At 59.7% G+C, this 57,671-nt stretch carries 47 protein-coding genes and 3 tRNA genes (2 of these 50 only partly in view); 27 read left to right on the forward strand and 23 right to left on the reverse strand.

What is annotated here, in order from left to right; all coding sequences use genetic code 11:
* Positions 1–306: the 3' portion of a sec-independent translocase gene (locus AB4Y71_RS04515; RefSeq protein ID WP_193057838.1), read on the forward strand. 99 nt of this gene lie to the left of the window's left edge; only the last 306 of its 405 coding nucleotides appear in the window; its start codon lies off the left edge, out of view; its stop codon occupies positions 304–306.
* 12 nt (positions 307–318) lie between these two features.
* On the opposite strand, the gene AB4Y71_RS04520 is transcribed toward AB4Y71_RS04515, so the two are convergent.
* Genes AB4Y71_RS04520 through AB4Y71_RS04530 form a run of 3 tightly spaced genes read right to left on the reverse strand, consistent with a single transcriptional unit; the run spans position 319 to position 3,330 of the window.
* The gene (locus AB4Y71_RS04520) at positions 319–1,422 is read right to left on the reverse strand and encodes an Mrp/NBP35 family ATP-binding protein (protein ID WP_441718235.1); all 1,104 of its coding nucleotides are present in this window, start codon (positions 1,420–1,422) and stop codon (positions 319–321) included.
* A 3-nt stretch (positions 1,423–1,425) separates the two neighbouring features.
* The gene (locus AB4Y71_RS04525) at positions 1,426–2,034 is read right to left on the reverse strand and encodes a DUF1003 domain-containing protein (RefSeq protein ID WP_013349504.1); all 609 of its coding nucleotides are present in this window, start codon (positions 2,032–2,034) and stop codon (positions 1,426–1,428) included.
* Positions 2,035–2,079: 45 nt separating this feature from the next.
* On the reverse strand, positions 2,080–3,330 hold the full coding sequence (locus AB4Y71_RS04530) for a magnesium transporter MgtE N-terminal domain-containing protein (RefSeq protein ID WP_134779822.1): 1,251 nt from the start codon (positions 3,328–3,330) through the stop codon (positions 2,080–2,082).
* Between the two features lie 132 nt (positions 3,331–3,462).
* Between AB4Y71_RS04530 and AB4Y71_RS04535 the strand changes: the two genes are divergently transcribed.
* On the forward strand, positions 3,463–4,368 hold the full coding sequence (locus AB4Y71_RS04535) for a general stress protein (RefSeq protein WP_441718238.1): 906 nt from the start codon (positions 3,463–3,465) through the stop codon (positions 4,366–4,368).
* A gap of 107 nt (positions 4,369–4,475) precedes the next feature.
* On the opposite strand, the gene AB4Y71_RS04540 is transcribed toward AB4Y71_RS04535, so the two are convergent.
* Positions 4,476–6,023: an aminopeptidase P family protein gene (locus AB4Y71_RS04540; protein ID WP_441718241.1), complete on the reverse strand. Its 1,548-nt coding sequence runs from the start codon at positions 6,021–6,023 to the stop codon at positions 4,476–4,478.
* Between the two features lie 65 nt (positions 6,024–6,088).
* On the opposite strand from AB4Y71_RS04540, the gene AB4Y71_RS04545 reads away from it, so the two are divergent.
* Positions 6,089–6,934: a PHP domain-containing protein gene (locus AB4Y71_RS04545; RefSeq protein WP_441718244.1), complete on the forward strand. Its 846-nt coding sequence runs from the start codon at positions 6,089–6,091 to the stop codon at positions 6,932–6,934.
* Here AB4Y71_RS04545 and AB4Y71_RS04550 read toward each other — a convergent pair.
* From AB4Y71_RS04550 to AB4Y71_RS04575, 6 genes are all read right to left on the reverse strand, one after another.
* Positions 6,904–7,803, reverse strand: coding sequence for a DNA-methyltransferase (locus tag AB4Y71_RS04550; protein ID WP_049862740.1), 900 nt, complete (start codon positions 7,801–7,803; stop codon positions 6,904–6,906). The genes AB4Y71_RS04545 and AB4Y71_RS04550 overlap by 31 nt on opposite strands.
* Positions 7,804–7,881: 78 nt before the next feature.
* Positions 7,882–9,498, reverse strand: a complete 1,617-nt coding sequence (locus AB4Y71_RS04555; protein ID WP_441718245.1) for a DEAD/DEAH box helicase — start codon at positions 9,496–9,498, stop codon at positions 7,882–7,884.
* Between the two features lie 264 nt (positions 9,499–9,762).
* Positions 9,763–11,208, reverse strand: coding sequence for an RNB domain-containing ribonuclease (locus AB4Y71_RS04560; protein ID WP_441718247.1), 1,446 nt, complete (start codon positions 11,206–11,208; stop codon positions 9,763–9,765).
* Positions 11,209–11,330: 122 nt separating this feature from the next.
* Complete coding sequence (locus AB4Y71_RS04565) at positions 11,331–11,552, reverse strand: DUF3107 domain-containing protein (protein ID WP_013349496.1); 222 nt, start codon at positions 11,550–11,552, stop codon at positions 11,331–11,333.
* A gap of 64 nt (positions 11,553–11,616) precedes the next feature.
* Positions 11,617–12,240 (reverse strand): TetR/AcrR family transcriptional regulator, encoded by a 624-nt coding sequence (locus AB4Y71_RS04570; RefSeq protein ID WP_441718249.1) that lies wholly within the window; start codon positions 12,238–12,240, stop codon positions 11,617–11,619.
* Between the two features lie 138 nt (positions 12,241–12,378).
* Entirely contained in the window at positions 12,379–13,698 is a 1,320-nt protein-coding gene (locus tag AB4Y71_RS04575; protein ID WP_013349494.1) for a glutamyl-tRNA reductase, read from the reverse strand.
* A gap of 148 nt (positions 13,699–13,846) precedes the next feature.
* On the opposite strand from AB4Y71_RS04575, the gene hemE reads away from it, so the two are divergent.
* The 8 genes from hemE to hemL all read left to right on the forward strand — a co-directional run bounded on the left by hemE (position 13,847) and on the right by hemL (position 22,713).
* Positions 13,847–14,902 (forward strand): uroporphyrinogen decarboxylase, encoded by a 1,056-nt coding sequence (hemE, locus tag AB4Y71_RS04580; RefSeq protein ID WP_441718251.1) that lies wholly within the window; start codon positions 13,847–13,849, stop codon positions 14,900–14,902.
* Between the two features lie 106 nt (positions 14,903–15,008).
* Entirely contained in the window at positions 15,009–16,601 is a 1,593-nt protein-coding gene (hemG, locus tag AB4Y71_RS04585) for a protoporphyrinogen oxidase (protein ID WP_013349492.1), read from the forward strand.
* A 92-nt stretch (positions 16,602–16,693) separates the two neighbouring features.
* Positions 16,694–17,380, forward strand: coding sequence for a hydrogen peroxide-dependent heme synthase (hemQ, locus tag AB4Y71_RS04590; protein ID WP_049862738.1), 687 nt, complete (start codon positions 16,694–16,696; stop codon positions 17,378–17,380).
* On the forward strand, positions 17,377–18,582 hold the full coding sequence (locus AB4Y71_RS04595) for a ferrochelatase (protein ID WP_441680208.1): 1,206 nt from the start codon (positions 17,377–17,379) through the stop codon (positions 18,580–18,582). The genes hemQ and AB4Y71_RS04595 overlap by 4 nt, the downstream gene beginning before the upstream one ends.
* On the forward strand, positions 18,579–19,553 hold the full coding sequence (hemC, locus tag AB4Y71_RS04600) for a hydroxymethylbilane synthase (RefSeq protein WP_013349489.1): 975 nt from the start codon (positions 18,579–18,581) through the stop codon (positions 19,551–19,553). The genes AB4Y71_RS04595 and hemC overlap by 4 nt, the downstream gene beginning before the upstream one ends.
* A gap of 9 nt (positions 19,554–19,562) precedes the next feature.
* Positions 19,563–20,354 carry a uroporphyrinogen-III synthase gene (locus AB4Y71_RS04605; RefSeq protein ID WP_441718254.1) on the forward strand — a complete coding sequence of 264 codons (792 nt, stop codon included), beginning with the start codon at positions 19,563–19,565 and terminating at the stop codon, positions 20,352–20,354.
* A 62-nt stretch (positions 20,355–20,416) separates the two neighbouring features.
* The gene (gene hemB / locus AB4Y71_RS04610) at positions 20,417–21,400 is read left to right on the forward strand and encodes a porphobilinogen synthase (protein ID WP_102597419.1); all 984 of its coding nucleotides are present in this window, start codon (positions 20,417–20,419) and stop codon (positions 21,398–21,400) included.
* Positions 21,401–21,405: 5 nt separating this feature from the next.
* On the forward strand, positions 21,406–22,713 hold the full coding sequence (gene hemL, locus AB4Y71_RS04615; protein ID WP_441718257.1) for a glutamate-1-semialdehyde 2,1-aminomutase: 1,308 nt from the start codon (positions 21,406–21,408) through the stop codon (positions 22,711–22,713).
* A gap of 176 nt (positions 22,714–22,889) precedes the next feature.
* On the opposite strand, the gene AB4Y71_RS04620 is transcribed toward hemL, so the two are convergent.
* The 4 genes from AB4Y71_RS04620 to AB4Y71_RS04635 form a co-directional block, all read right to left on the reverse strand.
* On the reverse strand, positions 22,890–23,738 hold the full coding sequence (locus AB4Y71_RS04620; protein WP_441718260.1) for a MetQ/NlpA family ABC transporter substrate-binding protein: 849 nt from the start codon (positions 23,736–23,738) through the stop codon (positions 22,890–22,892).
* 105 nt (positions 23,739–23,843) lie between these two features.
* On the reverse strand, positions 23,844–24,509 hold the full coding sequence (locus AB4Y71_RS04625; RefSeq protein WP_013349484.1) for a methionine ABC transporter permease: 666 nt from the start codon (positions 24,507–24,509) through the stop codon (positions 23,844–23,846).
* Positions 24,510–24,512: 3 nt separating this feature from the next.
* Entirely contained in the window at positions 24,513–25,505 is a 993-nt protein-coding gene (locus AB4Y71_RS04630) for a methionine ABC transporter ATP-binding protein (protein ID WP_134779832.1), read from the reverse strand.
* A gap of 246 nt (positions 25,506–25,751) precedes the next feature.
* Positions 25,752–26,435, reverse strand: coding sequence for a 3'-5' exonuclease (locus AB4Y71_RS04635; RefSeq protein ID WP_134779833.1), 684 nt, complete (start codon positions 26,433–26,435; stop codon positions 25,752–25,754).
* 88 nt (positions 26,436–26,523) lie between these two features.
* Here AB4Y71_RS04635 and AB4Y71_RS04640 point away from each other — a divergent pair, with 88 nt between their 5' ends.
* From AB4Y71_RS04640 to AB4Y71_RS04650, 3 genes are read left to right on the forward strand one after another with little or no spacing between them, the layout of a single operon-like run.
* Positions 26,524–26,913 (forward strand): MGMT family protein, encoded by a 390-nt coding sequence (locus tag AB4Y71_RS04640; RefSeq protein WP_013349481.1) that lies wholly within the window; start codon positions 26,524–26,526, stop codon positions 26,911–26,913.
* The gene (locus tag AB4Y71_RS04645; RefSeq protein WP_441718264.1) at positions 26,910–30,122 is read left to right on the forward strand and encodes an ATP-dependent helicase; all 3,213 of its coding nucleotides are present in this window, start codon (positions 26,910–26,912) and stop codon (positions 30,120–30,122) included. Before AB4Y71_RS04640 ends, AB4Y71_RS04645 begins: the two co-directional genes overlap by 4 nt.
* Complete coding sequence (locus AB4Y71_RS04650; protein ID WP_441718267.1) at positions 30,119–33,436, forward strand: ATP-dependent helicase; 3,318 nt, start codon at positions 30,119–30,121, stop codon at positions 33,434–33,436. Before AB4Y71_RS04645 ends, AB4Y71_RS04650 begins: the two co-directional genes overlap by 4 nt.
* 23 nt (positions 33,437–33,459) lie before the next feature.
* On the opposite strand, the gene AB4Y71_RS04655 is transcribed toward AB4Y71_RS04650, so the two are convergent.
* Entirely contained in the window at positions 33,460–34,731 is a 1,272-nt protein-coding gene (locus AB4Y71_RS04655; RefSeq protein WP_441718270.1) for a phosphotransferase, read from the reverse strand.
* 166 nt (positions 34,732–34,897) lie between these two features.
* On the opposite strand from AB4Y71_RS04655, the gene nudC reads away from it, so the two are divergent.
* From nudC to AB4Y71_RS04670, 3 genes are all read left to right on the forward strand, one after another.
* A complete protein-coding gene (nudC, locus tag AB4Y71_RS04660) occupies positions 34,898–35,827 on the forward strand; it encodes an NAD(+) diphosphatase (protein ID WP_134779838.1) in 930 nt (309 codons plus the stop codon).
* Entirely contained in the window at positions 35,824–37,947 is a 2,124-nt protein-coding gene (locus AB4Y71_RS04665) for an ATP-dependent DNA helicase UvrD2 (RefSeq protein WP_441718273.1), read from the forward strand. The genes nudC and AB4Y71_RS04665 overlap by 4 nt, the downstream gene beginning before the upstream one ends.
* Before the next feature lie 129 nt (positions 37,948–38,076).
* Positions 38,077–38,688 (forward strand): SprT-like domain-containing protein, encoded by a 612-nt coding sequence (locus tag AB4Y71_RS04670; protein ID WP_441718276.1) that lies wholly within the window; start codon positions 38,077–38,079, stop codon positions 38,686–38,688.
* A gap of 63 nt (positions 38,689–38,751) precedes the next feature.
* Here AB4Y71_RS04670 and AB4Y71_RS04675 read toward each other — a convergent pair whose 3' ends face one another.
* A complete protein-coding gene (locus AB4Y71_RS04675) occupies positions 38,752–40,191 on the reverse strand; it encodes a zinc-dependent metalloprotease (protein ID WP_441718279.1) in 1,440 nt (479 codons plus the stop codon).
* A 182-nt stretch (positions 40,192–40,373) separates the two neighbouring features.
* Between AB4Y71_RS04675 and AB4Y71_RS04680 the strand changes: the two genes are divergently transcribed.
* The 5 genes from AB4Y71_RS04680 to AB4Y71_RS04700 all read left to right on the forward strand — a co-directional run bounded on the left by AB4Y71_RS04680 (position 40,374) and on the right by AB4Y71_RS04700 (position 45,670).
* Positions 40,374–41,489, forward strand: coding sequence for a YlbL family protein (locus tag AB4Y71_RS04680; RefSeq protein WP_441718281.1), 1,116 nt, complete (start codon positions 40,374–40,376; stop codon positions 41,487–41,489).
* 130 nt (positions 41,490–41,619) lie between these two features.
* Positions 41,620–44,655: a UPF0182 family membrane protein gene (locus tag AB4Y71_RS04685; RefSeq protein ID WP_441718282.1), complete on the forward strand. Its 3,036-nt coding sequence runs from the start codon at positions 41,620–41,622 to the stop codon at positions 44,653–44,655.
* A 62-nt stretch (positions 44,656–44,717) separates the two neighbouring features.
* Positions 44,718–44,791 (forward strand) — tRNA-Met (locus AB4Y71_RS04690).
* Positions 44,792–45,206: 415 nt separating this feature from the next.
* Positions 45,207–45,280 (forward strand) — tRNA-Met (locus AB4Y71_RS04695).
* 316 nt (positions 45,281–45,596) lie between these two features.
* Positions 45,597–45,670 (forward strand) — tRNA-Met (locus tag AB4Y71_RS04700).
* 116 nt (positions 45,671–45,786) lie between these two features.
* On the opposite strand, the gene AB4Y71_RS04705 is transcribed toward AB4Y71_RS04700, so the two are convergent.
* The gene (locus AB4Y71_RS04705) at positions 45,787–46,518 is read right to left on the reverse strand and encodes a PspA/IM30 family protein (protein ID WP_013349471.1); all 732 of its coding nucleotides are present in this window, start codon (positions 46,516–46,518) and stop codon (positions 45,787–45,789) included.
* Positions 46,519–46,588: 70 nt separating this feature from the next.
* Positions 46,589–48,583 (reverse strand): TPM domain-containing protein, encoded by a 1,995-nt coding sequence (locus AB4Y71_RS04710; protein WP_441718285.1) that lies wholly within the window; start codon positions 48,581–48,583, stop codon positions 46,589–46,591.
* Between the two features lie 319 nt (positions 48,584–48,902).
* On the opposite strand from AB4Y71_RS04710, the gene AB4Y71_RS04715 reads away from it, so the two are divergent.
* The 4 genes from AB4Y71_RS04715 (at position 48,903) to AB4Y71_RS04730 (ending at position 53,120) form a co-directional block, all read left to right on the forward strand.
* Entirely contained in the window at positions 48,903–50,393 is a 1,491-nt protein-coding gene (locus AB4Y71_RS04715; RefSeq protein WP_441718288.1) for a S1C family serine protease, read from the forward strand.
* Between the two features lie 190 nt (positions 50,394–50,583).
* Positions 50,584–51,405 (forward strand): electron transfer flavoprotein subunit beta/FixA family protein, encoded by an 822-nt coding sequence (locus AB4Y71_RS04720; protein ID WP_013349468.1) that lies wholly within the window; start codon positions 50,584–50,586, stop codon positions 51,403–51,405.
* A 12-nt stretch (positions 51,406–51,417) separates the two neighbouring features.
* Positions 51,418–52,362: an electron transfer flavoprotein subunit alpha/FixB family protein gene (locus AB4Y71_RS04725; protein ID WP_441718291.1), complete on the forward strand. Its 945-nt coding sequence runs from the start codon at positions 51,418–51,420 to the stop codon at positions 52,360–52,362.
* Complete coding sequence (locus AB4Y71_RS04730; RefSeq protein ID WP_013349466.1) at positions 52,359–53,120, forward strand: PIG-L deacetylase family protein; 762 nt, start codon at positions 52,359–52,361, stop codon at positions 53,118–53,120. Before AB4Y71_RS04725 ends, AB4Y71_RS04730 begins: the two co-directional genes overlap by 4 nt.
* Positions 53,121–53,212: 92 nt before the next feature.
* Here AB4Y71_RS04730 and AB4Y71_RS04735 read toward each other — a convergent pair whose 3' ends face one another.
* From AB4Y71_RS04735 to AB4Y71_RS04745, 3 genes are all read right to left on the reverse strand, one after another.
* The gene (locus tag AB4Y71_RS04735) at positions 53,213–53,770 is read right to left on the reverse strand and encodes an anti-sigma factor domain-containing protein (RefSeq protein ID WP_013349465.1); all 558 of its coding nucleotides are present in this window, start codon (positions 53,768–53,770) and stop codon (positions 53,213–53,215) included.
* Positions 53,771–53,893: 123 nt separating this feature from the next.
* A complete protein-coding gene (locus AB4Y71_RS04740; protein ID WP_013349464.1) occupies positions 53,894–54,355 on the reverse strand; it encodes a tRNA (cytidine(34)-2'-O)-methyltransferase in 462 nt (153 codons plus the stop codon).
* 44 nt (positions 54,356–54,399) lie between these two features.
* Positions 54,400–55,299, reverse strand: a complete 900-nt coding sequence (locus AB4Y71_RS04745; protein ID WP_441718294.1) for a DnaJ domain-containing protein — start codon at positions 55,297–55,299, stop codon at positions 54,400–54,402.
* Positions 55,300–55,415: 116 nt separating this feature from the next.
* On the opposite strand from AB4Y71_RS04745, the gene AB4Y71_RS04750 reads away from it, so the two are divergent.
* Positions 55,416–56,315, forward strand: coding sequence for a diacylglycerol/lipid kinase family protein (locus tag AB4Y71_RS04750; protein ID WP_441718296.1), 900 nt, complete (start codon positions 55,416–55,418; stop codon positions 56,313–56,315).
* Here AB4Y71_RS04750 and AB4Y71_RS04755 read toward each other — a convergent pair.
* Complete coding sequence (locus tag AB4Y71_RS04755; protein ID WP_417365106.1) at positions 56,284–57,042, reverse strand: dihydrofolate reductase family protein; 759 nt, start codon at positions 57,040–57,042, stop codon at positions 56,284–56,286. The genes AB4Y71_RS04750 and AB4Y71_RS04755 overlap by 32 nt on opposite strands.
* Positions 57,043–57,055: 13 nt before the next feature.
* On the reverse strand, positions 57,056–57,671 hold the 3' portion of the coding sequence (gene folP, locus AB4Y71_RS04760) for a dihydropteroate synthase (RefSeq protein ID WP_441718299.1). The gene runs 311 nt beyond the window's last position; the window shows 616 of its 927 coding nt (coding positions 312–927); the start codon falls outside the window, past its right edge — the gene reads right to left on this strand; it ends in the stop codon at positions 57,056–57,058.

The raw sequence follows: 57,671 nt of genomic DNA on the forward strand, positions 1-57,671 counted from the left end.
CTAGCCAATCTGGTCAAGGAAGTTCGGCGCATGGCCAACGGTGCCAAGGAGCAGCTGCGCGAAGAAGTCGGCGACGAGGTTGCCGATATTGACTGGAAGAAGCTGGACCCACGCCAGTACGACCCTCGCCGGATCATCAAGGAAGCGTTGGTCGACGAGTTCGATGACGCAGTGAATGCGGCCAAGGGCACCGGGGGTACCACTACGGCACCTGCACCGGTGCGTACTCAAATCCCTTCGGTCACCATGCAGCAGGCGTCGCTGGCAGCCGGCGAACCGGCCCCCTTCGACTCCGAAGCTACCTAGGGTGCAAAAGACTTAGAACGACATTGGCAGCGATCGCCCGGCAAGTCCGCGCGGTCGCTGTTCCAATTTCCCGGCCAATTCACGCAAGGCGAAGGCCGCGGGAGACTGCGGAGAGCTAAGCACCACCGGACGCCCCTCATCCGAGCCCACGCGTACCGACTCCTCCAATGGAATCTGGGTCAGCAACTGGACCGGGTAATCCAGCTGCTGGGACAAGGAATCGCTGAGCTTGGCGCCGCCACCGGATCCGAAGACCTCCATGCGCGTGCCATCGGGCAGCTGCAGGAAGCTCATGTTCTCCACTACACCGATCACCTTCTGATCGGTCTGCAAGGCGATGGTTCCGGCACGTTCAGCCACCTCGGTAGCCGTGGACTGCGGGGTGGTGACCACCAGAAGTTCGCTGTTGGGCAGCAGCTGGGAGACCGAGATGGCCATGTCCCCGGTGCCCGGCGGCAAATCCAGGAACAGGTAGTCCAGGTCCCCGAAGTAGACATCGGAGAGGAACTGTTCCAGGGCACGGTGCAGCATCGGCCCGCGCCAGATCACCGGCTGATTCGAGTCCAAGAACATGCCAATGGAAATGACCTTCACCCCGTGGGCTACCGGCGGCAGGATCATGTCATCAACCCGGGTAGGGTTCTGCGAGATGCCCATCAGCGATGGGATGGAGAAGCCATGGACATCGGCATCGATCAACCCGACCTTCAGTCCCTGGGAAGCCAGCTGGCAGGCGAGGTTCGCGGTAATCGAGGATTTGCCCACGCCGCCTTTGCCGCTGGCCACAGCGATCACCCGGGTTAACGAGGACGGATCGGAGAACGGGGTGCGGCGGCTGGCCAGGGACTCGCGCAGGTCCGCGCGCTGCTGCGGATCCATGACTCCCAGATCTACGTTGACCTGCTGCACGCCTGCTACGGCCTGCAAGGCGGCGGTGGCCTCGTCTTGGATGGTGGAGCGCATCGGGCAACCGGCGATGGTCAAGAGGATCTTGACCGTGGCAGTGCCCTGCGAAAGGACAGCTGATTCCACCATGCCCAACTCGGTAATGGGACGGCGAAGCTCCGGGTCGTGGACGGTTGCGAGTGCTGCTAGAAGTTCAGGAGAGTTGCTCAATGCTTAGTTGTTCTTCCGAGGCTGGCTGTGCTGGGGTTTGACGGTTTCGATCACGCCGGTTTGCGGCTGGGAATTCTTATTGCCGCCTTTTTTCCTGGCGCGCAAATGCAGCTCTTCACCATCTGTGGTTTCCAGCAGCTCTTCAAGGACATTGCGCAGCTCGGAACGCACATAGTCACGGGTGGCGACATCGCGCAGTGCTAGGCGCAGCGAGGCCAGCTCGCGAGTCAGGTACTCGGTGTCGTAGAGGTTGCGTTCGGCCCGGGCGCGGTCTTCGGTCAGCGAGACGCGGTCACGGTCATCCTGACGGTTCTGAGCCAGCAGCAGCAGCGGTGCGGCGTAGGAAGCCTGCAAGGAGAGCATCAAGGTCAGCGCGGTGAAGCCGATGGTGGCATCATCAAAGCGCCAGTTGATCGGGGCCACCGAGTTCCAGACCAGCCAGAAGGCGCAGAACACCGTCATGTACAGCAAGAACGTCGGGGTGCCCATGAATCGGGCGAACTTCTCGGTCGCCGAACCGAACAGATCCGGGTTCGGGGAGAACCGGGGCCAGAAGCGTTGTCGTGCTGCAAGCGGGGTATCCAGGCCGTTACTCTTGCGCTGCTCAGCCATAGCTGGAACTCCTTTGCTGCTGATCGGGTAGTTGGGTGCTCGTCGCTAGTCTTGCGAACGCCAGTCGTCGGGGAGGATATGGTCCAGCACGTCATCAACGGTGATGGCGCCGACCAGGCGTCCTTCTTTGTTGGTGACACCCACGCTGGTGAGGTTGTAGGTAGCCAAGTGGCGAACCACCTCGGAGATATTTGCCAGATCCGACATCGGTTCAAGCTCAGTATCTAGGATATCGCCCAGCGGCTCCGGGGGAGCAGCACGCAGCAACGCCTGGATGTGGACCTGGCCCAGGTAGCGTCCGGTGGGGGTCTCCAGCGGCGGACGCACCACATACACGGTGGAGGCCAGCGCCGGGCTCAATTCTTCAAGACGTACCGAGGCCAGGGCCTCGGCCACGGTGGATTCGGGAGTCAGGATCACCGGAACCGGGGTCATCACAGAACCGGCGGTGCCCTCGGGGTAGGCCAGCAGACGGCGTACGTCCTTGGCTTCTTCCTCGTTCATCAGATCCAGCAGCTGGTGCTTGGTCTCTTCGCTGACTTCGGCCAAGAGGTCGGCCGCGTCATCCGGGTCCATTTCCTCCAGCACGTCTGCGGCGCGTTCAAGGCCCAAGGCCGAAAGGATCTCGACCTGTTCGCGGTCCGGCAGCTCCTGGAGCACATCGGCCAGGCGCTCATCTTGCAGGTGCGCGGCGATTTCCAGTCGGCGCTTCTCATTCATCTCATGCAGTGCGTCGGCGAAGTCTGCAGGCTTCATCTCATCGTGGGCGGCCACGAAGGTGTCAGCTGACTGAGGTTCGGTCTGAGCCCCGTGGCTGACCTCATCCCAGGAGACCAAGATCTTGTGGCGGCGGCGCGAACGCAAGCCCAGGATGTTGGCCGTCGGCTCTCCGCGCTGGACGTAGTATTCGTTGATTTCCCAGTCGCCCCGTCGGGTCTGGGTTAATCCGACGTCTTCAATGACACCGCGCCCTGATCCGTCAACGAAGGTGATCATGCGGTCGAACATTTCGGCAACCACCAGGATTTCCTGGCCGCGCTGCTGGAATCGGCGCATATTGACCAGGCCGTTGCAGATCACCTGATTGGCTTCCATGGATTGGATGCGGGTCATTGGAACGAAGACCCGTCGCTTTCCGGGCACCTCGACCACCAAACCCACACAGGCGGCGGGTTTCTTGGGGCCGCGTGAGACCACCACGACATCGCGCAAACGGCCCAAGCGGTCGCCCAAGGGGTCGAAGACATCAAGCCCGAGCAGCCGGGCGACGAAGATTTTAGACACTTGTGCGCTCACCTTCCTAGACTATCGCGTTCCACGCCCGTTCTTGGTGTGCAAAGCCACAGGGCAAGCACTGTTTCTTTCACCCACAGCGATAGTTGCTTCACAACTAGGCAGGCTCACAGTAAACCTGTGCACAATATAGATATGACCTCGCCTCATGGAGTAAATTCGATTAGCACCAGCGGCCTTCCGCGCGGAGAATTGCTTGGACGCTACACCAGCTATCTCGACGCCCAAAAGCTCGTTGATTATCTGGCCGACAACGACTTCCCAGTCGCTGCGGTAAGCATCGTCGGCAATGACGTACGCACCGTGGAGCGAGTCACTGCAAAACTTTCCTACCCACGTGTAGCGCTGGCCGGCGCGGCCCAGGGCGGCATGATGGGCCTGTTCGTCGGCCTGCTCCTGACCCTGTTCGGCGGCGGCGGAAACGGCCTGTACCAGATCCTCTCGGCCATCGGCCTGGGCATGGCGATCTGGATGATCGCCGGGGTCATCAGCTATTCGACTCGTCGCGGCAAGCGCGACTTCGCCTCCTCCAGCCAGTTCGTGGCCACCAGCTTCGATGTCGTGGTGGACTTCGAGCATGCACAGGCTGCCAGGACCCTGGCTTCGAAGCTGCCGATGCGTCCAAATCAGGCACCGGCCCAGCCAGTAGCCCAGACTCCACAGCAGCCGCAGCCTCAGCAACCAGCTGCTGCACCAGCGACTCAGGGTTCAGCGCCTGCACCGGAAGCCGGAGCACAGCCTGCTGCTGAGCAGCCGCGCAGCGGACAGTTCCCTGACCTGCCAGATGGCCGCCCGCGCTACGGTGTGCGAGTCAACGAACCACAGCCAGCTGCCCCAGCACCAGCAAAGAAGCCCGAGGAAGCCAGCGCGGCCCCGGCCGCCAGCGAGCAGCCAGGTGGCGATCACGCTGCAGCCCCGGTCAGCGAACAGCAGCCAGCCAAGCAGCCGGAAGCCGAAGACCTCTCTGAGGTTGAGCCGAAGGTAGATGCTGCAGGGCAGACTCAGGCACCGGCCCAGGACGCAGAGTCCAACAAGGACTGAATCAGTTCATCCAGGCGCTCAAGGCCTGCAAGAACAACGAAAGGTCTGGTTGAAGTTACCCTGGTAACTTCAACCAGACCTTTCACTGCTTAACGCTGCAGGACTCCTTAGCCGCGCAGCTTAGCCATCCACGCTTCAACCTCCTCAGGCTTGCGTGGCAGGGCGGCACTCAGGTTCTCGGCGCCATCAGCGGTGACCAGGATGTCATCTTCGATGCGCACGCCCAGGCCGCGGTACTCCTCAGGGATCGCCAGATCCTCATCCTTGAAGTACAGGCCCGGCTCGATGGTGAAGACCATGCCCTCTTCAAGTACGGCGTCCAGGTACAGCTCGGCGCGTGCCTGTGCGCAGTCGTGGACATCAAGGCCCAGGTGGTGGCTGGTGCCGTGCGGCATCCAGCGGCGATGATGCTGGCCTTCTGGATCCATGGCTTCTTCCACCGATACCGGCAAGATGCCCCACTCGTGCAGGCGCTCGGCCAGCACACGGGTAGCGATCAGGTGCAGATCGCGGAACTTCAAGCCCGGCTTGGCCACGGCGAAGGCAGCATCAGCGGCATCCAGCACGGCCTGGTAGACCTTGCGCTGGACCTCGGTGTACTTGCCGTTGACCGGCAGCGAGCGGGTGATGTCTGCGGTGTACAGCGATTCGGCTTCGACACCGGCATCCAGCAGCAGCACTTCGCCGTCCTTGACGGTTCCGGTGTTGCGGATCCAGTGCAAGATGGTGGCGTTGTTGCCCGAGGCCGCGATGGTGTCGTAGCCCAGCTCGTTACCCTCGAGTCGGGCACGGGCAAAGAAGGCGCCTTCAACGACGCGTTCGCCGCGTTCGTGGGCCATGGCCTTGTCCAGGTTGCGTACTACGTCTTCGAAACCGTTGATGGTCGCGTTCACGGACTTGCGCAATTCTGCGATTTCGTACTCGTCCTTGACCAGGCGGATTTCCGAGACGAACTCGGACAGCTCGGTATCCAGCGCATCGCTGGCTTCCAGGTCCTGGCCGGTGTTCATGCGCGAGGTATCCACCAGGGCCTCGATGTTAAGATCCACCTCGCGGACCAGGCGGATGCGGATGCCGCCCAGGGCCTGCGGGCCGGAGTTCTTGGTGATGGCCATTTCCAGCTGGTCCAGCGAATCGGTTGGCATGCCGGTGCGGGCAGAAAGCGAGGAAAGGGTTGGGCGCGGGCCCACCCAGAATTCGCCCGAACGCGAGTTCAGGTAGAAATCGGTGGTGTCGCGGCCTGCCATCGGGGCGAAGTACAGGGTGGAAACGTGGTTCGAACCGTGCTCGCCCGTGCCGTCATCGGTTGGTTCCATCACCAGAACCGCATCCGGCTCGTGGTCGACACCCAAGCCGGTCAGGTGGGCGAAGGCCGAGTGCGGGCGGAAACGGTAGTCGGTGTCATTGGAGCGGACCTTGAGCGGTCCGGCCGGAATGACGAGGCGTTCACCGGTGAAGTTTTCCGAGAGCTTGGCACGGCGGGCTACCGCGTAGCCGGCTGCGGCATCTTGTGCTGGCAAATCGGAGGTATCAGGGGCCCACGAGGTGGCCATGAATTCCTGGAATGCCTTGGACGTTGGACGCTGGGAACGGTTGTTCACACGGTCTTCCAACGGCTGATCAGTGCTTGGTGCAGATGAATCTTGATTGGTCATAGTCCAAGTGTGTCACCATCAGCTGTATCCCAGCAAAGAATCAGCGCAGGGGATAACCTAGGCATATGCGAATTGACCTGCACACCCACTCCAATGTGTCCGACGGAACTGAAACTCCCACCCAGCTGATGCATGCAGCTTCGGTGGCCGGCCTGGATGTTGTGGCGCTGACAGATCATGACCAGACCACCGGCTGGCCCCAGGCCACGGAGGCGGCCTCGAAGCTTGGCTTGGGGTTCATCCCGGGCATGGAGATCACCTGCCAGGACTCCAACGGGATCAGCGTGCACCTGCTGAGCTATCTGCACGACCCGTCCTACCAGCCGCTGCTCGATGAACTGGATAATGCGCTGAACTCACGCATCATCCGCGCCCGGCGCATCGTGGATTTGCTTGCCGAGGACTACCCGATCAGCTGGGATCTGGTGGGGGAGCATTGCCTGCCCGGCTCCACCGTGGGCCGCCCGCATATTGCCGACGCCCTGGTCACTGCCGGGGTAGTGGAAAACCGCAATGAGGCTTTTGCCAATATTCTTTCTTCACGCTCGCGCTATTACGTCTCGCATCCAGCGGTCAGTCCGGTCACTGCGGTGCAATTGGTGCGTGAAGCCGGTGGTGTCCCAGTCTTCGCCCACCCCAAGGCCTCAGCGCGTGGACGGGTCGTTCCGGACTCCACCTTCCACGACATGATCGATGCGGGACTGGCAGGTGTTGAAGTGCACCACCGGGACAATACCGCTGAAGGCAAAACTTGGTTGCTGGAGCTGGCCGCCGAGCACGACCTGATTGTCACCGGCTCCTCGGATTACCACGGCACCGGAAAACTGAACCGGCTCGGTGAGAATCTCACCGAGCCGGACATGTTGCAAAGAATTATTGATCAGGGGACTGGTACGTCGCCCTCAATATAGTTGGTGCCTTCGGGCAACCGGGCCTTCATGACCTCGATGGCCTCGGGGTTCTGGTCGATCAGCACGAACTGGCGGCCCAACTTCGCGGCCACTGCGCCGGTCGTTCCCGAACCGGCGAAGAAGTCCAGCACCAGATCGCCGGGACGCGAAGAAGCAGCCACGATTCGGCGCAGTACCCCTTCGGGCTTCTGCGTCGGGTAGCCGGTCTTTTCCTTGCCGGTCGGCGAAACGATCGTGTGCCACCAGACATCGGTAGGAAGCTTGCCCAAGGCGCGCTTCTCCGGGGTAACCAGACCGGGAGCCATATAAGGCTCGCGGTCCACCTCGGCCGAGTCGAAGTGGTACTGCTTGGGATCCTTCACGTAGACCAAGATGGTGTCGTGCTTGGCCGGCCAGCGGCTCTTGGCCCGAGCCCCGTAGTCATAGGCCCAGATTAGTTCATTCAAGAAGCAATCACGACCAAAAATCTGATCGAGCAGCACCTTCACGTAGTGCACCTCGCGGTAATCTAGGTGCACGTACAAGGTGCCGTCCTCAGCCAGCAACCGATGGGCTTCGCGTAGCCGCGGCTCGATGAAGCTGAGATAGTCATCAAACGTATCGTGATATGAACGAGCGATTCCCAGCTCGGTGTTGTACTCGCGTCCCTTGAAACCAGTGCGGTCGCCTTCGCCTTCGGCAGCGCGAACCATGGTGCGCTGGGCACGGGTTTGCTTGCGTCCGGTGTTGAACGGCGGATCCACATAGATCAGGGTGAAGCTTTGATCTGGCAAGGAGCCGAGGATGGAGAGGTTATCACCGTGATACACGGTATTGCCCGCGGCCTGAACGCCGGACGGCTCAGCGTCCTGCGTTCGGGCCTGGGGCAAAGCTGGTTCTTCGGGTAGAGCGAGCACCGCTGGTGTGAGTTCCTTTCGGAAAAGTTGACGGACGAGGCGGACTGCTACTTAGTCCTGGCCGCCGTCTTCGGTGCTGCGGGTGCGGCGGCGCGGGCGGCGGCGACGTGCGGTGGCGCCGCTTTCAGCCTGCTGTTCCTCGCCGGAAACGTGAGTTTCGCGATGACGCTCATTTTCACGGGCCGGGCGGTCCTGCTTGCCCTTGGAGTGGCCGTGGCGTGCGCCGTCCTGCTCAGCTGCGCCGCCCTGGGAGCTATGCTTCTGCTCGCCGTTCACGGTGCGGGTACGGGTGCGCGAGCTGCTGCGGCGGCGCGGGGTGCGTGCCGATTCATCGCGGCGCGGCGAACCGTCGCCCTCAGCCGGTGCACTCTTCTTGGCACGCTGCAAGCGTCCCTTGGTGCCCTTCGGGATCTCCAGATCAGCGAAGAAGTGCGGCGAGGAGGAGTAGGTTTCCACTGGCTCTGGAACGTTCAGGCCCAGCGCCTTGTTGATCAGCGACCAGCGTGGCACCGAATCCCAGTCCACGAAGGTGACCGCGATGCCGGTGTTGCCGGCACGGCCGGTGCGGCCTACGCGGTGCAAGTACGTGTTCTCGTCATCCGGGCACTGCAGGTTGACCACGTGGGTGACGTCGTCCACGTCGATGCCGCGGGCGGCAACGTCGGTGGCGACCAGGATTTCAACCTTGCCCGAGCGGAAGGCCTTCAAGGCCTGCTCGCGGGCGCCCTGGCCCAAGTCGCCGTGCAGCGAACCGGCGTTGAAGCCGCGGTCGATCAGCTCATCGGACAGGCGGGCAGCCGAACGCTTGGTCTGGGTGAAGATGATGGTCTTGCCGCGGCCTTCGGCCTGCAGCAGACGGGCAACCATCTCATCTTTGTCCATGTTGTGCGCACGGTAGATCAGCTGGCGGATGTTGCGCTTGGTCAGCGAATCATCATCGCCCGGATCCTGGGCACGGATATGGGTTGGACGGGTCATATAGCGGCGGGCCATGGTGATCACGGCGCCGGGCATGGTTGCCGAGAACAGCATCGCCTGGCGTACTGGCGGCAGGGCGGCCAGGATGCGCTCGACGTCGGGAAGGAAGCCCAGATCCAGCATTTCGTCGGCCTCATCCAGGACCACGGTCTTGACCTGCTTGAGGTTCAGCACGCGCTGGCGGTTCAGGTCGATCAGGCGTCCTGGGGTGCCAACGATGACGTCGGTGCCGGCCTTCAGGGCGTTGATCTGCTCTTCATACGGGCGGCCGCCGTAGATGGTGGTGATCGAGATGTTCGAGTGCTTCGAAGCCTGGGCCAGATCGGCACCGACCTGGATAGCCAGCTCGCGGGTTGGAGCCACGATCAGCGCCTGCGGGGCACCGGGGAATTCAAGATCTTCATAGCCCTTGTCGCCTTCGCGAACCACGCGCTGCAGCGCAGGAATGCCGAAGCCCAAGGTCTTGCCGGTACCGGTCTTGGCCTGTCCGATGATGTCATTGCCACTCAGTGCGACCGGAAGGGTCAGGGCCTGGATGGGGAAGGCGTACTCGATACCGGCTTCCGAAAGCGAAGCAACAATGTCTTCGCGTACCTTCAGATCGGCAAAGCTCTGCTTGGCTGGCTCTGCTTCAACTGATTCGTTGTCTAGTGGTTCGGCAGCCTGTGCCGAAAGAGTCGTGTCAGTCACGATGTCTTTATTCTCGTTTCATGTGGGCGCAGCCCCTGCTCCTTCTTGGCTTGTCATAAGCCGCGAGCTTCTGGGTACTGCGCGAGTCCAGCGGAGCCGATCGCTTCGTTCACATTAGATGCCTTCGTCAAGCACCTGTGGGATGGTGACCGCTGGGAAGTCACCACAAAACTGTTTCATCTATCAGCCCATTGCGATCGGGCATCCTATTTACTAATAGGCCAAGCATAACTGGTTTTGCCGCAAAACCAGGGTTTGCGAGTCCTAGGCCACGATTTCGAAGCCGATCTTACGCGTTTTGGGATCGGCCTGGACCAGTTTCACCCGCACCAGGGTTCCTGGCTTCGCGCTGCCGGCGAACTGGCCGGTGACCGGATCCTGCACTAATTGCAAGGTTCCGGGACGCAGGCTTCCATCGTCCTTGGCCACCGCGTCCTTGAGCACGATAGCCTCGAATTCTTCCCCGATGCGGGACTTGAGTACGTAGGCTTCGAGCAGGTCAACGGCCGCATTATTAACCCTGTTCGCGGCGATCGAGCTGGTGCGCATCAGCCCCGGCAGCTCATCGAGTGCCGCGGTGAGCTGATCTGGGATCGGCTGCCCGGTGGACAGCAAGTAGCAGGTGAGCAGCACGAAGCGGTCTACCAGCCGGCGCAGCGGGGCCGTGGTGTGCGCGTAGGGCGCGGCCAGTGCGGCCTGTATCAGTTCTTCTTCTGGCTGCCCGGCAATGACCTGGTAGTCCGCGCCGCGGAATAGTGCTGCGGCGCGATGCATGATCACCAGTTGCTTGGGGTCGCTGACATCCAAGGTGTGCAGGTACTGCCCGTAGCTGATGGACGAATCCCAAGGCTTGCCCAGCAGCTGTGTCTGGGTGCGGAATTCCTGCTTGTCTTCTTCATCCGGGGCCGGCATGGTGCGCAGGATGCCTACCCCGGCCTTGAGCATGATGCGCGCGGCGGCGATTCCGGTTACCAGAGAGATCTGCGCGTTATGCTCTTCCAGCGGCAAGGGTGCGCGGCTGACCAGCTTGTAGCCTTCGCCGTCTTCCTCGATTTCCTGGTCCGGGAGATTCAGCGAAGCCCCTCCGCGCAGCTGCTCTTGGTTGAGCCGGGCCGCACCGATTTCGGCGAGCAATTCCAATTGCTCGTCCGGTTCCCCTGAATCGAGCCGGGCTTGGGCCGAAGCGTAGTCCAGTTGGGCGCGCGAACGAATGCGTACGCGTTTGAGCTCTACCTCGCCCAGTGCTCCATCGGCGTCCAAGGAAATTTTCCAGTGGAAGGCCGGACGGGTCTGGTCAGGCAGCAGCGAACCTTGATCTTCGGAGATCAACGGCGGGTGCAAGGTGATTTTGCGATGCGGCAGGTAGTAGGTCTGGCCGCGTTGGCGGGCGACCTGGTCCAGCTGGCTGTCCAGTGCAACGAAGGCCGGCACGTCCGCAATCGCGTAGTGCACGGTGTAGCCCTGGTCGTTGCGCTCCAGGAACATCGCCTGGTCCAGATCGGTGGCGCCCACCGGATCAATGGTGAAGAACGGGATCTGCGTGGCGTCATCTTCAGGAAGCTGGAGTTCGGCTACCGCCTGTTCTGCGGCCTGCAGGGTTGGCTCATCGAAGGGTGCCGGTACCTCGAACTCGGTTTCCAGGCCCAGCAGGAGCTGGGCCAACGAGCTGGCGGGCACGGGGCGGGGGCTGCGGATTCGTCGTTCAGTCACCCTTTAGGAATATCACGACTAGGTGAAGCAAATCACTATTTGATGCAAAGAGATGGCCGGTTTCGCTTTGAAGCGAAACCGGCCATTCACTGCCAAGGCGATGCTTTGGCAGTCAACAAGCGCTACTGTGCGAAGCCGACGCGGCGAACTTCTTCTGGGCCAACCTCAACGTAGGCGATGCCAGCTGAAGGTACCAGGACTTCGCGACCCTTCAAATCCTTCAGTGCCAGAACTGAGCCGTCGGCGATAGCCTTTGAGACCAGTTCGTTGACTTCTGCGTTGCTCAGCTCGGAGTCAAGTACAACTTCGCGGGCGACATTCTGAATGCCAATGCGGATTTCCATGATTCTCGCAGATCCTCTCGAACGAAATAGGTGTCCCGAATGGGTCCTCTGATGACTAATTTATCTAGTTTTCTTTCGGGAACTGTGAAATTCCGCGCCAAGCTAAACGGGAGATCAGTTCGACAGCCGAGTTCTGGTCCACCGCGGAATCGCTGGTAGCCCAATAGCGTGCCGAAATCTGGGACAGTCCGGCGAGTCCGCGGCCAATGAGCAGGCCTTCGTCTTCGCTCATATCGGTATCTTCAACAACGACCCGGGCGATGGATGAGGCCAGTGAGCTGTTGAACTGTTCAATGCGATCGGCGATGAGCGGATCGGAGAGCACATCGGATTCGAAGATCAGGCGGTAGGCCTGGGATTCGCCCTTGATGTAGCTGTAGTACGTGTTGATGGTGGCGAAGACGCGCTCGCGGTTATCTTCGGTGGAGCGGATGGCTTCATCCAGCTGCCGGCTGAAGTCGGCAAGGTGCGAATCCAGCAAGGCTAGATAGAGTTCGCGCTTGCCGGGGAAGTGCTGGTAGAGCACTGGCTTGGAAACCAAGGCGACTTCGGCGATTTCATCCATGGAGGCGCCATGGTAGCCATGGGCAACGAAAACCTGGTGCGCTGCTTGAAGCAGCTGGCGGCGTCGCGCTTCACGGGGCATCCGTTGCGGGCGAGTGCCTTTGCTATTTTCGAGTTCCGTCATGTCCAGTGGGGCCTTTCCAGCTGCAGAGCGCTCAGCTCCCAAGTCATTGCGGGAATTCTTGAGAGGTGACCTACTTGGAAGTAGTATTACATGCTTCTATCCGGAAAGTGGAAATATACAGGCGGAAAAGTAGATTTCCTACGCGGTTTTGGTTTCTGGGACTGCCGGGCAGCTGGCTTCGGGTTGTGCCGGCTGCGGCATTGCAGGCTCGGGCTGGGCGAGCTCGAGGCCGTAGAGGGTTTCCAAAGCCGAGACGTATTCGCTGGTGCGGCCTTCGCCTGCCAATTCGCGGGCGCGGACCGTAGGCACGTGCAGCAGCTGGCGCACCATGCGGCGCATGGCAAGCTCAACTTCTTCTGCCGCGGCGCTGCAGCCGTGCTGGGCACGGACCTTGGCGATCTCGGCATCCAAAACCGCTTTGGTGTGCTGGCGCAGTGCGACAATTGCGAAGTCCGCTTCGCGTTCACGCTGGGCTGCGGCAAACTCCGCAGTCGCGTTCTTCACGATGCGGCTGGCCGCATGCACGGCCATGGCCTGTTCGGTCGGAGCGGCCATGCGCACCGATTCCAAGGTGATCAGCTCGACCTGCGGCAGCTGGGCCAAGGTTGGATCGAAATCGTGGGTCAATGCCATGTCGATGGCGACCAGCGGATGGTTCTTCACGCGCAGCGATTCAAGTTCAGCACGCGAAAGCTGGTGCCCGCCGCCGGAGCAGCCGACGATGATGTCCGCTTCACGCAATGCTTGCGGCAGCAGTTCATCGGTTAGTGGGAAGCCGCCGCGCTTGGCGGTGAAATCTGCGGCACGTCCGGAGCTGGAGTACACCGAAATGCGGGCAACGCCGCGTTCCTTGAGCAGGGCCATGGTGGCGCCGGCGTAGGAACCGGTGCCGAAGAGCACGACATCCTGTTCAGCCCAGGCGCGGTCCCCGTCCATGAGCTCTTCAGCCAGATCCAAGGCCACAGACACGACGGACTTGCCCTGGGTACCCAGATCGGTGTTCGAGCCGACGTCCTTGGCTGCACGGGTGGCGTTCTGGAACAGGCGGGTGAGATTGCTGGTGGTGGTCTTCTCCTGCTGTGCCTGAGTCAATGCACGGCGGACCTGTCCGGCGATCTCGCGTTCGCCGACAACAGCTGAGTCCAGTCCGGCACCGACCGAGAAGAGATGCTCGATAACCGGATCGCCTTCCAAGGTGGTCAGGCGGCGGGCCAGGAAGTCAGGGGAGAGGTCGGTGCTGGATGCCAGCTCGCTGACCAGATGTTCTGCAGCGTCTTCGACATGATCTACGTCAGCGTAGACCTCGAAGCGGTTGCAGGTGGCCAGCACGACGGCGCCATTGATAGCCGCCGAACCGTTCACGGAGGCAGCTGCCAGCCCGTCGGCCGAGGCACTGATTTGTGCGACGGTCTCCAGATCGAGCTGCGAATGCGATGCGACAAGAGATAAGAAAACCACAGTGACCCTAGAATAGGCCGGAAAAAACTGCCAGACAATGCAGGCGTGCCTAAATTCGCATGGTTCCAAGGGGTTAGTTTGCTCACCTTCCCCTGCGGGCGAACGCACTTAATGGGCTTTTAATCTGAAGACTTGGCAGAATTGGGGCATGACCCTGTCGCAGAACCATCCGATGATTGATGGCCGTACCCAAGATTCCGCTCTGATCCAAGCTCTGACCGGCAAGAAGCCGTCGCATCACCCGGTGTGGTTCATGCGCCAGGCCGGCCGTTCGCTGCCTGAATACCTGAAGCTGCGCGAAGGGGTGAGCATGCTCGACTCCTGCCTGGACCCTGCCATGGCCAGCGAGATCACCTTGCAGCCGGTGCGCCGCCACAAGGTGGACGCCGGAATCTTCTTCTCCGATATCGTCATCCCGCTGCGACTGGCCGGCATCGGCGTAGACATCGTGCCAGGTGTTGGCCCGGTACTCGATACCCCGATCCGCACCGCCGAACAGGTCGCCGCCCTTCCAGAGCTCACCGACGAAGCCCTGGAACCAATCCGCGAAGCAGTGCGCCTGACCGTTGCCGAACTGGGCAGCACCCCGCTGATCGGTTTTGCCGGAGCGCCATTCACCGTGGCCGCCTACATGGTCGAGGGCAAGCCGAGCCGCGACCACCTGGGCCCGCGCACCATGATGCACACCGACCCGGAAGTCTGGGACGGATTGATGAGCTGGGCCGCGAATGCCTCGGGCAAGTTCCTGCGCGCCCAGGTCGAGGCCGGAGCTTCGGCCGCGCAGCTCTTCGACTCCTGGGCCGGCTCGCTGTCGCTGCCGGACTACCAGAAGTTCGTTGCTCCTTACTCGGTGAAGTCCTTGGACTACGTGCGCGATCTGGGTGTGCCTATGATCCACTTCGGCACCGGAACCGGCGAGCTGCTCACCGCGATGCGCGATGCAGGGGTCGATACCGTGGGCGTGGACTACCGCATCCCGCTGGAAACGGCCATCGAACGCCTGGGCCAGGACGTATCGGTCCAGGGCAATATCGACCCGGCTTTGCTGGCTGCACCTTGGGAAGTTCTCGAAGCGCATGTGCGTGAAGTGGTGGCAGCGGGCAAGAACGCTCGCGGCCACGTGGTGAACCTGGGCCACGGTGTTCCTCCGACCACCGATCCAACCGTGTTGACCCGTGTGGTGGAGCTCATCCACTCGCTGTAATTCAACAGGTCTAAGCTAGGTTCAGGGTCCTTGTCCAACTGTCCGTCGAGGACAAAGTGCAGGACAGGGCCCGGTCAAATTCTGAAGGTAGAAGGGTGCTAGGTACGTGAGCAAGGAACAGCGCAACCTGCGTGCAGGGGATTCATCCGAAACCACTGATGCGGCCAAACCGCGACGCGATATTGCCAATGAGGCCGCAGCGCACGCCTTGCGCCTGTTGGAAAAGGTGCGCCACGCCAGCGAAGCACGCCTAGCTAAGACCGATACGGATGGTGATGGCCAGCAGAACGCGGCACCGCATGCAGTGGTGATCGGCGGCGGCATCGCCGGACTGGTTGCCGCCCGCGAACTGCGCCAGACCGGCCACGAAGTCACCGTGCTGGAAGCCACCGGTAACTTCGGCGGATGCGTACGCTCCACCGAAGTTGCGGGACTGAGAATTGACGCCGGCGCCGAATCCTTCGCCGTGCGCGGGGGAGTCGTCGCCTCCTACCTCGACGAGCTGGATCTCGGCGAGCAGATCGCCGCCACCTCCGGGCAGCCTGCTTGGCTCATCCAGGGCGAGGACCAAGAGATCCTGGCCCATCCGATGCCGGCCACCGCGATGCTGGGCATCCCGGGTAACGTGCGCACCGATGAAGTGCGAGCGATCATCGGCCGTCCAGCCACCGTGCGCGCCGCGGCAGACCTGATCACCCCGATGAGCAAGAAATGGGCTACCGAAAAGCTGTCCATCGCTGAAGTGGTCCGTGCACGCATGGGCCAAGCGGTGCTGGATCAGCTGGTCGCTCCAGTGGTCAACGGCGTGTACTCCACCGACCCAGCCAAGATCTCCATTGACGCCGCCGCGCCGGGACTGCGCCAGGCCATGCAGGAGACCGGTTCGCTGGCTCGTGCGGTGTCCAAGCTGCAGGCTTCGGCCCCCGCAGGCTCCCGGGTCGCTGGGCTCAACGGCGGCATGCACACCATGGTCCAGGCCCTGGTGGCCCAACTGGAAGAAGCTGGAGTCGCGCTGGTGCGCAATTGCGCTGCCACCGCCTTGAGCCATGATCCGCAAGCGGCTGCACCGTACGCCGTGCGAACCCTGGGCCAGGAATTGCACGCAGATCGGGTAGTGCTCGCGGTTCCCGCGCAGCCTGCCCTTGAATTGCTCAACCCCCTGTTCGCCGCAGAACAGCAACTTGACTCCGATGGTGACGCCAACGCCATTGCCTTGGCGATTCTGGTAATCGACAAGCCGGAACTTGATGATGCCCCGCGCGGTTCAGGGGTGCTGGTTTCCAAGCAAGCCCCGCTGGCCGCGAAGGCGCTGACCCATTCGACCGCCAAGTGGCCTTGGCTGGCTGACGAGTCCGGCCCAGGCACGCATGTCATCCGCCTGTCCTTTGGACGGATCGGCGAACACGAGAACCTGGTCGAATCCGGGGATGACTCCGCACTCATCGACCAGGCAATCAAAGATGCTTCAAAGATTCTCGGTGTTCAATTGCATCGTGATGATGTCTTGGGAAGCACCGTTTCACGCTTCAGCGACATGGTTCCGCTGCAGGGGGAGGCCGCAACGGCGCGCCGCACCGCACTGCAGCACAACCTGTCGGACTTCGAAGGGCTCGATGTAGTTGGCGCATGGATTGCCGGCACCGGGCTGGCGCGAGTTATCGCCCAAGCCCGCAGCGCCGTGGCAATCAGCGCCCGCTAAGCACCCCCAAGCTAACTAACCTGGACAGCTGTCCAAAACCAGATCAAGGAGAATACCAAGTGAGCACCGCACCGGAGCATAATTCCCCAGTCATTCGCGAACGTGAGAATGCAGGAGAAAACCCGACGTTCTTCTACACCCTGTGGACCATTTTCAAGCGTTCGCAAATCGTTGAGCGTTCCGAGGCCGCTGCCGCTGAATTCGATGCCCTGATCGAGCAGCTGGCTGCCGAAGGCGCCATCGTGCGCGGCATCTACGACGTCTCGGCCATGCGCGAAGACGCAGACGTGATGATCTGGGTCCACGGTCCAGCCGCTGAGCTGCTGCAGGCCTCGATGCGCAAGATCCGCCGCTCCGCACTGCTGGAGGGTACCGAAATCGTGTACTCCACCATGGCCGTGCACCGCGAAGCAGAATTCGCCAAGGACCACTCGCCGGCATTCGCCCGCGGCGTGGATGCCAAGGAATGGATGACCGTCTACCCGTTCGTGCGCTCCACCGAGTGGTACACCATGGATCCAGCAGAGCGCGGCAAGATGCTGCGCGACCACGGCATCCTGGGCCGCGAATTCCCTAACGTACTGGCCAACACCGTAGCCGCTTTCTCCTTCAGCGACTTCGAATGGCAGATCTGCCTGGAAGCCGATGACATGATCGATTTGGTCGACATGATGCGCCACCTGCGCTACACCGAAGCCCGCCACCATGTGCGTGAGGAGACTCCGTTCTACACCGGCCGCCGCATCTCGGCCGCGCAGGTACTAGAGGTCCTGAAGTGAGCCAGGCCTTCGACCCCCGCCAGGGATATGACGGCCAAGGCCGCATGATCCCCAAGGCGTACGACGCCATCTTGCTGGCGTCCTTCGGCGGACCCGAGGGCCAGGATGATGTCATCCCGTTCCTGCGCAAGGTCACCGAAGGCCGCGGTATCCCGGACGAGCGTCTGGAAGAAGTCGCGGTGCACTACCGCAAGAATGGCGGTGTCTCGCCGATCAACGCGCAGAACCGCGCGCTGAAGGCCGCGCTGGAAGCCGAACTTGCTGATCGCGGCATCGACCTGCCGATCTACTGGGGCAACCGCAACTGGCACCCGTTCGTGAATGACACGCTCAAGGAACTGGCCGCCGATGGGCATCGCAAGGTGCTGCTGATGGGCACCGGCGCGTACTCCGGCTACTCGGCATGCCGCCAGTACCGTGAAGATGCTGGCATGGGCCTGCTGGAAACCGGTCTGGACGGCGTGGTGGAGATCGACAAGCTGCGCCAGTTCTTCGATACCCCGGCTTTCGTGACGCCTTTCGTCCACTCGCTGCGTACCTCGCTGGCCAACGTCCGTGCTCAGCTGGCTGAAGCAGGGAAGGAAGATGGCCAGATCAAGATCGTCTTCGTCACCCACTCCATCCCGATGGCCGATGCCCAGGCCGCCGGGCCCGAAGGCATCCGCGCCGACGGGTACGAGAACCTGTACACCACCCAGCACCAGGCCGTAGCTGACTACATCCTCTCCCAGGTTGAAGAAGCCCAGGGGCTGGAGCATTCGCTGGTGTACCAATCGCGTTCCGGGGCACCGCATGTGCCATGGCTGGAACCGGACATCAACGATGCGCTGGAAGAAGACGCCGCCGCAGGGATCGCCGGGGTAGTGGTGGTGCCCATCGGCTTCATCTCCGACCACATGGAAGTGATGTGGGATCTGGACACCGAAGCCCGGGACAGCTGCGCCGAGCTGGGCCTGGCCTTTGACCGTGTCGCCACCCCGGGGACCCACCAGGCGTTCATTACCGGCCTGGTGGACCTGGTTGAAGAACGCCTGGCCGGCCCCGATGGCAAGGCGCTGCGCGAGGGCCGCACCTCGGTGGTTGCCGGCGGTCCATGGTTTGATGTCTGCCGTCCGGGCTGCTGCGAGAAGCGTGCCCTGGACGGAACGTTGCGCCCGACGATCGGCGCAGTAGATTCAGAAGTTGGTGTACCCCAATCATGAGCGAATCATTTCGTGTAGGAACCCGTGGCAGCGCGCTGGCCACGACCCAGACCGGATGGGCCGCGCAAAAGCTGGCCGGGATTTCCGGGCTGGACGTGGAAACTGTTCTGGTCAAGACCGAAGGCGATGTGGTGACCGGTTCGCTGGCCACCCTGGGCGGCACCGGCGTCTTCGCCGCCGCCCTGCGCCAGCACCTGCTGGATGCCGGCTGCGACCTGGCCGTGCACTCGCTCAAGGACCTGCCGACCGCGCAGCCTGAAGGCCTGGTGCTGGCCGCGATTCCCGCGCGTGAAGACGTGCGCGATGCGCTGTGCTCGCGTGACTCGCTGGGACTGGACCAGCTGCCGCACGGTGCCAAGATCGGTACCGGCTCGCCGCGTCGTGCAGCCCAGCTGCTGGCCTACCGCAGCGACTTCGAGATTGTTGATATCCGTGGCAACGTCCCAACCCGCTTGGGCCGCGTCAAGGGTGTAGGGAAGACCTTGGATGATGGCAGCGTGGGACGCTCCACCCAGGGCGACCTGGATGCGGTGATCCTGGCAGCTGCCGGCATGCGCCGGCTGGGCTTGGAAGATCACATCACCGAGTACCTGGATCCTTCGATCATGCTGCCTGCACCGGGCCAGGGCGCTTTGGCTTTGGAAACCCGCAGTGCAGGTTCGGGGCACCAGGCCCTGGATGCGGCGCTGTCCCAATTCGATGATGCCCACACCCGCATGCAGGTAGAGGCCGAACGCGCGCTGCTGTCCACGCTGGAAGCAGGGTGCGCCGCCCCGATTGGTGCCTTGGCCCATATCGACGGCGATGACCTGGTTCTTGAAGCGGTGGCCTGCAACCCCGATGGCTCGGAAACCATGCGCCGCAGCGCACGGATCGCCTGCAGCACCACCGATGCTGCACAGCAGCTGGGCCGTTCGCTGGCGCAGTCGATGATCGCCGATGGCGCTGCCGTAGTCGCCGGGCTGGCATAGCTCAGGGCCATGGCTTATCAAGCACTGATCCTGCGCAACCCGGCACGTGCCGCGGCCACCGTGCAGGAATTCGATCAGCTGGGCATCACCTCGTGGTGCGCCCAGCTGATCGAAACCGTTTGGCCTGCCGATCGCAGTTCGCTGCAGCACATGGCCAGCGAGCTGGTGGCCGGAGCCTACTCCTGGCTGGTCTTCACCTCGGTGAATACCGTCAAGGTAGTGCAGCAGGTCTTGGATGGCCAGCCGTTGCCCGAGCCGCTTCGCCTGGCCTCGGTCGGAGAGAAAACCACCGAAGCCATCGAAAGGTACTTGGGCCGCAGCGTGGACTTCGAAGCTGAAGAGCAATCGGCTGCCGGCATGCTTGCGGCCTGGGTCCCTGAGCCGGGCGCCAGGATCTGCTATCCGCACGGCGATCTGGCCAGCTCCACGCTGGCCGACGGGCTGGGCAAATACCCGGTGCAGGTCAATGAATTCATTGCCTATGAAACCGTGGATGCTCCGGCCGATGGCACCCCCGTGTCAGAGCCGGAAGCGGTACCCGGACTCAATGTCTTATCGGCGAACCGCATCGGTGACAGACTGGAAGAACAGGATCTAGTGGTCTTCTCGGCTCCCAGCGTAGTCCGACGTTTCGTGCAGCTGGCAGGTACGCAGCTGCCCGAGAAACTGCAGACCATCGCGATTGGCCGTCCGACGGCCCGGGCCATGGAGCGTGCCGGGCTGCCGGTGCATGCGGTGGCCTCTGCTCCCACCCCGCAGGGCCTGGCCCGTGCGGCCCAAGATTTGCTCCGGTACCGGTAATTCCCGGACCGGAAGTGTGCACAACGAAATAAGAAGTTATGAGAACTGGAGAAAGAGGAGCCATGGGTTTCCCTCAGCATCGCCCGCGCCGGTTGCGGCAGAATCCCGCCATCCGCCGTTTGGTGGCAGAAAATGAGCTTTCGGCACGTCAACTGATCTTGCCTGCCTTCGTGCGCGAGGGACTGGCCGAGCCCAACGAGATCACCTCCATGCCAGGGGTCTACCAGCACACCATGGACTCGCTGAAGGCTGCCGCGTCGAACGCGGCCGAGCTGGGCCTGGGCGGCATCATGCTCTTCGGCATCCCGGAAGTACGCGACGAGAACGGTTCAGCCGGTCTTGACCCGCAGGGCATCCTGAACCGCGGCATTGCAGCGGTACGCGCCGAAGTAGGCGATGAACTGGTGGTCATGTCCGATGTCTGCCTGGACGAATTCACCTCGCACGGCCACTGCGGCGTGCTCGATGCCCAGGGCGGCGTGGATAACGATGCCACCTTGGAAATCTACGGCCAGATGGCTGTGGCCCAGGCCGAGGCTGGCGCCCACATGCTGGGCCCCTCGGGCATGATGGATGGCCAGATCGGCGTGATCCGTGAAGCACTGGATGCTGCCGGACGCCAGGATGTGTCCATCCTCGCCTATAGCGCCAAGTACGCCAGCGCGTTCTACGGCCCGTTCCGCGAGGCCGTGGATTCCCAGCTGGTGGGGGACCGCCGCACTTACCAGATGGATTCGGCCAACCGCAGCGAAGCTGTGCTGGAAGCTGAACTGGATATTGCCGAAGGCGCGGACATGATCATGGTCAAGCCGGCCATGAGCTACCTGGATATTGTGCGCGATATTGCCGATATTTCCCCGGTTCCGGTCTCCGCCTACCAGATCTCCGGCGAGTACTCGATGATCGAGGCCGCAGCCGCCAACGGCTGGATTGACCGCAAGGCCTCCGTGCTTGAATCGCTGCTGTCGATCAAGCGTGCAGGCGCCCAGCAGATTTTGACGTACTACGCCGCCGAAGTTGCCGGCTGGCTCAAGGAAGGTAAATAAGACGCATGTCTAACTCTGAAAAGCTTTTTGCCGAGGCCCGCGAGGTCATGCCAGGCGGCGTGAATTCCCCAGTGCGCGCCTTCGGTTCAGTCGGTGGAATTCCTCCGTTCATGGTGGGGGCCAAGGGCGCCTACCTGACCGATGCCGATGGCAAGGAATATGTTGATCTGGTGTGCTCTTGGGGTCCGGCACTGCTGGGCCATGCCCACCCGGAGATCCAGGCTGCCGTGCACGCGGCTGTGGATCGCGGCCTGTCGTTCGGCGCATCCACCCCGGATGAAGCCAGGCTCGGCGCGCTGATCAAGTCCCGCATGGGCGGGGTAGAGCGCGTGCGGATGGTCTCCACCGGTACCGAAGCGACCATGACCGCTGTCCGCCTGGCTCGTGGCTTCACCGGCCGCGAACTGGTCATCAAGTTCTCCGGCTGCTACCACGGACACCTGGACGGCCTGCTGGCTGACGCAGGATCGGGCCTGGCCACCTTGGCCCTGCCAGGTTCTGCTGGCGTGACCGCTGCGACCGCAGCCGAGACCCTGGTCCTGCCATACAACGACCGGGCAGCAATTGAAGCTGCTTTCGCTGAGCACGGTGCAAACATTGCCGCCGTAATCACCGAATCCGCACCGTGCAACATGGGCGTTGTCGTGCCAGAAGATGGCTTCAACAAGTTCCTGAAGGACACCACCGCCAAGCACGGCGCACTGCTGATCCTCGACGAGGTGCTCACCGGCTTCCGCGCATCTTCCTCGGGTTACTGGGGCTTGACCGGCAAGGACGAGGGCTGGAATGCGGACCTCTACACCTTCGGCAAGGTCATCGGCGGCGGCCTGCCGACCGCCGCCCTGGGCGGCCGCGCCGAGGTCATGGACTATCTGGCACCGTTGGGGCCGGTCTACCAGGCAGGTACGCTCTCGGGCAACCCAGTGGCCATGGCCGCTGGCATCGCCCAGCTGACTCACGCCACCGAAGAGGTGTACGCGCACCTGAACAAGCAGTCCGAGGCGTTGCAGTCCTCGATCACAGAGTCCTTCAACGCCGCAGGCCTGGATCACTCGATCCAGCGCGCCGGCACCTTGTTCTCGGTAGCCTTCGGCACCTCCGAAAAGGGCGTGCACAACTACGCTGACGCGCAGGGGCAGGAAGCCTTCCGCTACGCGCCGTTCTTCCACTCGATGCTGGAGTCGGGAATCTACCTGCCACCAAGCGTCTTCGAAGCATGGTTCGTCTCGGCAGCCCACGACGATGCGGCAATGGAGAAGATCTTCGCAGCCCTTCCAGCAGCCGCGAAGGCAGCTGCGGCCGCCAAGGCCTAGTCCTTAGCAACAAATGCATCAGCCAACGCCTCGCAGGCACCTGTGGTGCCTGCCAGGCGTTGGCTGTTTAATCCTCGATAGCTTGAGGGTAAAGAAAACTGCCCGAGTTCCATGATTGGAACTCGGGCAGCTGTGGCTCTGGCGTTGGGGCTGTGCCCCGCTGCTGGAAGAAGTACTTAGAAAGCGGCGATGACGCTGCCGTCGTTCCAGGTCTTCTCGATGTAATCGCGGACCTCATCCGAGTGCAGCAGCTCTTCGAGCTTGGCAATGGCTGGGGTCTCTTCGCCATCGCGCCAGGTCAGGAAGTTGGCGTTCGGGTTGTTCTCGCCGGACTCCTGAGCCAGGATCTCGTCCTTGTTCAGGTTGGCCTGGACGATGAAGTTGCCGTTGATAACAGCCACACCGATGGAATCGTCACTCATGTAGTACTGCGGAACCTGCTCGGCGTTGGCATCCTTGAGTACCAGGCCCAGAGGGTTCTTTTCCTTGTCGCCTTCGACCGTGAGGACCGAGTCATCGTCGGCGATGTTCTTGAGCAGACCTGCTTCTTCCAGAACACGCATGCCACGGATCTGGTTTACCGGGTCGTTGTTCAGCAGCACGGTGGTGCCCTCGGTGACATCCTCGGTGTTGTCGAACTTCTTGGAGAAGACAGTCATTGGCTCTACGTGAACGCCAGCGCCGTGGGCGAACTCGTAGCCCTTTTCCTTCATCTCGGTGGCGAGGTAGGCCTCGGTCTGGAAGTAGTTGGCATCCAGCGAGCCGTCGGCCAGCGAAGTGTTTGGAAGAACGTAGTCATCGTATTCAACGACGTCGATGTCGATGCCGGCTTCCTGAGCCAGGTTCTCATCGATGAAGTTCAGGATGTCTGCCTGTGGAACTGGGCTGGCGCCTACCTTGATAACCGTAGGGTTCGCTGGATCCAAGGTAGCTGCAGCGTCTGCAGTCGGTTCGCTGCTGCCGCAAGCGGTCAGTGCGAATGCGGTGGCAACACCGGTGATGGCGAGTGCGAGTTTCTTGCGCATAACTTGTTCTTTCCTTAGGTAGAGCCGTGAGGCACTGTGTGAGTGAATTTGCCGTGTCCTCAGCGATTCCACGGCGCCACCGGATGAACCGGTGGAGGTTATTTGCTAGCGGTGATCGACCTTGCGGGCAATTACATCGCCGATGATCTGGACCAGCTGGACCAGGATCACGATAATGACGATGGTCGCAAGCATGATGGGCATGCTGTAGCGGGCGTAGCCGTAGGTGTAGGCCATGCGGCCCAAGCCGCCACCGCCAACCAGGCCGGCCATGGCGGAGTAGCCGATCAACGTCACCATGGTGGTGGTGATGGCCGCGATGATCCCTGGCATGGCTTCGGGAACCAGAACCTTGCGGATGGTTTGGAGCTTGGTGGAGCCCATGACTAATGCGGCATCGACCTTCCCCGAAGAAACGTCCCGCAGCGCGGTCTCAACAAGGCGGGCGAAGAATGGAACGGTACCGATGGTCAACGATACGGAGGCCGCGATCGGACCAAGTGAGGTGCCGACCAGCATGCCAGCAAAGGGAATCAAAGCAACCATCAAGATGGCGAAGGGAATGGAACGGGTGATGTTGACGATGACGGCCGAAAGGATCGCGTTCAGCCAACGAACGGGACGCAGACCGCCCTTCCCGGTGACATGGAGCAAAATACCCAGCAGCAACCCGATGACTACGGTGACGATGCCGGAAATCACCACCATCTGCAGAGTTTCGACGGTAGCGACCCACATGGCCTTGAGTACGGTGGGGGTGAAGAAATCCATTGCTTACTTGGCTCCCTTCACGGTTACGGCGATGCCGGTGGACTTCAGGTGATTCACAATTGCATTCAAATCGGCATCAGCAGCCAGCTGCAGGCGCAAGTGCGCGTACTGCTGCTCGCCAAGCTGTTCAACAGAACCAGCCAAGACATTGACATCGGTATTGAACTGGCGCGAGATCGAGGAGATCACTGGCTGGGTTGCCTGGTCGCCGGTGTAGAGCAGGTCCAGGATCGGGCCTTCGCCGTCGACGCGCGGAGCATCACCAGGAAGCGGGAGCAAGGTGGAAGCCAAGCTGCCTTTGGCGTTGGTGATGACCTGTTCGATGTTGCCGTGTTCCACGATTTTTCCGGCTTCAAGCAGCGAGACAGAGTCGCAGGCCTGTTTTACGACGTGCATTTCGTGGGTAATGATCAGCACCGTGATGTTCAGCCGGTCACGCAGCTTCTTGACCAGATCCAGGATTTCGTCAGTGGTCTTCGGATCCAATGCGCTGGTTGGCTCATCGCACAACAGCACATCTGGATCAGTGGCCAATGCGCGGGCGATGCCCACGCGCTGGCGCTGGCCGCCGGAGAGCTGGGATGGGTAGCCCTTGGCGAACTTGGTCAGGCCCACAAGCTCCAGGAGTTCAGCGACCTTGGCATCAATTTCAGCCTTGGGGGTGCCCACTAGTTCCAGCGGGTAGGCCACGTTCTGCTCGGTGGTGCGCGAGTCGAAGAGGTTCGCGTGCTGGAACACCATGCCGATTCGACGTCGCGCATTCCGCAATTCGTCGGTGCTGACGTTGGTCAGCTCCTTGCCGTTTACGGCAACGGTTCCGGAGGTGGGCTGGTCGAGCAAGGTCAAGCAACGGACAAGAGTGGATTTACCCGCTCCAGAATGTCCGACGATGCCATGAATTTTCCCGGTAGGGACTTCAAGGCTGACACCATCAAGGGCAACAACATCTTTGCTGCCCTGCTGGTAGACCTTGCGCAGGTCACTAACTGTGATCACTAGGCGTGTTCCTTCAGATTCTCAAAGGGTGTAGAGAGTACCCTCCATTGAATCACTATCGAACAAAATCGCTCGAATTAAGGGAAAAACACCTTCAAACTTCTTAGTGCAAGGGCTTATTTGGCAGTGCGTCGAATAAAATTTGCTGATTTATGACAGTAAATGAACGAATGGCTTCCACATAGTGGTCAACAGCCATAGTTGACCTATGTGAAATGACGCACAATGGCCTGGTTATTTCACTTTTTACGACTCAGTGATGGGCCATGCGCCATCAACAACAGCTTCAGGCTTCGTCTTGCGCAGGTAAGCCTGGAAACTTTCTGCCTGTTCTTTCGCCCAGCCGATCTGCCAGCCGTGCAATACCATCGGATCAACTTGCAGCTGCGGGTAGCGTTCGCCCAACTGGCGCGCGACCTCGACGCAGGCAACAGCATCAGCCAAAGACGTGTGTGCATTCTCTAGAACTACACCATAGAATTCGCAGGCCGCGGCCAGGGTGCGCTTGCCTTTGCGGAACCGATCAACCTGCTTATCGATGATGAACGGATCAATCACGTTACCGGGGAAGAATGGCTCAAGGTCGTATCGAACGGCTTCGCTGTAGAGCACAGAGAAATCGTAGGACGCATTAAAGGCAACGATTGGGGCTTGTTCCGAAGCGAACTTCAATAAGTTCAAGATCTCTTGGACGGACTGCTTCGCCGGGGCGCCCTCGGCGCGCGCCTTCTCCGTGGAGATGCCGTGAACCGCTGCTGCGGCTTCAGGGATCTCAACCCCGGGATCCACCAGCCACTCGCGGTTATTCACCACGTTGCCCTCGGCATCCAACAAGACAACCGAAGCCGTCACGATGCGTGCAGTGTTGGTATCAACACCAGTGGTTTCCAAGTCAAAGCCAATTGCCAGGCCCTTATGCCATTCAGTCATGGGTATAACGCTACAGCCAAGGCCGGACAGGACAGCTGTTCGAATTGCGTGTTGTGGAGTACTGCAAGCTAATTGGCAGAATAGAACCATGACAGCTCACTTGCCCCCACCGCCACTGGACTATTCCCAAGCAGTGCACCAACTTGCTGCCTTGGTGCCGGCAGGTGCGGTCCTGAGCTACAAGGACGTGGCCGAACTTCTGGGAAGCGGGGGAGCCCGGCAGGCAGGAAAAGCGATGGCAAGCGCTCCAGCAGGCACACCGTGGTGGCGGATCATTCGCTCGAATGGATCGCTGACCGAAGCGCTGGCCGAAACTGCGCAACGGCACTGGGATGAAGAAGGGCTGGCTGCTCCGGGCCGGCACGTGAACATCAACAAATCCCGCTGGAATCCCAGCAATCAGGCGTGGGAAGAAATTGATGCGCTGCGTACGGCGTTGGGCAACCCCAAAATGTCCGAGATGGATGATCAACTATGAGTATGGAAGAGACCCGAAGCCAGCCCACCGCACAGACTGCGGAGGTTCTTGGCCAACTGCGCTCGGTGAAAGGCCCCGTCCTTGTCACCGGTGCCCCGGGCACAGGAAAGACCCATCTGCTCATCGACACCGCAGTGGCACATCTCGACGCCGGGCTTGACCCGCAGTCCTTGCTCATTATCGGTCCAACCCGACTGACCGCCGCCTCGATTCGCGACGAACTCAGCCGCCGGGCGCAACGCACTTTTACCGAACCTGTGGTGCGCACCTGGTCCTCATATGCCTTCGACCTGATTCGCCGTGCTCGCGTTGAGGGTCTCTTGCCCCAGCTTGAACGTGCACCGCGTTTGCTCTCTGGCCCGGAGCAAGACACCCTGATCGGCCATCTCCTAGAGGGCCATTCCGCTGGCCTCACCGAAGGACCGCAGTGGCCCAGCGAACTGGAACTGGCCGTTGAGACACGAGGATTCCGCAAGGAAATTCGAGAGTTCTTTGATCGTGTTTCAGAGCTCGGCCTGGAACCAGCGGATATTGCAGACCTGGGACAACAAGCCAAGCGCCCCGAATGGCATGCCGCTGCACTGTTCTACCAGGAGTACCGAGACCTGCTGGACCTGGGCAGCGCCGAAGCCTTCGACCCGGCTGGCCTGATTACCCGTGCGGCGCAGATCCTTGAAGAGAATCAAGGATTCCTGCATGAAGAACAAGACCGCTTGGCTTTGATCCTCGTCGATGACCTGCAAGAAGCCACCCTGTCTCAGCATCGCTTGCTGTCATTGCTGGGCAAGGACCGTGCGATGGTCGCCTTCGCCGCTCCAGACAGCGTTGTCCAAGGATTCCGTGGAGCGCGCACCGATGAGCTGCATCGTTTTGCACAGAACTATGCGCACACCACCGAAGCGTCTTTCATGGAGCTCACCGGTGGCTTGCGCATGTCGCCACAAATCACCGAAGCGTGGAAACGGATCGTCAGCCGCGTCCCGCTGGCCGCAGGACTACGCGGACGAACAATCGAAGCATTGAATACCTCCGAGCATGAACTGTGCCAAGCGCTGGTCTTCGAGAATTCCACCTTGGAAGAACGATTCATCGCCCAACGCATCGTGCACTTGAACCTGTACGAGAACCGCAGCCTCGCCGATATTGCAATCGTCGTGCGCAACGGATCGCAAGTGCGTTCCTTCAGCCGCTTCCTTGAAGGCCAGGGAATTGGCATACAAGTGCCGCCGGCGGAAATCCCATTGAAGGATGAAGGGGCGGTCCGCCCGCTGCTTGATTTGCTGGACTTGGCGTTCAGCGATTCGCTCACCGATGACCCGCTGCTGATGCAGAATTTGTTGCTTTCCCGCTATGGGATGAGCACGGCCTTGGAGATCCGCCGGATCCGCCAATTGCTTCGCCAGCAGGAAGCTGAAGCCGGTGGACGCCGTTCCAGCCAGGAGTTGCTGGAAACTTGCCTGCGCGAGCCGGCACTGGCTGAGAAATTGGGCAAGCCCGGCTTTGGCCTGAAGCGGCTGCTGTCCATGTACGGTGCACTGCAAGAAGAACTAAACAGCGGAACTGCTACACCAGAAACAGCGCTCTGGGCCATGTGGGAAGCCTCGGGCCGCGCCAAAGCCTGGCGTGAAGAAGCACTGGGCACCGGTACCGCAGCACGCCGTGCCGACCACGACCTGGACGCTGTGCTCTCGCTTTTCCAGGCTGCCGAGCGTTTTGTGGACCAGCTTCCTGGCGCCAGCGTCAAGCAGTTCATTGACCACATCCTGCATCAAGATTTGCCGATGGACTCGCTGGCCACCCGTGCCGCTGGCGGGCAAACCGTCACGGTACTAACCACCGCAGCGGCCGCCGGAAAACAATGGCCGGTGGTATTCATTCCCGGACTGCAAGAAGGCTCGTGGCCTAACCTCCGACTGCGCGGGGAACTGCTGGGTTCCAACGCACTGGCCGATGCCGCCGAGCACGGCATTGATTTCCTGGCCACCAGAACACCAACGCACCTGGTACGCCAAATCCGCAACGACGAATTGCGCAGCTTCAGCAATGCCGTCTCCCGTGCCCAAGACCAGCTGATCTGTACTGCGGTGGATAACGAGGACAGCCAGCCCTCATCCTTCCTGGACCTGGTCGAACCACCGGGCCCGGAGGGGCGTGAACCAACCGCGGTTCCACGCATCCGTTCGCTGCCAGCCTTGGTGGCGGAGCTGCGCAGCACCGCCGAAAAGGCCAAAGCGGCAAGCCTAGGGGCAGTGCCTGCGCCGGCAGACGTAGAAGCGCATAGCCTCTACCAAGACGCCGTGCACGTGCTGGGCCGCCTTGCCCACGCTGAGCAACCGGTACGTGGCGCGCATCCAAGCTCCTGGTGGGGCCTGAGCCCGGTGACCACCACAGAGCCGGTGATCCCTGAGGACCAGCCGCGACGCGTCTCACCATCCAAGGTCGAGACCCTGGTGAAGTCGCCGCTGAACTGGTTTGTGCAAAGTGCCGGAGGCACTGCCGCCCATGATTTCGCAGCGTCGCTAGGCACCCTGATCCACTCCATTGCCGAAGAGCACCCCGAGGCCAGCGGAAGCGAATACGAGCGGATCCTTGAGCAACGCTGGCCGGAACTGGAAAAACTGGAGAATTGGGAAGGCCAAAGGGATTTTGACCGCGCCAACGGCATGCTCAGGAAATTTGCGGCCTACTGCGTGACCATGCGCCAAGAAGGCCGCGAACTGGTGGCCAGGGAAATGCCATTCCAGGTCGAGGTTCCCGCCGCTGATGGCTCGCACATCCAGCTGCGCGGCATTATTGACCGAGTCGAAGCTGACGCAAACGGCAAGGTGAGAGTTGTCGACCTGAAAACCGGATCCTCTGCCCCAACCAAGGAGGCCACCTTGGAGCACCCGCAGCTGGGTGTCTACCAAACGGCCATACAGCTCGGTGCGCTGCAAGAGCACGAGGAAACTGCCGGGCTGCCCGATGAGCCAGCCGGTGCTTCTTTGGTGTATGTCGGGACCAATACCAAAAGCGCCTCGGTGCGTGAACAACCATCAATCGGTGACGAAGACTGGGCTCGCACGCTCATACTCGAAGCCGCCGCACTTATGGGAAATAGCGAATTCATCACCCGGCACGTTTCGGGATCAGCCGGGATTCTCGGCAACTGCACGCTACCGGAAATCTGCCCATTGTGCGCCCAAGGACGACAGGTCACCGAACCATGAGCAATATCAGATTCACCCCGCAAGAACTCTCCGAAGCCCTAGGCGAGCAGTTCCCACCCACAGCCCAGCAGGCAGAAATTGTTGCTGCCCCGCTGGAACCCATGCTGGTGATCGCAGGAGCCGGTTCGGGAAAGACCAAAACCATGGCCGACAAGGTTGTCTGGCTGGTAGCCAACCAGCTGGTCCGCCCGGAAGAAATCCTCGGGGTGACCTTTACCCGCAAGGCCGCTGGCGAGCTGTCCATCCGCATCCGTGCCAAGATTGCCCAGCTGGTGGCCACCGGACTGCTCAGCGCAGAAGAAACCAGAGACTTTCTGGACCCCTCCGTCTCCACCTACCACTCCTACGCCAATACGCTTGTCCAAGACCACGGGCTGCGCCTTGGCTTGGAAGAAGACAGCGCACTGCTCGGGGCAGCACAATCATGGCAAGTAGCCCACTCGGTACTGGAAAAATACACCGGCAGCTATGAACACCTCAACAGCGCCACCAGCACCTTAATCGATGCCATCGTGTCCTTCAGCTCCGAAGCTTCAGAACATCTGGTCACCGCGCCATATGCACATCAATGGATCGATGACCTGGTCGAAAGATTGCGCACCCTGCCAATGGACGCAGAAAAGCCGAAGAAGACTACCCAGGCAGCCATTAAGCTCATTGACAAGCTCGCCTCACGCGCCACCATCGCGGAGCTGGCTGAAGAATATGCCTCGGAAAAGAAGCGTCTGGGCGTGATGGACTACGGGGACCTGGTAGCCCACGCCGCTCGCATTGCCCAGGAAGTGCCAGCCGCTGCGCTCGCCGAACGAGCCAGCCACAAGGTGGTACTTCTTGATGAATTCCAGGACACCTCGCACGCGCAAATGGTGCTCTTCTCCCAGCTCTATGGCCAAGGCCATCCGGTCACCGCGGTGGGTGACCCCAACCAATCCATTTACGGATTCCGCGGGGCCAGTGCCGGCCAGCTATTCCGCTTCCCAGAAGTCTTCCCAATCAATGGCGAGAACAGAAACGACGTTGCCCATGTAAAGCACCTGACCATCGCGTGGCGCAATACTGTCAACGTGCTTGCAGCGGCCAACAGCATCACTGCCGCAGCACCCCAACACCAGGGCCCGGTCTCGGTCAAGCCGTTGGATTCTTCGGCGCATGCCAAGCCCGGTCGCGTGGTGCTCAACCGTTGTGCAACGGTGCGTGAAGAAGCAGAAGCCATTGCAGAGATGATTGTTGCCGAGAATAGGAAGGCCGCCGAGCCGAAGACCAGCGCGGTGCTCTCACGCAACCGCACCCAGCTGAGCATCATGGGCGAAGTACTGGCAGAACGCGGCATCAAATACCAGCTGGTGGGCCTGTCCGGATTGCTGAGCACCCCGGAACTGACCGACCTGGTCTCGTACCTGCATGTGCTGGTTGACCCCCTGCGCTCCGATAAGCTCATGCGGATCTTGGCCGGGGCACGCTGGCGGTTGGGAACCGCAGACCTGATGGCCTTCGCCGACTGGTCCCGCCAGCTGGAGCGCCGCCGGGCCCACGGCCTGCAGTCAACCCCGGCAGCCGATGAAAGCGCATCGAGCGATGAAGATGTGCTCAAGGAGGCAGCACGCGCCGAACTCAACGATGCGGCCAGCCTGGTTGAAGCACTGGACTTCCTGCCCAAAGAAGGCTGGACGAGCAGTGACGGCAGAACTATCAGCCCCGCTGGCTATGAACGGCTAGCGGCTCTGCGTGATGAACTTGCCGGCTTGCGGCTACTGGCCAATGACGATCTGGAAACGCTGATCCGCGAAACCGAACGCGCCATGAATCTCGACATCGAGGTAGCGGCCAGGCCCTGGATCTCCAGGGACAAGGCCCGGGCCAACCTCGATGCGTTTGCCGACGTGGTGCGCGAATATTGCCGCAATGCGCCACGCGTGGAGCTGGCTGGTTTCCTGATGTGGTTGGAACAGGCTGCCGAAAAGGAAAAAGGTCTCCCACTGCCAAGTGAAGACGCAGATCCTAGCGCGGTGCAGCTGCTGACGGTCCACGCCTCAAAGGGACTTGAATGGGACATCGTGGCGGTGATGACCCTCAACGACGGGGTATTCCCCGGTTCTAAATCCGACCGCTGGACCAGTGGAGACAAAGCGCTGCCATGGGAATTGCGTGGAGATCACAAGGACCTGCCCCAATGGGACACCGACCAGCCGGCGTTGAAAGAACTGCTGGAAGCCGAGTCGATTTTCAAGGATAGGGTTGAAGACCACCATATTGCCGAAGAACGCCGCTTGGCCTACGTTGCGGTGACTCGCGCGAAGTCCTTGCTCATTTGCAGCAGCAGCGTCTGGACCAGTACGCGTACCAAGCCGACTGCGCCATCAGAATTCTTCAACTGCTTGGTCCCGTTGGCTGAAGGGGAAAATCCTCAAGCTGAAATTGGAGTCTGGGTGGAAGATGAGGATGCTCCTGAGCAAAACCCGAGCACCTTGACGCCGCTTGAAGCTGTGTGGCCCTATGACCCGCTGGAAGGGCCAGTCATCACCGGGGGAGTGCAAAAGACTCCCCACCCGTATTCACGCCGCGAGGTCATCGCCGAGATGGCCAAGGATCTTGAAGTTGTTTCCCAAGAGCATGAGCCGCTGACCAGCTTCGGCCAGCAGTGGGCTGAGGAAGCTGGCAAGCTCCTAGGGCAACGCGAATTCCTGGTCGGGCGTGAACGCCGCATTGAAGCACCCGAGCACGTGCGCGCTTCGCTGTTCGTTGAGCTGGCTGAAGACCCTGTGGAGGTATTGGAGAACCTTCGGCGCCCAGTGCCGCGCCGTCCAGGGCTTGCCGCCCGACGCGGTACCGCGTTCCACGCCTGGATTGAAGAGTTCTATGAGAAAACTTCGATGCTGGATCTGGGAGATCTTCAGGAACCAGCCGACGGCTACCTTGATGAGGCCTTGGATCTTGAATCCATGAAGGAAGCTTTCTTGTCCAGTGAATGGTCCAAGCTGCAGCCGGCCTATGTCGAGGTTCCTTTGGAGACCCGCGTGGGGCCGGTGGCTGTGCGTGGCCGCATTGATGCTGTCTTCCAGATGGAAGATGGCACATGGCTGATGCTCGACTGGAAGACCGGACGTGTTCCCAGCGGCAAGGACCTGAAGAGCAAACTAGTCCAGCTGGCCGTATACCGGCTCGGCTGGTCTCGTCTGCATGGAATCCCACTAGAGGAGATCAAGGCCGCGTTCTACTACGTGGCAGCGGGCATCACTATCCATGCCGAATACCTGCATAATGAGCAGGAGCTTGAACACATGATCTCCAGCGCCTTCGACCAGCTCAGCAACTAGTTGGAGGGGAATCCAACAAGACTTTACTTGGTGGATTCCCCTGCCTGCTGGTCCTTGTCTGCAGCTGGATCAGTTTCGGTTGCCGGCTTCGCCTCGGATTCCGCGGAATCGCTCTTAGGCTCATCATCCTGGGATGCTGGCTCTTCTGCGTCCGCCTCGCGCTTCGCCGCAACAGCAGGCTGATCCGCAGAGTCCTGGTGATCCGCAGATTTCTCTGGGGTCGACTGGGACTGCGGCTTTTCCGGAGCCAGAGCAGTGACTTTCTCCGTATTGATGCTCGGAGCAGCAATGGAGACAGGCTTTTGCGCTGCCTGCGGGGCAGGAGCTTCGGGCTGCGTGGCTAAAGGTCGAGGTGCTTCCACTACCGACAGCGGCTGGCCGCCGTACTCGGCGATGTTCTGGTCCAACTCGCGCAGCATCTCTTCTGCTTCGGCAATGCGTTCGGCATCCTTGGAGTCCAAGGACTTCACAAGCCACTGCGCCAAAGCGAATTCGGCTGCCAATGCTGCTCGACGCATGATGTGCGGATCCGCTGACTTGCCCCGAGCTTCCACATAGGCGCTGAATACGCGCTCGCTGAAGCTCTGGTCTTCAATGGCAGAAAGCCACGCAAAATCATCGGCCGGGTCGCCAACATGCAAGTCGGTCCATCCCTTGACCGCGGTAATGCTGGAATGTGAAATCTGCAGCTGCTCTTCATCGAAGTCGCCATGGACTACGGCAGCGTTGAAACGCCACAGGGCCACATCTTCCATGGCGTGTTCCCAACGGCGTAGCAATCGGCTTGGTACCTTGCCGGTCGCTGCCGCGGTATCCAGCTCGTTGAGCTTTCGCTGGCGGATCTCATCTGCGGAGTAAGTTGGAAGGCCTGCGACTTCAACAGATTCATCGGGGATCTGGTGGATGGAAGCCATGCACTGGCCCAGGGCCTTGGCCAGATTGCTGCCTTCATCAACCAACTCGTCGAGGGTCGGGACGTGTCCGGGCATGTCTTTGTAGACGAAGGTGCGCAATGGTCCCTGTCGTACGGTGCCGGCGACAGCGGGCAGGGCGAAGGGAAGCGAAGCACGCACCTTCGCTGAGAATGCGCGCAAGGCTGAAAGCTCAGCTTCCAGGCGCATGCTGGCTTCGTCGTGGCGAGGTGAGCGTACACGCCAGCGATGCTTGAGTGCATCGACGATTAATGCTGAATCGAAGTCTTCTGCGTCGTCAGACAGCGCTGCGAAGCCCACCGGGGTCAGTCCGGGGACGGCGGCGGTGGCAATTGCGGCGAGTTCCATGGCAGTGCGTTTCACAAGTTCCACCGTATGCGAGATTCTCTTTCCTATCGTTGAATGACGCACGGAATATGGTGGGATTCACCGGCAATGCTCAGTGTTGCGACGAATCTCATTGCCCAACCGCAATCCACAACCAGAACGCATCGAGGTTCCAAGGCGCTGTGTGCATTAGGTTAGAGATATGGCGCTGGCAGAAATTTATCGAACACCACTTACCGGACTTCATTTTGGGCAGTCTTTGATTGAGCGCCCGCTGACCGAACAGCAAGATCCGCTGCTGCTGCCCAGCTTGCTGAAGCAAACGGGCACCAAGGTGATGCTGCTCAGCGGTGATGGGGCAGCAGCTACCGACTCTGAGCTGTTCTTCCTCAGCGGCACTCAATATCAGGCCAAGGAGTCAGAACGCCAGGTCTACCTAGGTCGTGCTGCCGGCACAGACTATGTCCTGGCCATAGTGGAGGCCGACGACTACAAGGACTCGGGCTTGGGCAGCTGGATGACCCTGCGCGAAGGCTTCGCCATGCTCTGCGAGCTGCATGCCGAACTCTTTGTTGAAGCCCAAGCCATAGCCAACTGGATTCGTTCGGAGAAGTTCTGCCCGCGCTGTGGTTCGCCGGTTGCCGCAGCAACCTTCGGCTGGGGCCAGCGGTGCGTGAATAATGACCATGAACTGTTTCCGCGGACCGATCCGGCAATTATTGCCTCGGTGATCGACAGCCAGGACCGTTTGCTCTTGGGATCCAACGCCACCTTCAAAAAACGGATGTACTCGGTGCTCGCTGGCTTCGTGGAAGCAGGGGAGTCCTTGGAATCTGCCGTGCGCCGCGAAATCTTTGAAGAATCAGGGGTGCGTATTGGCGAGGTGGCCTACCGCGGCTCCCAGCCTTGGCCGCTGCCGCGATCCTTGATGCTTGGTTTCGCCGCTGAAGCTGTGAGTGAACAGCTGGTTCCGGACGGCGCTGAAATCATGGATTTGCGCTGGTTCACCCGGGCCGAACTGCGTGAGGCTCTGGAATCGGGAACAATAGAGATACCGCGCGGAGTCTCGATAGCCCACGCATTGATCCGTACCTGGTACGGCGAACCCCTTCCGGAGGCCCTGAACAAGTGACCGAATACGACAATCCGCCAGCAGTAGATTTGCTCGCGGGCCTGGACGCTGAACAGCGGCAAGCAGCTGAAACCCTCAGTGGTCCTCTGTGTATTCTGGCCGGAGCAGGTACTGGCAAGACCAGAGCTATTACCCACCGCATCGCCTATGGCGTGCATACCGGAATCTACAATCCAACCAGTGTTCTTGCCCTGACCTTCACTACGCGTGCAGCTGCCGAGATGCGCACCAGATTGCGCCAGCTTGGCGCCTCGGGGGTGCAAACCCGCACTTTCCACGCAGCGGCGTTGCGCCAGCTGCAGTACTTCTGGCCCCAGGCCATTGGCGGTAGCTTGCCTAACCTGGTGGAGCACAAGGCTCCGCTGATTGCCGAAGCCGCTCGGCGCCTGCGCATTTCCAGCGATCGGGCGATGGTGCGTGATTTGGCCGCGGAAATTGAATGGGCCAAGGTGTCCATGCATACCCCGGAGAGCTACGCAAAAATCGCCTCATCGCGTGACCTGCCAAATGGTCTGGAAGCTGTGAGCATGGCGCGTATTTTCCAGACTTACGAAGAGCTTAAAGATGACCGCTCTGTCATCGACTTTGAAGATGTGCTGCTGCTGACCATCGCGATTCTTGAAGACAACGAAAAGGTCGCAGCGAACGTACGCCAGCAATACCGGCACTTTGTTGTCGACGAGTACCAGGACGTTTCGCCGTTGCAGCAACGGCTGCTGGATCTCTGGCTGGGCCAGCGCAATGAGCTATGCGTAGTCGGAGACGCATCGCAGACTATTTATTCGTTCACCGGTGCACGCCCGGATTTCCTGTTGAACTTCAGCGCCCGCTTCCCAGAAGCAAAGGTCGTCAAGCTGGTACGTGATTACCGCTCGACCCCTGAAGTGGTGAACCTGGCCAACAAGGTGCTGGCCAACCGACGCATCGAATCCCAAGTTCCAGATCGCAACGTAACTTGGCCAGAGCCACTGGAGCTCATTGCCCAACGCGATCATGGTCCGGCACCTGAGTTCTTTGAAGCAACCGATGATGAAAATGAAGCTGAGGAAGTCGCGCAGCGCATCAAGAAGTTGCTCAAAAACGGCCAAGACATCTCCGAAATTGCCATCCTTTACCGGACCAACGGACAGTCCCAGGCTTTTGAACAAGCCCTGACGGCCTATTCCATTCCGTACGTAATGCGCGGAGCCGAACGATTTTTCTCCCGTCGGGAAGTCAAGGAGGGCATGCTCGCTTTGCGGGCAGGGCTGAGCGTTGCCGAGGATACCCCGGTGGCACAGATGGTCCGCGACATCCTCTCTTCACATGGCTACTCGGTCAATGCGCCTAGCGGTGGAACCGGTGCAGTGCGCCAACGGTGGGAATCGATGTCGGCGCTGGTGCGCTTGGCTGATGAAGTTGTTGCACTGAAAAAACAGCAAGAAATTGATGCAACCTTGCACGATGTAGTCAAAGAGCTCGAAGACCGTGCAGCGATCCAGCACGCACCGACGCTTGATGGCGTCACCTTGGCATCATTCCACGCTGCCAAGGGCTTGGAGTGGGCCGCAGTATTTCTCGTTGGACTCAACGAAGGCCTGGTTCCCATCTCCTATGCCAAGGATCAGGCAGGCTTCGACGAAGAACGTCGTCTGCTCTACGTGGGTATTACCCGCGCCCGCATGCATCTGTTCCTTTCATGGTCACTTGCCAGAACCCCCGGCGGGCGAGCTCACCGCTACCCATCAAGGTTCCTTGACGGCATTAAATCGGTACGCCAAGCCAGCAGCAGGCAACCAGCTGCGTACCGCAAACGTGAACAGAAAGTCACTCCAGCAGTCTGCACGACGTGCGGGTCCTTCTTGACCAGCGCCAAGGAACGCAAGCTCAAGCGTTGTGCTTCTTGCCCTGCAGCCTATGACGAAGCACTGTTTGAAAACTTGCGTGAATGGCGATCTGAAATTGCGCAATCGAATGCCGTCCCGGCTTTCGTCATCTTCACCGATGCAACGCTGATGGCCATTGCCGAGCACCAGCCGGATTCGGTCCAAGGCCTGTCAAAGATTCCAGGGGTGGGTCGAAGCAAGCTCGAACGCTATGGCGAAGCAGTACTTGCTGTCGTAGGCGAGCATCGCGCATAGGGCTGTGCACAGTTGGGAAACCAAAGCAGTAGCCGTACCTCGCGAAGACTTAGCTTTTAAGCAATGAACTGGCTGGCGGATCAGGCGATTCGCGGCCAGCGCCGTAAAGAAGGGAAGGGGCGCGGTGAAATGCCAGCTTTTCCAAAGACCGTTGACTTCGTAGCTCCAGATGAGATCCCGGTACGGATCATCCGTTCAGCCAAGCGCAGCAAGACCATCTCCTCCCAATGGCGTGATAACCGTCTAGTGGTTCAAGTTCCTGCGGCGTTGGATGAGAAATCCGAGCGAACCTTCGTTGACGAAATGATCGCGAAGTACCGCAAAGGACGCCATGCGCGCACCGCAGGGCATACCGACGACGCATTGGAGCTTCGCGCCGCATCATTGGATGAGAAATACTTTGCCGGCAGGGGCGCGCCGGAATCTGTCCGTTGGGTTTCCAACCAGAACAAGCGTTGGGGTTCAGCGTCCTACCGGCAACGTACGATTCGACTATCGGCAACGCTGCAGCACATGCCCAGCTGGGTGCAGGACTATGTCTTGGTCCACGAACTGGCACATCTGGTAGTGCCGAAGTCAGGTCATGGCCCCGAATTCCAGGCGCTGCTGAACCGATTCGAGCGTCGTGCCCAGGCCGACATCTTCTTAGAGGCATTCCATGCCGGCTACAACGCACACGCTAAGGAACTTGGTCGGGCCGCTGACGAGCTTTCGGGCTTCGGGGACGACGAAGAACAATGAGATGAAGCAAAAATGTGGCATGCGCGCGGTAAGCGCACATGCCACATTTTTATTTGGACCTGTTTAGTTCTTTGGATCCTCTGGGTTTCCAGATTCATCTTTGCCTTCGGGATCTTCTCCAGCTTCGGGATCAAGGTTCTCGAACCCGCCGTCCAAGAGCTTGCCCAAAGCGGCGTCGAAATCATCGAATTCGGTCGCGGCCAGTTCACGGCGATGCGTGAACCCCTTCGGATCAGTGAGATCTTCAACCGTAGGCATCAGATCAGGGTGGTCCCAAACAGCGTCGCGGCCATCGGTTCCACGCTCTTCATGCAGGTGCTCCCACAGGGCAGCGGCTTCGCGCAATTTGCGTGGGCGCAGCTCAAGACCTACCAAGGAAGCGAACGCTGACTCTGCCGGACCGCCGGATGCGCGGCGACGACGCATCGTCTCACGCAGGTGGCCGGCAAATGGGAGGTTCTGGGCGGCCAAGGAGACTACGTGGTCAACCCAGCCTTCAATCAATGCCAACGTCAGCTCGAGGCTTTCAAGAGCCTTTTCCTGAGCGGGCGTACGCTGCTGAGCGAACATTCCTTCACCGAGCATCGACTGCAGGGCTTCAGGATTAGACGGATCGATATCGCGTACTGCCTCTTCAACGGCAGACATGTCGATGTGGATGCCGCGAGCGTAGGACTCCACCGCACCGATCAACTTGGAGCTGAGCCATGGGACTCGGGCGAACAACCGTGCGTGGGCGTTTTCGCGCAGCACCACGTACAGCAGGACCTCCTGCTCCGGAATTTCCAGGCCATCGCCAAACTTGCTGACGTTAGTGGCAATAATGCCGGGGGTGGTTCCCGCCAGGGGCAGTCCGATATCGGTGCCGCCGAGCACGTCGGTAGCCAAGCCGCCCAGGGCGGTACCCAGCTGCATGCCGAACATGCTCGCTCCCAGAGTGCGGAACATGGAATCGGAGTTTCCGAGCATGCCCTTCATTTCCTCGGGGATCTGGTCCTTCATCGCGCTGGTGATTGCTTTAGCCACTGACTCGGCGACCGGTTCGGTAACCTGCTTCCACGTAGCCAAGGTCTTGTCGTACCAGCGCTTGCGAGTCCAGGCCTCGGTCACGTGGCCGTTCGGCTCGAACACCGTGGCGTTGTTGAGCCACAGATCAGACAGGTTTGAAGCATCGCGGATGGCGTTATTGCGCGCCTCGGAAACCGCCGGATCATCGCTGGCATAAGCCTGCAATGCCGTATCGGATGCGAGTTTCCAGTTCACCGGACCGGAGGAGGCGTTATTGCTCATCATCGCGGACATCATTGCTTGAGCCTGCTGCATCATTTTCTGCATCGCAGCCGGATCACCTTGAGCGCCAAGGGCATCGCGAAGCTGCGGTGGGAGGTCATTCGGGTCGAATCCGCCACCGAAGAGCTGACCAAACATTGCAGAAAATGGGTCCTGCGGATTGTTTTCGTCGTCGTCGCCGTTGGGGCGGTTGTTCGGGGGGTTCTGTGCCATGTCTTTAAAACTACCGCGACTAGCTGATAGTTCCCATGAATCGGGGCATCAGTTCGCTTTCGGCACATCGAATACTCCTTGATGCTGATGCTTTTCATCCCTTGGCTTCAGTAGGCTAAGGAGGGAGGAAGTCTGCAAGGACTGATCCACTATTTTTTTGACAGTTGGCGGGAGCAGGATCAGTGCACGTACGGGAACCACAAGACTCGACTCTGGAGCCGGGCGATTCTGCCCGTACTCCGCAAGGTTCCAAAACCATCAAGCGCACGAGCGCTGGCATTGTTGCGCTGTTGCTCATCGGCGTGATGATGTTCCTCCCTACGAATTTCATGATCCGTTCGCCTGGCCCGGTGTTCAACACCCTTGGCGAGGACAACGGGCACGACGTGGTTTCGATTAAGGGCGCCGAAACGTACCCTTCGGACAGTGTTCTGGATCTGCTGACCATCTACGTCCAAGGTGGCGGGCAAAACCGAATCACCATCCCTGTCGTGCTCGAAGCGCTGATCAACCCGACCAAGGATGTTGTTCCGGAAGAAACGATCATTTCCCGCGGTGTCTCTTCAGTAGAGAAAAATGAGCAGAATGACTTCATGATGACCTCATCGCAGGACCTGGCAGTGGCTGCGGCATTGACTGAGCTCGATGAGGATTTCACCGAATGGCTGACAGTTGCCGAATTCTCCACCGACACGAACGAGAAGGCACTTGAGCCGAAAGATCGTCTGCTGAAATTTGAAGGCGAGGAAATCACCTCCCTCAAAGAGCTGAAATCCGACCTGAATTCCCATGGAGCCGAACCAGCGACCTTGACCGTTGGCCGGCCGGACAAGCACGGGGTCTACAGCAACACCGATGTCACCGTGAACACCACAGAAGCCGAAAACGGTGACCGTCAGCTGGGTGTCTACTTGGGCGCCGAATACGAATTCCCCATTGATGTGAGCTTCGGATTGGAAAATGTTGGCGGCCCAAGTGCCGGCATGATGTTTGCCTTGGCGATCATTGATCGTTTGACGGAGGGCTCATTGGCCGGCGACGTGCATGTGGCTGGCACCGGTGAAATTACTGCCGATGGGGAAGTGAAGCCAATCGGCGGAATAGCGCAGAAGATGGTCGCGGCGAAGAATGCAGGAGCAACCGTCTTCCTCGCTCCTGCAGATAACTGCGCGGAAGCTGTTGGACGGGTGCCGGACGGGCTGAACGTCATCAAGGTTTCAACCTTGTCGCAGGCCCGCCAAGCCTTGGAGAAGATTTCTAAGGGAGAAGACCCGAAGACTTTCACGACTTGTGAATAGATTTAGCCGAGCATCAAGGGAAGAATGTGATGCAAGGAATCAAAATTGTACAAATACATTCGTACAAGACTTAGGTACACGAGTTCTCTGGTTGCAAGCAACGAGCAGAACCCAAAGTAAGGAATAGATAGTGTCTTACGGATCGGATAGTCCGTTCGGGGGTCCTCCACGGCCCCAAGAACCACAACGACCTTCCAACCCCTCGGGCAAGAAAGCCTCGCCGCTGACCCTGACCATCTTCGCGGTGGTCATCCTCGTCGCGGTCTTCGTTTTCTTGTCGAACTTCTACGCTGACATCCTGTGGTTCAATCAGCTGGGGTTCTCCCAAGTTTACTGGACTGAACGTATTGCCAAGCTCGTGATCTTCGTGATCGCTTTGGTATTGATGGCAGTACCCATGTGGTTCTCGATGCGCAGTGCCTACAAGCACCGCCCAGTCTATGCGCCAAACTCAACTCGACCTGATTCCATGTCGCGTTACCAGGCCCAGCTGGAACCAGTCCGCCGTTTCTTAATGGTCGGCATTCCGGTGGTGATCGGCATTTTCGCTGCTGTTGCCGTAGCCGGCCAGTGGCAGACCATTTTGCTGTTCTTCAACCAGGTTGGATTCGGAAGCACTGACCCGCAGTTCAATATGGACCTGGGCTTCTTTGTTTTCTCCTTGCCGTTCATCGGTCTGGTCAATGGCTTCCTGATTTCAGTTGTGCTGCTCGGCGGCGTAGCTGGCCTGCTGACTCACTACCTCTATGGCGGCATCCGTGTCGAAGAGCGTGGCGGCATTACCGTTGGCAAGGCCGCTCGCGTGCACACCGCAGTAGTGGTAGCTGTCTTCCTGATTCTGCAGGGTGTGAACTTCTGGATTGGCCAGTATGAGACCTTGACCGACCAGTCCGGTCGTGTTGCCGGTGCACTGTACAAGGATGTCCATGCTGTCATCCCGGCTCAGATGATTCTGGCTATCGTGGCTGTACTGATTTCCATCACCTTCGTGATTGCAGCAATCAACGGCCGCTGGCGATTGCCATTGATCGGTACTGCCATGCTGGTTGCTACCATGATCGTTGCCAGCGGCGTCTACCCATTCCTGGTTCAGCAGTACAAGGTAGTCCCTTCCCAGCGTGCCCTGGAGCGCGACTACATTGAGCGCAACATCGAAATGACGCGCTTGGCCTTCGGTCTGGACGAAGTCGAAGTTACCGACTACGACGCAAAGATCTCGACCGAGAAGAACGCTCTGGCTGAGGAAACGGCAACCACTGCGAATATCCGTTTGCTGGATCCGAACTTGGTGTCGGCTGCTTTCGCGCAGCTGCAGCAGTTCCGTGGCTACTACACCTTTGCCGAGACCTTGAACGTTGACCGTTATGAGATCGACGGCAAGGTTGAAGACACTGTTATTGCAGCCCGTGAAGTAAACGTTGACCCGACTGACACCTGGGTAAACCATCACATTAACTACACCCACGGTTATGGGCTGGTGGCTGCTTACGGTAACCGCGTAGCTGCTGGCGGCCGTCCGGACTTCATGCTTGGCGGCATTCCTACCTCCGGTAGCTTGATTACCGATGAGGACTACGAGCCGCGTATCTACTTCGGTGAGAATTCCCCGTCCTACTCGATTGTCGGCGGACCGGACGAAGGCTGGACCGACCAGGAACTTGACCGCCCAGGTACCGGTGGCGAGAACCAGGACACCCGTTACACCTTCCAGGGTGATGGTGGTCCAAACGTTGGCAACATGTTCAACCGTTTGGTCTACGCATTGAAGTTCGCCTCTACTGACCTGTTGCTTTCACAGAACGTCAATAGCGAGTCGCAGATCCTCTACGATCGGGATCCGCGTGATCGCGTGAGCAAGGTTGCGCCATACCTGACTCTGGATTCCCAGGCTTACCCTGCCATCATCGATGGCCGCGTGCAGTGGATCGTGGATGGCTACACCACCTCGAATGACTTCCCATATGCACAGCAGCAGCAGCTTGATTCGGCAGTGACCGACTCTTTGACCAATGCACAGGACCTGTCCTTGACCGGTCGGGTCAATTACCTGCGCAACTCGGTGAAGGCAACTGTTGATGCCTATGACGGTACGGTCAAGCTTTACGCTTGGGACACCGAAGATCCGATTCTGAAGGCTTGGCAGGGAATCTTCCCTTCGGCCTTGAACTCCTTGGATGACATGTCCGCTGAACTTATGGAGCATGTCCGCTACCCAGAAGACATGTTCAAGGTGCAGCGCGAAGTGCTGACCACCTACCACGTGGATGATCCGGATGCGTTCTACGAGTCCAACGATGCGTGGGCCGTCCCTGATGATCCGACATCGTCTACCGCGGGCGTCAAGCAGCCTCCGTACTTCATGTCCCTGAAGATGCCTACCCAGGATGAAGCTTCGTTCTCGTTGACTTCGACGTTCATTCCTGCCGCAGCGGCCAATGGCCAGCAGCGTAACGTGCTCTTCGGCTTCCTCTCCGCCAATGCCGACGCTGGTTCAAAGTCCGGAGAGAAAAATGAGGACTACGGAAAGCTGCGTCTGCTTGAGCTGCCTCGAGACACTGCGGTACCTGGTCCAGGCCAGGCTCAGCAGAACTTCGATACCAACACCCGCGTGACCACTGAGCTGAACTTGCTGCGTCAGGGTGCTTCGGAAGTCAAGAACGGCAACCTGCTGTCCCTGCCCGTTGGCGGCGGTATCCTCTACGTCCAGCCGGTATACGTCCAGTCTTCGGGCCAGACAAGTTACCCAACCCTGCGTAAGATTCTGGTTTCCTTCGGTGACAAGGTCGGCTTCGCCGATACCTTGGCTGAGGCGCTCGATGAGGTCTTTGGCGGCGAATCCGGTGCTGTAACCGGTGAAACCGAAGGCGTCTCGCCTGAAGACGCTCCAAAGGGCGAGAAGGAACCGACCAAGACCGATACGCAGAAGCTCTCTGAGGCTCTGGCCGATGCGAACGAAGCGATCAAGGCTGGCCAGGAAGCGCTGGCCAAGAGCGACTTCGGAGCTTATGGTGAATCGCAGAAGAAGCTGGAAGATGCCTTGAACCGTGCGATGGACGCAGACGCTGCCATCAACGGCACCGAGGCTGAAGGCGAAGTGAAACTGGACGACGGTACGAATGAGGACGCCGCCCAGTCGCCAGCACCACAGGATGGCGCCGAGGGCTAAGTATCAGCCTCAGCTTCCCGATTTGCTTTCACTCCGCGATGATGCAAGAATTGTCTAGTCATCGCGGGGTGGAGCAGTTCGGTAGCTCGCCGGGCTCATAACCCGGAGGTCAGAGGTTCAAATCCTCTCCCCGCCACGAATGACAAAATGGAGATCCGAAAGGGTCTCCATTTTGCGTTAACCGCCAAGGTGCCTGCCTGCCGGAAAACCCTGAGAATAATGCCTGGGTCAGTGGGGTCAATGAACGAGGGAGAGCAGGCATGCGATGCTTTGCGAGAGCTGCCAGATCCAACGGGCAGAACTGCACGCAGATGCTGGATGCTTTTTGGCAGTGAAGAATTCCAGAAAAAGCTGAATCCAGCGAGAGGGGCATTCGGGTACGTACGGAGAGCTGCCGCGCTGGATAGAAGCAAGGACGCTGAATGACCCGGCTATATGGGTATCACGGATGAATAATTCGGCTCAGGTGGGAGTTGTAGGCGTAGTGCGATTAAGGACACTCTCCTCGATTCGCTATTGAGTTCATCTGTTGGTAAAGTTGTATTTACCGACGCGGGGTGGAGCAGTTCGGTAGCTCGCCGGGCTCATAACCCGGAGGTCAGAGGTTCAAATCCTCTCCCCGCCACGAAAGTGGAAACGGAGATCCGAAAGGGTCTCCGTTTTTGGTTTAACACCATGTTGCCCAGTTGGCGCCTGCGGCTCATCACGCAACATGGCCAGCATGCCACAGGGGAGTCAAGATTACGGGCTTCGGTTCCTTGCTCGCATGATGCTCGTGGGCCCTTTGCAAGTAGGGCGAAGGGCCGTCGGGGTGCCAGAGGAGCAGTACCTGAAGACGTCCGCTTTACGGGTTGGAACCAGCCGGTTTTGTGCGGGTGACGAAGGCCACTGTCTCAGGATTAGCCAAGTCATTCACTGATTGGTAATGTTGTATTTACCGACGCGGGGTGGAGCAGTTCGGTAGCTCGCCGGGCTCATAACCCGGAGGTCAGAGGTTCAAATCCTCTCCCCGCCACGAAAGTGGAAACGGAGATCCGAAAGGGTCTCCGTTTTTGGTTTAAGCATTAAAAACAATTGGCTGGCAGCTTTCATGCTGCCAGCCAATTGGCGGTTCTTCGGAAAGCCGAGAGCTTAGCTTTCCAGAGCACCTGTCTGCTTGGCCTTCAGAGCGGCCAGACGGGCTTCTACCTCGGTCTGCTCACCTAGATCCTCCAGTGATTCGAACTGTGCGTCCAGGCTCGATGCCTGCAGCTCAGCGGCACCGCGAGCACGGGCTTCTTCCCGGCGGACTTTTTCTTCAAAACGGCCAATCTCGCTGGATGGGTCCATGATATTCACGGACTTGATCGCTTCATTGACCTGGTTCTGGGCATGAGCCGATTTGGAGCGGGCTACCAGCTCGTCGCGCTTGCTGGCCAGCTCGGTGCGCTTTTCCTTCATCATGTTCAAGCCGTTCTTGAGCTTGTCCACAATTTCACGCTGAGAAGCGATGGTCGGTTCGGCGGTCTTCATCTCGGATTCCGCCTGAAGCTGGCGCTGGATAGCGACCTTGGCCAGATTATCGAACTTCGAAGCTTCATCAGCCTTGCCGGCCCCACGGAACTCATCGGCCTTATTGGAGGCTGCCAGAGCCTTGTTGCCCCACTCCGAGGCAGCCTGTTCATCTTCGCGGAAGTCGTCTTCCAGCATGCGCAGGTTGCCGATGGTCTGGGCAATGGCCTGCTCCGCTTCGGCAATATTGTCGTTGTAGTCACGCACCATCTGATCCATCATTTTCTGAGGATCCTCAGCTGCGTCGAGCATTGCATTGATGTTGGCCTTGGCTAGCTGGGAAATGCGTCCGAAGATTGACTGCTTGATCATGGTTGGACCTTTCTGTCCGTCAGGAAAACACTGGGTAATTCAAAACCACTGGTGAAACTAGGCAGGCGAGCTAGAAATTGCCGCCGCCACCGCCGCCTCCGAAGCCACCTCCTCCGAAACCGCCGCCGTCTCCACCGCCGAAGCCGCCGAAGCCGCCCCCGCCGAAGAATCCTCCGCCGTCGCCGCCGCCGGAATGGCCGCCATGGCCACCGCCGCCGAGGATGGTATTGATCAGGATGCCACCGAGCATTGCTCCGCCAATACCATCGAACATTCCGCCGCTGCGTCCGCGGCCATAGTTTCCGTACCCGTTGGAGTCGCCGAAACCGCCAAATCCGCTGACGTCGCTTTCAGCCATCTGCGCTGCCTGATCGGCGAGCTGGATGGCACGCTGTGCGGAAGAAACAGCACGCTGCGGGTCGTTTCTGGCCAGCGAACGGGCCTCATCAAAGGTGCGCTGGGCCTCCGCAAGACGGGTACGCGCCGAGGAGCGCACGCCGCCGCGGCGGGCACGGATGTAATCGTCGGTACCGCTGATGCGCGAGGCCGCAGTATGCAGCAACGAGTCCAGCTGGGACATTGCCGCCTGCTGTTGCTGCGCGTGGTTGCGCGAACTCGCTAGCGCATCGGAGAGTGGTCGGACTGCCTCATCAAGCTGGGTAATCAATGCCAGGGGATTGTACTTGTCGCTGCCCAGAGCCTGCTTGGTGCTGTTCAGGGCGCTGCGGACGCCAGCAGCGGCACTTGCCAGGCTTGGATTCGAACCGTTGGCGACAAATGCATCGGCTTGCGCCAGATCGCGTTCGGCCAGTGCAATGGAAGACTTCAAATCCTGCTGTGCCTGGCCCAAGGCTTCGCCAGCCTTGTTGATGGCCTTGAGCAGCACGTCGGCCTGGTCTTGTGCTTCTTCCGCATTTTGGATCAGGATTGCGGCGTTGGACCGGTCGGTGGCCAGCTTTTCTGAAGCCTGCTTCAGCGCCGAGGCCGCAAAGGTCAATCGATCGGCGGCTTGATCAGCGTTGTCCTTGATCTGTGAAACTGCACTGGCGTCATACTGGGCTGCCAGGCGCTCGAAGTCGGCGACGCGCGCCGACAACCGCTGGTTGAGAGGTTCCTGATTCGCAGATACTTCGGCAATGCGCGCTTCGGCATTCTGCTCCAGCTGGCGCAGCTGCTTGAACTCGTTGGCATGCTCCTGCAATGAAGCATTGACCTTCTGGCAGCGGTCAATGATCTCGTTCAACCAGGAACGCTGATCCTGCTCGGTATCGGGGATATCGTCATCCAGCTGCTGCTGCAGGCGGAAGGACTCGGTCAGATGGGTCTTGGCCTGTTCGATATCTTGAACGTAAACCTCGATCGCCTGCTTGCCGTACTGTGCTTCGGCGAAGCCCAATTCCTGCTGGGATGAACGGATTGAGTCATCCGCTGCCACCAGCAGCTGGTCTGCCTGCAAGCGCAGCTGATCCAACGGGACCAACGGTGCCTGCGGGGCGGGGGACCCTTTGTGTCCTGGATACGGGCCTTGGCCGCCCTGGCCAAGCTGATTAGCCTTCTTCTTGCCGCGCCGGGAAAGGAAGAGATAACCAACCACTGCAACCGCACCAATGACCAGGACTACGGTAAGGAAGCCGCCACCGGAGGAAGAACCGTCCGGGCTGCCACCAGATTCAACGCTGCGTATGCCCTCGATGGCCCCGTCCACTGCGCCGGCCCAATCATTATTGCCCAACGCTGCGCTAATCATGCTGTTGTAGATTTCGGTGTCTGCCTCGGCAATCGGACCACCGGAGGCGCCCTCAAAATATGCTTGGCGACTTTGAGTGGCGACCACCAGAATCGAGTCGGCGCTGCCCAATCCCTTTTTGTTGGCTACAGCCAGGGCCCACTCATCGGCCTGGGTCGGATCCGAGAACTCATCGACGAAAATCGCATACAGATTCAGCCCGGTGTCGTTTCGCAGTTCTTTGATTTCGGATTCCAAGCGCTGCTCGTCGGCCCCAAGGACGCCTGAAGAATCCACCACGAAGTCGCCAGGTGGAATCGTTACAGGCGATTCGGCCATCGCAGGTGCCGATATGCCTATCGAGGCTACCGTTGCCAATACTGCTCCTGCCAGGAGCCGTCGAGCTTTCATACGCATGTCTTGTTTCCCCACCTGATATGCATCAGTCAATCAAAAATCGGAAAATCCCGATCTGGTGATCCCCGAGATTGGGTTCACACTTATGATTGATTCTATTTGGCCTAATGAACAACGTCTACGCCATTCAGCTGGCAGAATAGTTAACTCACAGGAGGCGCTCAGAGACCACAATTCGATGCCACAGACCAGAGATGAATAATGGAACTCAAGACAATCTTCAGTTCGAAAGAGGCAAGCCATGAGCCAGACACCGAATGAGCCGCGTGGGAACAGCGCAGACGATTCCCCAGAGCCAGCGAACGAGACCACCCCGGTAGCTTCGTCCGAACCTACAGTGCGTTATCCCCGAGTGAACCAGACACCGGCCGCCAGCGAGCAGCCAACGGCTTCCTATGCGTCGTCGGATGCTCCGGCAGCACACTCCCAAGGGCAGCCAGGACACAACGGATCTGCCTATGGATCTCCTTATGGCACCGCGCCTCAGGGTCCTGAAAATTACCCGATCCCGCCAGAGAAGCGTTCCAAGAACAAGAAGTCCTACTCCGGCAGCGTCCTGATCGCAGGCATGGTCGCAGCTGCCTTGGTTGGCGGTGTCACCGCCGCTGGAACCACCTACGTGATGAACGATGACGCTGGATCGTCGTCGGTAACTAATTCCACAAGCCAGGGTGTGGTCATCAACAACCCGGACTCGGTTACCGAGGTTACGGCAGCCGCTGCCAAGGCCAGCCCGAGCGTGGTCACCATCGAGGTCTCCGGAAACGGGTCAAGCGGATCCGGTTCGGGCATCGTCCTTGATAAGAGCGGCAATATTCTGACCAACACCCACGTGGTGACCTTGGGTGGCGAAGTTGCCGATCCTTCGATTTCGGTACAGATGAACGACGGATCGGTGCATAGCGCCACCGTTGTCGGAACCGACCCGCTTTCTGATCTGGCCGTGATCAATATTCAGGCTGAAGGGCTGGTGCCTGCCACCTTGGGCTCGTCGGCTGATTTGAATGTCGGGGACTCCGCCGTAGCAATTGGTGCACCGCTGGGTCTGAGCGGCACGGTGACCGACGGAATCATCTCAACGCTGAACCGCACCATTTCTGTCGCTTCCTCCGCTGTTCCCAAGGAAAGCGACCAGGGTGAAGGTGGAGATGGCAACCAGTTCAACTTCCAGTTCCCAGGACAGGAAAAGGAACAGCAGCGCTCCAGCGGTTCCATCTATGTGAACGTGATCCAGACCGACGCGGCGATTAACCACGGCAACTCAGGTGGTGCCCTGGTCAACGCCAATGGTGAAATCATCGGCGTCAACGTCGCGATCGCATCCTCTGGCAGCAGCGAAGAAGGCGGGTCGATTGGCGTGGGCTTCGCCATCCCGATCGATTATGCCAAGCGTGTTGCCCAGGAGCTGATCGATAACGGCGTGGCCACCCACGGCCTGCTCGGCGCCACAGTGACTCCGCAGGGTCCTGCCAAATCCGACCAGCAATCCCGTTCTTCGTTCTCGGTAGGCGCTCGCATTGTTGAAGTTTCCGCTGACTCGGCAGCCGAAAAGGCGGGCTTGAAGTCCGGTGACGTCATCACCGGTGTCAACGGCCGTGCCGTTCAGGACTCCCAGACCGTCACCGCGGCGATCAGGGAAATTCCTGCCGGGGGAGAGGCAAAAATTACCTACCTGCGTAACGGTCAGGAAGAAACCGCGACAACTACCGTGGGAACCCTGTCAAACGGCTAAACAAATCGTCATGATGACGCTGTGAATCAAGTGACGCAAGCTGGTCAGCAACCAGCCTGCGTCACTTGTTGTTCTCAGAGCGATAAACACTCGGTGAACAGCGTTGAGTCGATACGATAGATACTGAAGAAATCAGTCTGCATCGGTGCCCGGCACTGGTGTGGGCATCAAAGCTTGTAGGAAGGCGCGAATGAGCGAGGAAAGCACCACGCCACTGAAAATAGTGGTCCTGGTCAAACACGTCCCAGATGTTCAGTTTGATCGTCACATCGATTCGGAGACACTGCGCCTTGACCGTGCAGAATCGGTGCTGTCCGAACTAGACGAGTACGCAGTGGAAGCAGCTGTAGCCATTGTGGAAGCCAACGGCGGTTTCGCCGCCGGGCATGAAGTCATCGCCGCATCCATGGGTCCTAAGGGATCGGGCAACTCGGTCAAGAAGGCGCTGCAGATGGGAGCCAGCTCGGGACTTCACCTGAACGATGAAGCCCTGGCCGGCTCTGACACCATCGCCACTTCCAAGGCCCTGGCGGCATTGGTTGAGCACGTGGGCAACGTGGACCTGGTGGTTACCGGCATGTCCTCGACCGACGCTGAAACCTCGGTCATCCCAGCTCAGCTGGCAGAACGCCTCGACTTTGCACAGCTGACCCACGCCCTTGAGGTTGGATTTGATGCCACGCAGCGTGAACTGAGCATCAAGCGCGATCACTTGGATCGCACCTTGACGTTGAAGGCGAACCTGCCAGCGGTGCTTTCGGTGACCGACCAGGCCAATGAGCCTCGCTACCCGAACTTCAAAGCCATCATGGCCGCCAAGAAGAAGACCGTCACGGAACTGGACCTCGCAGCCATCGGGCTTGAAGCGGCAGCCGTTGGCGCCACTGGTTCGAACGCCGAAGTGCTCGGAGCAGAAGCCCGCCCGGCACGCGAAGCCGGAACAGTCATCAATGACAGCGGCCAAGCAGGCATTGCCTTGGTAGATTTCCTGGCCGAACAGAAGCTGATCTAAGGAATATTGAACATGCCTTCAGCACTTGTATTTTTCACTGAACTTTCCCAAGCACCTTCCAAGGCCCAGCGTGAATTGCTGACTCTGGCCTCCGGTTTTGAGAATCCTGCCGTGGCCGTGGCCTCCGAAGTTGGCGCTGGCGCCCGGGAAGTCCTCGCCTCCTATGGCGTGGCGAAGCTTTTCACCGCTGCCAGCGATGAGCAGATTTTCGGCGCGCATGAGATCTCCGTGCTCGACGCTGCTCTGCAGGCTACCGGCGCGGAACTGGTCCTGCTAGCCAACGACAACTTCAGCCGTGAGCTCGGTGCCCGCCTGGCAGTACGCCACAATGGCGCGATCATTACCGATGTAACTGGCATCAGCGCGGACCTGGTCGCCACCAAGGACGAACTCGCCGGAAGCTACAGCGCCCAGGCAAAGGCCATCCGCGGCACCCTCTTTGCCACCTTGAAACCGAACAGCATCCAGGACGCCCCGGCAGCTTCTTCCTCGGCTCTCGCGGTAGAAGAACTAGCGCTCAATAGCGCAGGCGACGCCAAGGTCCGTATTGCCGACGCGCAGGCCAAGGCAACCAGCGACCGCCCGGCCTTGTCCGAAGCCCGTGTTGTGGTTGCCGGCGGACGCGGTGTCAATGGCGACTTCGGCCCGCTTGAGGACCTTGCTGACGCGCTGGGCGCCGCAGTAGGTGCCTCGCGCGCAGCCACCGACGCTGGCTGGATCTCCCATGACGCGCAGATCGGCCAGACCGGTGTCACCGTTGCCCCGCAGCTGTACATCTCTGCAGGCATCTCTGGCGCGATCCAGCAAAAAGCCGGCATGCAGACCAGCAAGTTCATCATCGCCATCAACAAGGATGTCGACGCACCAGTGTTCGAAATTGCAGATCTGGGCATCGTCGGCGATCTGGCCAAGGTGCTGCCGCAGGCAGCCGAAGAGATCCGTCGTCGCCAAGCATGATCGATACAACACCTTTCATCAACGCCCGCACCGCACGTGTCCTGGCCTTCGGCGCCCATCCCGATGATCTGGATTTCGGTGCCGCAGGTACCGTCGCGGCCTTAACCGCTGCCGGTGTGGAAGTGCAGTACTGCATCATGACCGACGGAGATGCCGGTGGATTCGATGACCGTGATCCTGAACTGACCGCAAAGCTGCGCCATGAAGAGCAGAAGCAAGCCGCGGCCAAGGTCGGGGTCAGCACCGTGCACTTCCTGGGCGAACGCGATGGGTTCTTGGAAGCCAACCATGATGTCATGCGCAAGGTCGTTAGGCTGATGCGGCAAGTCAAGCCGACCATCGTGATTGCCATGCACCCGGAACGCAAATGGGAACGGATCCAGGCAGCCCACCCAGATCATCTGGCCTGCGGCGAAGCGGTGACCCGCGCGATCTACCCTGCGGTGGAAAATCCTTTCTCCTACCCGGAGCTGCTCGCTGAAGAAGGCCTCGAAGCCTACAAGGTGCCTTGGCTCTGGTTATGCGGAGCACCGCAGGAACGCGAAAACGCGTACGTCGACATCACCGAGTTCTTTGACAAGAAGATGGATGCTTTGCGTTCGCACTTCACCCAGCACCCGGATGTTGGGGCGATGGAAAACTATGTTTTGCAGCAGTGTGAAGAAAATGCGCAAAGTGCAGGCTTGGCCCAAGGCAAGCTTGCGGAAGCTTTCCATGTGGTTGCGGTCAACGCCAGCGACACCATCGCAGGGTTCTAACCTTTGTAGCTGCGTCTAGGCCGAAAAAGAGCTCGGGGCGAAGATCATGAATTGATCTTCGCCCCGAGCTCTTTGGCTAGCTGTCGCAGCAATTACTTTTCGTCTTTTGCGGCCTTATCTTCAGCCAGTGGCAGGTCGACGGAGGCTTCAGCATCTGCCGATGGTGCCTCCGGGATCTTAGAACCCTCAACGGTGATGTGAAGGGCAATCACGTCATCGGCTGGGGTCAATCCTGCCGAGGCGTCTTCACCGGTGCTGGAAACGATGACGGAGATGCTGCCGGATTCACGCACTGCCCAAGCAACGTACTGTTCCGAACCGTCCAAAGCAGGAAGTTCTGAGAGTTCAACGCCTACGGCATTTTCAGACTCCGAGGAGCTGAGAACCGCTTTTCCGCCGCTCTTCAGTTCAACGGTCTGCGTGATGGCGTCAGCGGCGTCGGCAGCTTTAGAGGCCTTGGTGCCTCCGTTGAGCAGAGACAAAATGACCACCGCTAGAACGACGATGATGGCGAGTCCCGTGACGGCGAAGATCCAGCGCTTAGGCTTTTTCTTTGCTGCGCGTGAACTGCTGGCCACTTGGCTCACCAGATCTAGACCCAGGTTCTCTTCCTGGGGCTCGTCGCGGTGCTGAGAATGGCTACCGTTCATTGTCTTGGAATCTCCCGAAGTGTAGTCGGCACAGTTCAATACCTGGAAACTGCAGGTACAGACTCGAGCCTACTTTATAAAGATTAGGTAAAGCTGTATGCGTGGCGTTGGCGAGCTGGTATTTTACGCGCCGGCAAAGCCGTGCTGGCGCCAAGCCTCGAAAGCAACCACTGAAGCGGTGTTAGCCAGATTCATCGACCGACGGCCTGGAAGCATGGGCAAGCGAACCAGGTCGGTGACCCGTGGATGCTTCTTCTCTTCGCTGCTCAAGCCGACCGATTCGCGGCCGAAGAGCAGGATGTCGCTGGTCTCGTAGCTGATGTCCGAGTAGACGGTGCTGCCTTCGGAGGTGAATGCGAAGACACGGCCCTCACCGAGGGCTTCAAAAGCTGCGTCGAGATCCTCATGGACGGTGACGTAAGCAAGGTCGTGGTAGTCCAAACCTGCACGACGTAGATTGGCATCTTCGAAGTTGAAGCCCAGGGGCTTCACCAAATGCAGCTCTGCGCCGGTGATGGCGGCTAGTCGGATAGCGTTGCCGGAATTACCCGGGATCTCTGGGGCATTGAAAACGATACGAAACACTGAACCAGTTTAAGCTCTCGAAACCGGAATTCGAGCCATTGAACTTAGTACATCGCCTCACGCAGTCGTGCCAGCGCTACGCGATCGACGACATTTGGCGATGGGCCAGAGCCCAAAAAGAGTTTCAATTCGCGAATCAAACCCGCCGCGTTGAGCACATTCGGCGTCGAGGCAAGCGTGGGATCGGCATTGCGACGGTACTCAATGACCGGTTCATGATAATTTCCGTTGGCCGAGAGCACCAGGGTGAAGGAAACCACGTTCATCTGCATGAATTGCCGTTGCAGACCGGAGATGGAGAATTGTGGCGGCTGGGTCAGTTTATTGCCGTGACGCAAAACATGCCCGTCGAAGGAGTAGTAGCCATCAGGCAAAGTCATCGTATTGATCACTGCCATGCGGTAACCGGCGAACAGCACATGGTCGTAGTACCCGGAGGAAGGCGAGCGCAGGCCGTTGACCAAGCGCGCAGCCGGCAGGACATTCAAAAGGTTCTTGGAGAGCAAGTTGATGCTCTGGGCTTCGCGGAATAGCCGCGCACGGTTGGAGAACAGTCCGCGCTTACGCGGCTCTCCGTGAATCCGCTGCTGACAGATCTTGGGATCCAACAAATCAAAGGAATCCACGGAGAACGGCGGAACATATTCGGTGGGCAGCTGGGCCTTGGGCTGCTGGGGGCTCTTGCGTAAACGTTCGTCGAAAGGCTTGGCGGTGAAGCCGGCGCGTGGGGCATTGCCCGGAGTTTGGAACGTCTGCTCATGGCTCAGCGGAGTCGCGGCATCGTTGATCTGCTGGAAGGCGCGTTGGACCTCTTTGAACTTGTCTTCGCTTCCCCCGAGATCCGGGTGGGTCGCGCGAGCGGCCCTGCGGTAAGCCACCTTGATCTCTTCCATGCTTGCAGTGGACGCGACACCAAGAATTTCATACGGGCTTGGTGTGCTCATTGAACGGAAGAGTCCTCTCGGTGGAATGGCCAGATGGCCGGTGAATCCTAGTTTAGCGAACCGAACCCAGCGTTTTCTTTGTAGAAGCGCCAAGTTGCTGGGTAATCTCTATTCTCATGAGTTCTTTTGTTCATGCCGGAAAAATCCGGGTTATCTTCCACCCCGCTTCAGGCCGAGGCCGAGGGATGCGCCGGGCACAGCAGCTTGCCCAAGGGCTCAGTGCGCTGGGGCTGGACCATGAACTGCTCGATACCTCGGTGAACAGTGTGGAACAAGTGGGTAACCAGCTCAAGGCGTCGCGTGCCATCGTGATCATCGGTGGCGATGGGCTGGTCCACCACAGCATCCAGCGCATTGTCGGGACGACCATCCCCATTGGCATCATCCCAGCAGGAAGCGGCAACGACTTTTGGCGCATGACCATTGATTCAAACGCTGAAGAATCCCTGGCCAAGGTGTTGGAATTTTTCCAGAACCCCACCTCTACAACTCCCATCGACGTACTCGAGCTGCGCTTCGACCATACCAGCGGAGCGCACCGCTATGCGCTGGGGGCGGTTTCCTGGGGATTTGAAGCCACCGTCAATGCCAAGGCCAACGCACTGCCGCGACAGCTTGGTGCCCTGCGGTACATTGCAGGCCTGGTCTTGAGCCTGCCGCAATTACGCGGCTACCGCAGCGAGGTGCGGGCCGACGGGCTGGAATTCAGTGGAAGCGTCTTGGCCGCCAGCCTGGCAAATATCAAATCCCTCGGCGGAGGGATCAGGCTTTTCCCGCACGCGGACTTCTCCGATGGATTCGCAGAACTGGCGATGGTGCGCGGACCTCGAATCCTGCGGGTCCTGCCGCATCTGGCGAAGATCCTCACGGGCGCACCGCACCCGTGGAAAGTCAGCGCCCAGCTGAAACAGGCACGTGTTGAAACTACTCAGCAAAGCTATGCCGATGGGGAACTGGTAGGGCAGGGCCCGTTTGAATTAGCGGTTATCCCTGCGGGGATCCAGCTGATTTCTTGAGCCGGTAGTCGCAGAAGAGCATGCTGTCCTCTTCAAAGAGGGCATGCAGGTCAAAGGATTGGAACGTCTGCGGGCCGTGTGCTGCAATCCGCATGCCGTCTCCAGCTACCACGGCAGGGGAGTAGCTAATGCAGGCCGAGTCAACGACGCCGGCGGCGGCAAACTGCCCAAAGATGTGGGGGCCTCCTTCTGCATGGATGAAGCCGTGCCCCTGCGCCTGCAGATACGCAATGATTTCCTGCGGATCACATCCACCATCGGTTTCTGAAACCTGCACCAGAGTTGTATTCGGGCCGAATGCCTGGCGCTGTTCGCTGGTGACCCTGACGCTGGTGAATAGCAAAACCGGAACCGGGGACTGGACGAACACCGGATCGTTCGGTTCCAGGTTCAGTCCTCGCGAAATGAGCGCCAATACAGGCTGCGGGGCCATGCCCTGCTCAACGCGCCAGCTGATATCTTCGTCAGCGAGCAATTGGCCTTCGTAGCCTTCGGCACGAACCGTTCCAGCGCCCACCAGGATTACGCTGGCAAGGCGCCGCAAGAGCGCGAAGATCCTGCCATCGGCGGGGGAACCCAGGCCTTTTGACAGTCCATTGACCTGTGCACTGCCATCGATGCTGCTCACGAAGTTGAAACGCACGAACAGACGTTGCTCACTGGAGTAGCTCTGTAGCAGGAACCGGTCATCAACCTGATCGGCCGGGTGGGGCAGCAATGCACGCATCTTGAGAATTCCTTTACTTGCTGGCTTCGCGTTCGGGATGGGCCGGAGGATTGACATCGCCCATGTTGTGAATCTGGTAGGCCGGCTCCCGCCAACCTTGTGCAGCTTCGATCAGGTGCACGGTCTGCACTGACTCCGGGATATTATGCATCCGCAAAATGCGGGCACCATTCATGGCGCAGATGGTTGCGGCCACCATTGAGCCGACCATGCGTTCGCTCTTGGGCAAGTCCAAGGTCTCTCCAATGAAGTCCTTGTTCGACACCGCGGCCAACGCCGGATATCCCAAGTCAGCGAAGGCCTGGAACCCGGCTGTCAGATCGAGAGTATGGCGTGTGTTCTTGTTCAGATCATGACCGGGATCAATAATGATCTTCTCCGGTGCAACACCGGCGTCCAAGGCAATCTGCACTTTCTGGACTAGGTACTGGCGGATTTCCTTGACCACATCCTCGTAGTGCGGGCGCGGATAAATGGTCCGGGGCTCGGCCAGCGAATGGGTGATGACCACGTGGACATTGTTTGCTGCAACCACGCGAGCCAATTCCGGGTAGGAAAAACCGGTGGTGTCGTTGATGGCATCTGCGCCGGCGTTGATGGCTGCCTGCGCTACTTGCGGGTGAAAGGTG

The organism is Glutamicibacter sp. MCAF14, assembly GCF_052114325.1.
Lineage (GTDB): Bacteria > Actinomycetota > Actinomycetes > Actinomycetales > Micrococcaceae > Glutamicibacter > Glutamicibacter arilaitensis.

Excerpts from the sequence above, each read along its gene's own strand:
- AB4Y71_RS04525 (WP_013349504.1), bottom strand. The coding sequence starts at position 2,034 with ATGGCTGAGCAGCGCAAGAGTAACGGCCTGGATACCCCGCTTGCAGCA.
- AB4Y71_RS04535 (WP_441718238.1), top strand. The coding sequence starts at position 3,463 with ATGACCTCGCCTCATGGAGTAAATTCGATTAGCACCAGCGGCCTTCCG.
- AB4Y71_RS04540 (WP_441718241.1), bottom strand. The coding sequence starts at position 6,023 with ATGACCAATCAAGATTCATCTGCACCAAGCACTGATCAGCCGTTGGAA.
- AB4Y71_RS04545 (WP_441718244.1), top strand. The coding sequence starts at position 6,089 with ATGCGAATTGACCTGCACACCCACTCCAATGTGTCCGACGGAACTGAA.
- AB4Y71_RS04565 (WP_013349496.1), bottom strand. The coding sequence starts at position 11,552 with ATGGAAATCCGCATTGGCATTCAGAATGTCGCCCGCGAAGTTGTACTT.
- AB4Y71_RS04570 (WP_441718249.1), bottom strand. The coding sequence starts at position 12,240 with ATGACGGAACTCGAAAATAGCAAAGGCACTCGCCCGCAACGGATGCCC.
- hemE (WP_441718251.1), top strand. The coding sequence starts at position 13,847 with ATGACCCTGTCGCAGAACCATCCGATGATTGATGGCCGTACCCAAGAT.
- hemC (WP_013349489.1), top strand. The coding sequence starts at position 18,579 with ATGAGCGAATCATTTCGTGTAGGAACCCGTGGCAGCGCGCTGGCCACG.
- AB4Y71_RS04605 (WP_441718254.1), top strand. The coding sequence starts at position 19,563 with ATGGCTTATCAAGCACTGATCCTGCGCAACCCGGCACGTGCCGCGGCC.
- hemB (WP_102597419.1), top strand. The coding sequence starts at position 20,417 with ATGGGTTTCCCTCAGCATCGCCCGCGCCGGTTGCGGCAGAATCCCGCC.
- hemL (WP_441718257.1), top strand. The coding sequence starts at position 21,406 with ATGTCTAACTCTGAAAAGCTTTTTGCCGAGGCCCGCGAGGTCATGCCA.
- AB4Y71_RS04620 (WP_441718260.1), bottom strand. The coding sequence starts at position 23,738 with ATGCGCAAGAAACTCGCACTCGCCATCACCGGTGTTGCCACCGCATTC.
- AB4Y71_RS04625 (WP_013349484.1), bottom strand. The coding sequence starts at position 24,509 with ATGGATTTCTTCACCCCCACCGTACTCAAGGCCATGTGGGTCGCTACC.
- AB4Y71_RS04635 (WP_134779833.1), bottom strand. The coding sequence starts at position 26,435 with ATGACTGAATGGCATAAGGGCCTGGCAATTGGCTTTGACTTGGAAACC.
- AB4Y71_RS04640 (WP_013349481.1), top strand. The coding sequence starts at position 26,524 with ATGACAGCTCACTTGCCCCCACCGCCACTGGACTATTCCCAAGCAGTG.
- AB4Y71_RS04645 (WP_441718264.1), top strand. The coding sequence starts at position 26,910 with ATGAGTATGGAAGAGACCCGAAGCCAGCCCACCGCACAGACTGCGGAG.
- AB4Y71_RS04650 (WP_441718267.1), top strand. The coding sequence starts at position 30,119 with ATGAGCAATATCAGATTCACCCCGCAAGAACTCTCCGAAGCCCTAGGC.
- nudC (WP_134779838.1), top strand. The coding sequence starts at position 34,898 with ATGGCGCTGGCAGAAATTTATCGAACACCACTTACCGGACTTCATTTT.
- AB4Y71_RS04670 (WP_441718276.1), top strand. The coding sequence starts at position 38,077 with ATGCCAGCTTTTCCAAAGACCGTTGACTTCGTAGCTCCAGATGAGATC.
- AB4Y71_RS04675 (WP_441718279.1), bottom strand. The coding sequence starts at position 40,191 with ATGGCACAGAACCCCCCGAACAACCGCCCCAACGGCGACGACGACGAA.
- AB4Y71_RS04705 (WP_013349471.1), bottom strand. The coding sequence starts at position 46,518 with ATGATCAAGCAGTCAATCTTCGGACGCATTTCCCAGCTAGCCAAGGCC.
- AB4Y71_RS04710 (WP_441718285.1), bottom strand. The coding sequence starts at position 48,583 with ATGGCCGAATCGCCTGTAACGATTCCACCTGGCGACTTCGTGGTGGAT.
- AB4Y71_RS04715 (WP_441718288.1), top strand. The coding sequence starts at position 48,903 with ATGAGCCAGACACCGAATGAGCCGCGTGGGAACAGCGCAGACGATTCC.
- AB4Y71_RS04720 (WP_013349468.1), top strand. The coding sequence starts at position 50,584 with ATGAGCGAGGAAAGCACCACGCCACTGAAAATAGTGGTCCTGGTCAAA.
- AB4Y71_RS04725 (WP_441718291.1), top strand. The coding sequence starts at position 51,418 with ATGCCTTCAGCACTTGTATTTTTCACTGAACTTTCCCAAGCACCTTCC.
- AB4Y71_RS04730 (WP_013349466.1), top strand. The coding sequence starts at position 52,359 with ATGATCGATACAACACCTTTCATCAACGCCCGCACCGCACGTGTCCTG.
- AB4Y71_RS04735 (WP_013349465.1), bottom strand. The coding sequence starts at position 53,770 with ATGAACGGTAGCCATTCTCAGCACCGCGACGAGCCCCAGGAAGAGAAC.
- AB4Y71_RS04745 (WP_441718294.1), bottom strand. The coding sequence starts at position 55,299 with ATGAGCACACCAAGCCCGTATGAAATTCTTGGTGTCGCGTCCACTGCA.
- AB4Y71_RS04750 (WP_441718296.1), top strand. The coding sequence starts at position 55,416 with ATGAGTTCTTTTGTTCATGCCGGAAAAATCCGGGTTATCTTCCACCCC.
- AB4Y71_RS04755 (WP_417365106.1), bottom strand. The coding sequence starts at position 57,042 with ATGCGTGCATTGCTGCCCCACCCGGCCGATCAGGTTGATGACCGGTTC.